Raw genomic sequence first — 57,671 nt, forward strand, 5'->3', positions numbered from 1 at the left:
CCGGCATCGACGGTTTCGGCGCGCACCGTGCCCTGTGGATCGATGACGAGGCTGCGGCCGATCCCGGATGGGGCGGCGGAGTTGACGCTGGCAACGAAGACCTGATTGGTGATGGCGTTGGCGCGGCTGAGGACGACTTCCTGCGCGCGGTCGCTCGTCGACGTGCGGACCACGTTGACGATCAGCTCGGCGCCCATCCAGGCCAGATGGCGGGAGATCTCCGGGAACCAGGTGTCGTAGCAGATGGACAGTCCGATGCGGCCGACCCCGGCGAGGTCGACGACCTCGAACCGGTTGCCGGGTGTGGTCGTCTCGTACGGGCGCCACGGGCAGATCTTGCGGTACGCGGCGAGGCGCTCACCTCGTGGTGAATAGACCGGTGTCGTGTTGTGGACGCGGTCGCCGGTGCCTCGCTCGTAGACGCTGCCGGGTACCAGCCAGATGCCCAGATCCCCCGCGAGCTCGGCGAAGGCCGCATCGCGTTTGCCGTCGAGCGGCTCGGCGGCCTTCTCCGGGGCGGCCGGGACGCCGGGGGCGCTCTCGCCTAGGTGCAGTTCGGGGTAGACGACGAGGGCGCCGGGTGCGCGCAGTTTCACGCGCCGCTCCACGTCGGCGGCAAAGCCTGCGAGGTCGTCGGCCGGGCGGCCGGGCGCCTGGGCGAGGATCAGGGGCAGGGGGCGGGCCATGCGGGAACACCAGCCAATCGAAGGGAGGGTTCTACGAGGAGAAACCGACGGAGATTCGGGCGCCGCCGGCCAGAGATTCTGGAGGGCGGGGCCGAGGGTGGGACAAGAATGCAGCCAGTCAGCCATAGCTTCAAATACTTGTGAGGGTTGACTATCATGCCTTCGAGGCATGAGGGTGTCATGCCTCCTCCGTCTCCCGAGGGGCCACCGCCATGGAACTCCGAGTGCTGCGCTACTTCCTGTCCATCGTGGAGACCGGTTCCGTCACCAAGGCTGCCGAGGTGGTCCGCGTCGCCCAGCCCTCGCTGTCGCGTCAACTGCGCGGCCTGGAAGGGTCCTTGGGGATGACGCTCTTCGACCGCGGCGGCAAGCAGATGGTCCTGACGGCGGCCGGCCGGCGCTTCCTTCCCCTGGCCCGCGACCTGGTCGCCCGTGCGGATGCCGCCGAGGCCGCAGTCGGTGCGCTGGCTGCCGGTCGTGCCATGCGGATCACCGTGGCGGCGCCGCCCACCACCATCACCGACGTGATCGCGCCGTTCCTGGCCACCTGGGGGCCGGAGGATCCGCTCGTCACCGTGCAGGCGGAGAGTCCGGCACGTGCGTACCAGGCCCTTGCGTGGGGCGCCGATGTAGCCATCTCCTCGGCACCTCCGAGGCGCCGTTTCGCCGGGCTCCCGGTGGCCCGCCTGCCGCTGTGGGCCTACGTCCGTGCCGACCATGCCTGGGCGGACCGGGGCCGCGTCACCATCAGGGAACTTGCCGCGGAGCCCCTCATCGTCCTCACCCCGGCGCACGGCACCCGCCGCATCCTGGACCATGCCGTGCAGGATGCGGACGCCTCGTACGACATCGTGCTCGAATGCGACACCCCGCACGTCGCACAGGCCATGGCGGCTTCGGGCCATGGTGTCGCGGTGGTCTCCGACGATCCCCGCTTCGACCTGCACCCGCTGCTGATCCTCGACAGCACGGGCGAACCGCTGCAGATCCACCTGCACGCGGCGTGGGACGCCGGCCACTACGCGCTGCACAGCATCGAGGCATTCGCGGCCGGGCTGTCATGTTTTTGTGTCGAGCGGTACGGGCCACAGGTCGCCGCCCGCCTGTGAACTGCAGCGACGACTCCAGACCACGGCCCTCACCACAACGCGAGGCGTGACCGCACGCCGACCCGACGGCCGACAGGCCAAGGAGAGCTGGAGGTATGCCTGGCGAGCAGCCTGACCAGACCGGGCAGGCATTGGACGGCGGCACCGGTGCGCCCCACCATGCAGCGATATTCCGCATCAGTTGCCAGCCCGAGAGGACCTCGGACCATGCCAAGACCGTTCCATGCCCGGCGGCTACGCCGTGCCGCCGCCACTGCCGCCGTGCTCGCGGGGCTGTTCGCCGTCCCGCTGCCGACGATGGCGGCGCCCGCAACCGCACCCGTACCGGGTGATCCGCTCACCGGAAGCGGTGCGGTGAACCGGACCGAACTCACCGCCGGCCAACTCACCGGGGGCAGCGCCGAGGACACCGTGCCCGACAGCGCTTTCGCCCTGCCGGCGCAAGCGGCGCCACCCACCCACAGCTTCGAAGGCACCCTCACCCTCGACGGGCTCTCCACCGCCGGCGGTTTCCGCGCACTGAAGGACCCGAACGGATACGGAGACACGGCGGCAACCCGACACCTGCCGCCGATCGACGTCGCCCTCGTGCAGAACGGCAGCCACCTCGTCCCGGCGAAGCGCGGGCTGCAGTACACGGGGAACCCGGCGTGGAACCTGGCGGTGGGACCCGGCCGCGCGTGGAACGAGGACGGCGACGGCGAACGCACCCGTGCCTCCCTGCCGTTCGCGCTCGTCGAGCGCAACGCCAACTGCGTGCACAACGGCGCCCTGACGTTCCTCTTCGACGCCACATCGATCTCCGAGGTCCGCTACCAGATCACCACGGAGACCTGCGAGTACTTCCAGTTCGACATGTGGGGCCAGGTAACGGCCGACTACCGGCCCGGACCCGTCGACGGCGCCGAGAACCGGCGCGACGCGTACGCCGCCGAGGTCGGGGACCGGCTTCCGGCCAAGCCCATCTCGGCGCTGGCCACCGACTACCCGGACAGTGGGGTGGACGTGACGAAGTTCGGCTCCGGCATCACGCCGTCCGCGCTGAGCACCTTCGGCTTCTACTTCGGCGGAGTCCACTACGTGGGCAACTGTCGCACGCGGCAAGGGGAGTACCCGTTCTGCGGCCAGATGCTGCTGCCCTCGTACTCGACCGCGAAGTCGGCGTTCGCGGGAACAGCCATGCTGCGTCTGGCGCAGCGCTACAGCCCGGCCGTGGCCCAGGAGAAACTCTCCAACCGCATCCCCGAGACCGCCGGCAACACTGCCTGGAGCGGCGTCACACTCGACCACACCCTCGACATGGCCACCGGGAACTACACCTCGCCCGGCTACGAGACCGACGAATCGCGCCGCACCATGGCGGACTTCTTCGCAGCCGAGCCCTACGCCGACAAGATGCGACTCGCCCTGTCCTTCCCACGTAAGGCCAGCCCCGGCAGCAAGTGGGTCTACCACACCTCGGACACCTTCCTCGCCACCCGCGCAATGAACAACTACCTGCGGGACAAGGCCGGTTCGGACGCCGACATCTTCGACATGCTCCGCGACGACGTGCTCGAACCCATCGGCGTCGGGCCCGACTCCCTCGTCTCCTCCCGCACCGACAACAGCCCCGGCGGGGTGCCCTTCGGCGGCTACGGCATGTTCTGGACGCAGGACTCCATCGCCCGGTTCGCGAAGTTTCTCAACAACGACCACGGCGCCGTCAACGGCACGCAGATACTCGACCCGACACTGCTCGCGGCCACCATGCAACGCACACCGGAGGCCCCGGGCATGACCACCACCGGCACCAAGCCCATGAAGTACCAGAACGGCTTCTGGGGCCAGGAGTTCACCTCCGCCGACAACCCCGCCTACACCAGCCCCTTCTACGTACCCTTCATGTCGGGATACGGCGGCATCACCGTCGCGATGATGCCGAACGGCGCCACCTACTACTACTTCAGCGACAACAACGAGTTCAGTTGGAACGCCGCCGTCGTCGAAGCCGACAAGCTGGCGCCCATGCCCGGAGCGGCAGTTACTGCGAGGTAGACCCCATCGAACGCACCCTTGTCGGCCTGGGATGCGCTTCGCCTGACGATGACCGTTGCCGGGGTGTCCCACCCGAACCCTTCCAGGCTCGATAGGAGACTCCGGCCAGCCGACAGGCGCTGAGGGGTGGACAGTTCAGCCTCCTTCGTGTGGTCACGCTCCTGCCCGTCGGGTGCTACAACCGACGGGCAGGAGCGTGCCTGGGTGCGTCACCGGGGCGGGATCGCGATCAAGCAATGACGCACCCAGGCTCAACTGATAGCTCCCACGCAAGGGGCCCATCAGAATCTGCGACCGCTGCTGGCGAAGACCTATTCAGCCGCGCCATCCGGTCGACCCATGAGGCGGAAGCCTCGCCTGCTAGCGGAGCCGTGACCAGCGCTAATTGCCGTGCAAGCATCCTCATATACGGCCTTCACTCTCAACCGCTGTCGGGCATCTCCTGAGTGAATGGCCAGCCTCCCCCTTGACATCCAACTCAGTCGCCCCAGGTCAGCCCACTCCACCCGACTAACTTCGATGGGTGCAGATCTTGTGAGGGTGCTTCGTTGGGGTGATTCGCAGAGGTTCGGGATGTGCCGGTGTGGGGCGGTCTCTAACGTCGGCGAGGTGAGCCGGCCGTGGGTGCGGGCACCGGGTGAGGCGGGGTGGTGTGGTGCCGTCGTTGATGGCCGCGTTGGATGCCAGAGAGAGTGAATGCCGGGCCAGGGTCGCGGAGTTGCGCAAGCAGATCGCAGAGCTTTCCGAAGCGGTGTCCCAGGCGGAAGCTGAACTGTCCCGGTTGCAGATCACGCGGGAGACGGTGAAGCAGGTGCTGGCCGACGGTCCGGTGGCCACACGTGATGTCTCCGTGCCGGCGGCGTCCGGGCCGGTCGATGTTGCCGCGGCGCTGCTGGCCGCCGAGGCCGCGGGCGATGTGACGGTGATGTCGCCGGACTACCAGCGGATCACCGCGCTGTTCGCGACGTCGGGGTCGGCGTGGCGGTGCAAGGACGTGTGCGTGGAGCTGGGGCTTCAGACCGAGGCCCGTCACGTGGAGGGCATGCGCTCGAAGCTGAAGCGCCTGGTGGAGCGGGGGATCCTGGCCGAGACTGCGCCGGGGCTGTTCAGGGTGGACGGACGGGAGTTGGGCTGGTGAGCGCCGCCCTGGAGACCGGCGGTCCGGCGGTGGCCGAGACCGCGTTCGCCGCCGCCCGCGGCCTGTTCGAGCAGGTCGCCAAGGATCTGACGTCGCCGGACGCCGCCGCGTTGACGCATTCAGGGCTGGAAGACCTGCTCGCGGCGCGCATGCGCGAGGTGACCCGGCAGCTGTTCCAGGACCATCTGGATCTGCGCGCGGTGCGCGAGCGGCGGGCCGGGCAGGTGGTCGATGAGACCGGGGTTGAACGCACCCGGATCGAGCGGGGCCGACGCCGGATCCTGGCCACGGTGTTCGGGAAGGTCACCGCGACCCGGATCGCCTACCGGGCCACCGGCTCGGCGGATCTGCACCTGGCCGACGCCGCGCTGAACATGCCGGCCGGGATGCACAGCCATGGGCTGGCCAGGCTCGCCGCCACCGAGTCCGCCCGCGGCTCCTTCGCCGAGGCGGTCGACCGCGTCAACGCGCTGACCGGCGCCGGGGTCGGCCACAGGCAGGTCCAGGAGCTCGCCGTGGCCGCCGCGGCCGGCATCGACGCTTTCTACCAGGCCCTGGTGCCCGAGCCGTGCACCGACGCCACGCTGCTGGTGCTGTCCACCGACGGCAAGGGCGTGGTGATAAGGCCCGAGGCGCTGCGCGAGGCCACGGCGAAGGCCGCTGCGACCAAGAGCGGCAACAAGATGGCGACCAGGCTCGCGCCCGGGGAGAAGCACGGCCGCAAACGGATGGCCACCCTGGGCACCGTCTACGACACCGAGCCCGCCGTCCGCGGCGTCGACGACATCATCGCCGACCCCGCCGACCCCGCGAAGGAGTGTCGCCCGGGACCGAGAGCCAGGTCCAAGTGGCTGTGCGGCTCGGTGAACGACACCGCCGAACAAGTCATCGCCGCGGTATTCGACCAGGCCGAAGCCCGCGACCCCGCCCACCGCCGGACCTGGGTCGTGCTGGTCGACGGCGCCCGGCACCAGCTCGACCTCATCCGAGCCGAGGCAGCACGCCGGAACGTCACCGTGCACATCGTCATCGACATCATCCACGTGCTCGAATACCTGTGGGGCGCCGCGCACTGCCTGCACCCGGCCGGCGACCGCGCGGCCGAGGCCTGGGTCGCCGGACAGGCCCGTACCATCCTGGCCGGAGGCTCCGAGCAGGCCGCGGCCTCGATCAGCGCCGCCGCCGACGCCGTCGGGCTCAGGCCTGGCTCACGCAAGGGTATCGACGACGCCGTCGGTTACCTGAAGAACAAGGCCGCCTACCTGCGTTACGACACCGCGCTGACCGAAGGCTTCCCGATCGCCACCGGGATCATCGAGGGGGCGTGCCGCCACCTGGTCAAAGACCGCCTCGACATCACCGGAGCCCGCTGGGGCCTCTCCGGCGCCGAAGCCGTCCTGAAACTCCGTGCCCTGCGCAGCAACGGCGACTTCGACACCTACTGGGCCTGGCACGAGACACAGGAGTTCACGCGCAACCACCAGGCCCGATACCGCGACACGCTCATACCAGCGGCTTGATCGCCAGAACCCTCATTGGATCTGCACCCGGCGCGGATTGTTCGGCGTGGTGGAGGAGGACATCGGCGAGGGCGTCGAGGTTCTCGGGTTCCGCTGCTGCCAGGTGGCCGGCGAGCGTGTTGGTGGCGTCGTCGATGTCGGTGCCGGGGGTTTCGACGAGTCCGTCGGTGTACAGGGCGAGGACGGCGCCGGGAGGGAGGGGGATCTCGGTGGTGGGGTAGTCGGCGTCCGGGTCGATGCCCAGCAGCAGCCCTGGCGGCACGCGAAGGATGTCGGTGTGCCCGTCGGGGTGGCGGAGCAGGGCCGGGGGTGTCCGGCCGTGGCGAGAAGCGCGCGGTGGTGGGTGTGGTCGAGGTGGGCGATGAGGCAGCTGGCGAACAGGCCGGGGTCGAGGTCGGCCAGGAGGCGGTTGGTGCAGGCGAGGACCGCGCCGGGGGAGGCGCTGGCGGTGGCGGCGTAGGCGTGGACGGCGGTGCGGACCTGTCCCATGAGGGCGGCGGCGGTGGTGTTGTGGCCTTGCACGTCGCCGATCACCGCGGCGGCCGTCGTGGGTGTGCAGACGATGAGGTCGTAGAAGTCGCCGCCGATGTCCATGCCGTGACCGGCTGGCCGGTAGCGGGCGGCGACGTCAAAGCCAGTGAGGCGCGGGAGGGTGTGCGGCAGCAGTCCGGTCTGCAGGGTGTGGGCGAGAGTGTGGTTGGCGTCGTAGAGGCGGGCGCGGTCCAAGGCCTGGGCGATCAGGCCGGTCAATGACGTGAGCATGGCCCGCTCGGCGGGCGGGAAGGGCCGAGGCTGGTCGTAGGCGAGGACCAGGGAGCCGACCGGGCGTCCTGACACGATCAGGGGGAGGAAGGCCCAGCCTGCCATCTCGTCCTGGTGCACGGCAGGAGGGTAGGCCCTCTTGAGATCGGTGAAGGTGGCGAAGAAGCTGGCCACACCTGTGGTGATGACATGTGCAGCGGGGATGTCAGAGGTCAGGGGGGCCGCGTCGAAGCGGTCCATTAGTTCCGGGCTGTAGCCTCGGTAGCCGGTGATCCGCAGCCGTCCGTCGTTCACCGTGAGAAGAGCCAGCGCCTTCGGGCCGAAGGCCGGCACGATCTGGTCGGCGGCAAGTTCGACCACGTCCTGCACGCTGACGGCCTCGGCTAGGGCGGTGGCAAGGTGCGTCAGGTGGTACAGCCCCGTCGCGCCGACGAGCCCGGCGGGGGATGGGGCCGCGGCCTTGGCCGCTGTGGCGGTCGGATCCCCGGCGGTGGGGGTGATGTGGACGCTGATGCCGCTGTCATGAGGGTAGAGCTGGAAGGACAGCCGGATGTCGGGCGGACGCCTGGCGGTGAAGGAGGTGGGCTGCCGGGAGACCACCGCCTCCCGGTAGCGGTCTTCGAACACCGGGTCGTACAGCCACAGAAGTACCTCCCATGGGCGTTTGCCCAGCAGGGAGGCGGCACCGGCACCGACCAGTCCGGCGCCGGCGGGGTTGATGTAGGTGAGTCGGCCGTCCAGATCGAGCGCGCAGCAGCCCACGGGCAGCCGCTCGGCACAGTCCAGGGCGGCCACGGCCCGGGCCGAGTCGGCCTCGCGGGAGTGCAGCGCAGGCAGCAGACGGGGTTCGTCGGCGAACCCCAGCGGACGGCCGCTGTCGGCGGCCTGTTGCAAGAGCGGTGCCGCGCGCCGGCAGCAGGCGGTGATCGTCTCCTGCTCGGCCGCACTGAGCTGCGCCGGGTGCCGGACGGGCCACAGCAGCACGATGCCGCCCCACACGGTGGTGCCGTCGGTGATCGGGGCTGCGGCGACCCTGAAGTCGTACGGCAGGACGATGCCGACCCGGGGGTAGCGGCGGGCGATCTCCTCCTGGCTGCCCAGCCAGACCAGGCACCTCTGGCGCACGGCGTCCGCCACCGGGATCGCCGCATTGATGGGAACACGGGCCCAGGGAGCGGCGATCTCCCGGGACATCCCGGAAGCCAGCACCAGCCGCAGCACCCGCTCCCCCGGCGGCAGCAGAAACACCAGGCCCACCGATGCGCCGGTATCCCGCATGACGTCGACCAGGACCGCATCCAGCAGCCCCTTTCCGGGGCCGGCAGCACTTGCAGGGACAGCAGGGCCCCGCATGGCCGTCACCCGCCCCGGCCGGCAGGCGCGGCTCTGCGGCTGCGCCCGAAGCGGCTGCGGGCCGCCTCGGCGCTGATCCCCAGCCCCGCACCGATCTGTGCCCAGCTCGCCCCGGCCCGCCGATCCGCCAGCACCGCCGCACGGACCAGCTGTCCGGCCAGATCAGATACCCGGGCCACGGCAGCGCAGTTCCAGCCCACGGGCGAACCCGGGCGAGGCGGCTCCACGGGTAGCCGCGCGACGCTTGTGACGTGCAGCAACAGGAGCTCACCGGCCGCGGCCACCCCTTTCCGCGCGGGCGCTGCCTCCCGCCAACGGCGCCGGGCCCGCCAAGCCGCCTGCCGGTGAGCCGGCCGGCAGTACCGGCGCCCGCGGGCCTCGGATCCCGACAGCCGCGCACCGCACCAGCCGCACCGCACGTCACCCATATACGGACAATATGCCCGTCCCTGTGTGACGGCACCCCGTCCCGACCTCGTCAGAGGGACGTAGCAGCGCATCCGTTACTCCGCCTCGGCTTTGTCCAGAACCTTGTCCGGGTCGCGCAGGGACCGCAACCCTGCATCGCAGCCGGGACCGCCTCACCCTGACGTGGCACCGCCTGTGCTGCCCTCACTACGCGGCCGACCGCGTCCTTCTGGTCTCGGGTATCGAGCTGAAACGCGAAAGTCTCTCCGGTGTCCAAAACCCGGGGTCAAGGCCCAAGGCCGGGTAGTTAGCGTTTTCGCTGGTCACGCAAGCCCGTTGAGGGATTCTCGGCGTGGAGCAACGGAGCTCGTTGGTACAGACAGTCGTCCAAGACAGCTTGTTCCCGAGGAGGTCCGTTGCCGTTTCATCATGTCCTTTCGGCCCCGGTAGTGGCCATCACCCGTACGGTCACCGTGGCGGCGGGCCGGTTCGCGCCGGGGCATCTGGGCGAGCTGACAGCCGTCGTGCCGTTTGAGCTGGTCGACGCGGTCCTGGAGGAGACGCGGTCGATACAGCGGCGACTGCGTGATCTCCCGTCGCGGGTGGGGGTGTACTTCCTGCTCGCGATGTGCCTGTTCCCCGAGGTCGGATACCGGTTGGTCTGGGACAAGCTGGCGGCGGGCCTGGACGGGGTTTCGGTGGCCGGTCCGACGCCGAAGGCCCTGCGTGATCTGCGCCGTCGGCTTGGAGCCGCACCGGTTCGGGCACTGTTCGAGGTGCTGGCCGGTCCGCTGGCCCGGCCGACGACACCGGGGGTGCGATTCGGTCCGTTCCGGACGGTGTCGTTCGACGGGTGCAGTTCACAGAAGGTCGCCGACTCCGAGCGGAACCGGGGCTGGCTGGGGCGGACGTCTCACCACGGCTATCCGACCATGGAGTTGATGACGCTGGTCGAGACCGGGACCAGGGCGCTCATCGGCGCGGTGTTCGGGCCACCGTCCGGCGGCGAAACCGGTTACGCCTCACGGCTACTGCATCTGCTGCGGCCGGACATGCTGGTCCTGTGGGACAAGGGCTTCGACGGCAACAGCTTCCTCGCTGCCGTGAACGCGACCGGCGCTCAGGTGCTGGGCCGGCTCCGGGCCAACCGCCGCACTCCGGTCCTGACGCGTCTCGGTGACGGCTCGTACCTGTCGGTGATCGGTACGGAGAAAGTCCGTGTCATCGACGCGACCATCACGGTGACCTGCGCGGGCGGGACCGTCTTCGCAGGCTCCTACCGGCTGGTCACTACCCTGACCGACGCCCGCCGCTACCCGGCGGCCGTGCTGGCAGGTCTCTACCACCAGCGGTGGGAACACGAATCGGCGTACTACGCGCTCCGCCACACGATCATGAACGGGCGCGTCCTGCGTTCGGGCGACCCGGCCGGCGTCGAACAGGAGATGTGGGCCCTGCTCACTCTCTACCAGACCCTGCGGACCGTGATGGTCGAGGCCGCGGAGTCGCTGCCGGGCACCGACCCGGACCGCTGCTGCTTCACCGTCGCCCTCCAGACCGCCCGTGACCAGGTCGTCCAGGCCGCCGCCGTCATCACCGACCCCGTCGATGCCGGTCGTCCCGGACTGATCGGCCACCGGATCCTGACCCGCCTCCTCCCGCCCAGACGCCAGCGGGTCAGCACCCGCAAGGTCAAGTCACCGATGTCCCGCTACAGCACCCGCCACGAGGACGGCAGGCCCGACAACACCTGCACCGTCACCGGTCTCGACATCAACATCCTCGAGCCTCCGGAATCCCACCCTCAGCTCCCCGCCGTCTCCCGCGACGACCGGCACACCGCCCTCGCCAAGCGCCGCCGGCACCGAATCCTGGCCCTGCTCGAGAAGGACCCCGACCGCCTCTGGCGCCTCCAGATGGGCCGAGACCGGCCTCATCCACAAACTCGGCCCCGGCCTCTACGCCGCCACAACATGGACCCCAACTCCCCTTGCGTGACCAGCGAAAACGCTAACTACCCGGCCTTGGGCCCTCACCCCTGATCTTGGACACTCGAGATAGTGGATCTTGAGGATCTGAGAGATGGACGTGTCGTGGTCATGAAGCACTACTCCGCCGAGTTCAAGGCGGATGCGGTCGCGTTGTACGAGTCGCGGCCGGAAGCGACGATCAAGCAGGTTGCCGCGGACCTGGGGATCAACCCGGAGACCCTGCGGAACTGGATCCGGGTGGCCGGCTCCGGCTGCCCGCGGGGCCGCCGTTCGACCGCCCCGTCTTCAGCCCCGGTAGTGCCGTCGGCGCTGGAAGCCGAGGTCGCCGCCCTGCGACGGGAAAACGCCGAGCTGAAGAAGGAACGCGAGATCCTGCGCAAGGCGGCCCGCTATTTCGCGGCGGAGACGGGCTGGTGAACCGCTGCCAGTTCGTTGAGGACCACCAGCGCCGATACGGCGTGAAGCGGTTGTGCCGTGTGCTGGGCCTGGCCCGGTCGACCTTCTACTACTGGCGCCGGACGGCGTCGCTGCGGGCAGCCCGGCAGGCGGCCGACGCACGGCTTGCCACCCTGATACGCACCGTCCACCGAGCCTCGGACGGCACCTACGGTGTCCCGAGGATCACCGCCGAGCTTCGCGACGGGGGTGAGGTGGTGAACCACAAACGCGTCGCCCGGGTCATGAAGGCCATCGGCCTGGCCGGGCTCCGCCTGCGCCGCCGGCACCGCACCACCGTCCCCGACCTCACCGTCGCGAAGGTCCCGGCCCTGATCGGCCGCGACTTCACCGCCACCGACGTCAACACCAAGTACGTCGGCGACATCACCTATCTGCCGCTGAGCGGCGGGACGTTCCGCTACCTGGCGACCGTGATCGACCTCGCCTCGCGGCGCCTGGCGGGGTGGGCGATCGCCGACCACATGCGGGCCGACCTCGTCATCGACGCCCTGCATGCGGCCGAACGGACCCGCGGCAATCTCACCGGCGCCATTTTCCACAGCGATCACGGGGCCCAGTACTGCAGCCGGGCCTTCGCCGATGCCTGCCGCGAAGCCGGCGTCACCCAGTCCATGAGCGCGGTCGGCTCCAGCGCGGACAACGCACTCGCCGAGTCGTTCAACGCGACCTGCAAACGGGAGACCCTCCAAGGCCGCCGGGCCTGGGACACCGAGCACGAGGCCCACCTGGACCTCCTCCGCTGGCTCCACCGATACAACACCGTCCGACGCCACTCCCGCCTCGGACATCGCAGCCCCATCGCCTACGAGCGAGCACTCCGAACAACATCAACTACGCTGGCCGAATCCGCATAACCCGTGTTCAAGATCAGGGGTCAAGGCCCCTATCTGGCAGTTCCCGACCTTGCCCAGGGTGCCGGAGTACTGCCTGGCCACCCCGGGCGAGGACCTTCCGTCCTTCGGGAACCCGGTGTCGTCCACGGCCCACACCTGCGGCCGGACCACAGCCACCGCCCTGCGAGCCAGCCTGGCACGAACCGTGTCCACCGGCCAGGTCGACGAGGTCATGAACTGCTGCAATTGCTGGTGGTCCACACCCAGCCGACCAGCCATCGGCTGCATCGACTTCCGATGCCCGTCCAGCAGCAGGCCCCGCAGGTACAGCCCGCCCTTCCTCCGCTGATCAGCACGCGCCAAAGGCGCGAACACCTCCCCAGCGAACTCCTCCAACCGGGCCCTGCACGCCGCGAGTTCATCCGCCCTCATAACTGCAGGAAACCATCAAGGCGACCACTTGCCCAGATACGTAACAAAGCCCTACTAGCCACCCCCCAGCGTTGCGGGGGTGGGGCGGAAGGTGCGGCGGTATGCCTGGGGTGTGATCCCGATGGCGGCATGAAGGTGCTGGCGCAGGGAGACACCGGTGCCGAATCCGGCGCGGCCGGCGACCAGGTCGACGGGCCAGTCAGTGGTCTCCAGCAGGTGCCGGGCCAGGTCGACGCGCTGGCGGACGAGCCACTGGCCGGGGCTGGTGCCGACCTCGTCGCGGAAGCGGCGGGTGAAGGTGCGCACGCTGACGTTGGCGTGGGCGGCCATATCGGCCAGAGTGACGGGTTCGGCGAGGTGTTCCATGATCCACGCCTGTGTGGGGGCGGTGCCGGGGGCAGTGGGGTCGGGGACGGGGCGCTGGATGTACTGAGCCTGTCCGCCGTCGCGCCAGGGCGGTACGACGCACGAGCGGGCGACCTCGTTGGCGATTTCGCTGCCGTGGTCGCGGCGGACGATGTGCAGGCACAGGTCGATTCCGGCGGCGACCCCGGCAGAGGTGAGGATCTCGCCGTCGTCGATGAAGAGGACGTCAGGGTTGATGCGCGCGGTGGGGAACATGCGCTGCAGGCGGTCGGCTTCGCGCCAGTGGGTAGTGGCGGGGCGGCCGTCTAGCAGCCCCGCGGCGGCCAGCACGTAGGTGCCGGTGCAGATCGCCACGATCCGGGTTTCGGGGCGGATGGCGGCCAGGGCCTCGCGCAGGGGGTCGGGCAGGCGGCCCTCCTCGCGAATGGGGCCCAGCGCGTGGGAGGGCGGGATGACGACGGTGTCGACGGTGGTCAGCAGGGAGGCGTCGTGGGAGACGGTGAGCTGGTAGTCGGCCTCGGTGCGGACGGGGTGGCCGTCCAGGCTGCACGTGGTCACGGAGTAGAGCCGGTTGCCCGTGCCGTCGCGGGCGGCGCCGAAGATCCGCGCGGGGATGCCGAGCTCGAAGGGGACGACACCTTCCAGGGCCAGAACGCCAATGTGGTGCATGACCCGATCCTTTCACTCCATGGCCATCGGGCCACTACTGGGGGTCTTTCCTCCCAGGCAGTCTTAGGACGTGCCCAGGAGAAACGGCACGAACGACAAGAAACGCACTGCTGAAAAGAGCACGTCATCATGGACCAGGCCACCAGCCCCTCGACCATGCGCGCCGTCTCCCAGGACGCCGCTGGAGCCCCGGAGGTCCTCAAGACCGTCGAGACGCAGCGTCCGGTCCCGGGCCGGGGCGAGATCCTGGTCCGGGTGCACGCGGCAGGCGTGAACCCGGCCGACTGGAAGACCCGCGAGCGCGGCGTGTTCGCCACCGGAGCCAGGCCGCCGTTCACCCTGGGCTTCGACGTCGCTGGGGTGGTCGAGGCGGTCGGCGGCGGGGTGACACTCTTCGAGGTCGGCGACGAGGTGTTCGGGATGCCGCGCTTCCCGCACCCGGCGGGGGCCTATGCCGAGTACGTCGCCGCCCCGACCCGCCACTTCGCCCCGCGCCCCAACGGCCTGAACCACATCCAGGCCGGCGCCCTGCCGCTGGCCTCGCTGACCGCTTGGCAGGCCCTGGTGGACACCGCGAACGTCCAGCCCGGCCAGCGCGTCCTGATCCACGCGGCCGCCGGAGGCGTCGGCCACCTGGCCGTGCAGATCGCCAAGGCCCGCGGCGCGTACGTCATCGGCACGGCCAGCGCGGCCAAGCACGAGCTGCTGCGCTCGCTGGGCGCCGACGAGCTGATCGACTACCGCACCCAGGACTTCGCCGAGACCCTCCGCGACGTCGATGTCGTCCTGGACACCCTCGGCGGCCCCAACTGGGCCCGGTCCCTGCAAACGCTGCGGCCGGGCGGCACGCTGATCTCGATCCTGCCGCTGGACGACACCTTCCCCGCGAAGGAGGCCGAGGCGGCCGGTATCCGGGCGGTGTTCATGCTCGTCGAGCCCGACCATGCGGGGTTGCGCGAGATCACCTCCCTGGTCGAGGACGGCCACCTGCGCGTGATTGTCGACGCGGTCTTCCCCCTCGAAGAAGCCGTCCGGGCCCACACGCTGGGCGAGATCGGCCGCACCACCGGCAAGATCGTCCTCTCCATCGCCCCCTGACCCGCCCCGCAGCTTCTGCCCTGCGGCAGCCAGACCGCCGGCTCCCCGGCCTGCGTCAGGCAGGACCCATCCCACCCGCACGACACACACCACACAGAACGGAACCACCATGAGCACCATCACCGCCCAGGCCAGCACCCGTGACGTTGTCGACGCATTCTTCGCCCGCTTCGGCGAAGGCGACATGCCCGCCCTGCTGGACCTGTTCGCCGACGACATTGCCTTCCACGTCGGCGGCGCTCCCAACGTCCCCTGGGCCGGAAACCGCACCACCAAGGACGACATCGCCGCGTTCTTCGCCTCCTTCGGCCGGCACCTCACCCCCGCAAAGGAGTACGTCGTCGCCACGACCGTCGTCGATGGTGACCACGCCGTGGTCATCGGCCACAACCGCTTCGGGGTCCTGGCCACCGGCAAGACCTTCACCAACCACTTTGCCCTCCACATCACCGCAGCCGAAGGCAAGATCACCGGCTACCGCATGTACGAGGACAGCCACGCCATCAGCGAAGCCTTCACCTTCTGACCACACGTCGGCAACTACCGCACAGTGCTCCAGGGCACTGTCACGTTGACTGGCCGGGTGGGATGATCTTCTGGTTGGTCGTGCCGGGGAGAGATTCGTTCGTGTCGTCCGCGTCGCCGTCGTACAAGGGCCACCGGTACCCGGTGGAGGTGATCGCGCACGCGGTATGGCTGTACTTCCGCTTCCCGCTGTCCTTCCGCGAGGTCGAGGAGCTGATGCTCGAGCGCGGCGTCATCGTCTCCTACGAGACCATCCGCCGCTGGTCCGCCAAGTTCGGCCAGGCCTACGCGGACGGACTGCGCCGCCGTCGGCCACGGCCCGGGGACAAGTGGCACCTGGACGAGGTCTTCGTGAAGAACAACGGAGAGCAGAAGTACCTGTGGCGGGCCGTCGACCAGGACGGCAACGTGCTCGACATCCTCCTGCAGAGCCGCCGGGACAAGGCCGCGGCAGGACGCTTCTTCCGCCGCCTGATGAAGAAGACCCGTACGGTGCCGCGGGTGGTCGTCACCGACAAGCTCCGTTCCTACGGCGCGGCGCACCGCGAGGTCATGCCCTCGGTGGAACACCGTGCCCACAAGGGCCTGAACAACCGGGCCGAGAACAGTCATCAGCCTACCCGGCAGCGCGAACGTGCCATTAAGGGATTCCGCTCCGTCGGCGGGGCCCAGCGGTTCCTGTCCGCGTTCAGCGGCATCTCACCCCACTTCCGCCCTCACCGCCACCTGATGACCGCCTCCGACCACCGAGCCGAGATGACCGTCCGCTTCGCGATCTGGGACCAGATCACCGGCGCTGCCGGCCGGCCCACCACAGCCTGACCACAGGCCCGGACCGCGGGCCCCACCAGGCCACGACGCACCGTCAGGCACCTGCAACCCAACAACGTAACAGCACCCGTGAGGGTGTTCTCCAGGATCCACTGCTGTTCGGGTAGGAGCTGCTCCCACCCGAACCGCTGCACGTTTACCCACCGTCCGAGGTCCTTGCGCCCGGCCAGGTGGTGGGCAGTCCTCCGATCAGCGTCTCCGACGGCACCCCTCAGCCCTCGACGGGCGCGCGGTCGACCTCTACCTCACCGGTCGCCGAAGGTCACCTCCTTCGCGTCCTCGGCGTACTCGAAGTTGCCGGTGAAACCCCAGTTCTTCCAGCCGCCGTCCCCCTTGTTGGTGATGGTTCCGCTGTCGAGGGCGAACACATCGACACCGTCCACCACCGCAAGATGTTCGAGGCCGGACACCCCGGAGAAGGAGAGGTTGTTGAACGATTTCGCCACGATGATGTTCTTGCCGGGGAAGCTGCGGCTGTACTCGTCGATCAGTGAATGGGTCAGCTCGGCGTCGTCGCCCGGCACCTTGCCGGAGTAGTCGGTACCGGGGTACGGGCCGCCGTCCGTGTACTTCGGCGACTCGTCGTCGAAATTGACCGTGCCCGATCCGGTGGCAGTGGAATCGGCCTCCATTTAAAGTCAACCCGGGCAGCGAAACGTCTGCGCGAAACCGTGGCCTTCCTCAGGTGCGCTCCGCGATGAGCTGACGGCACAGGCGCGCGCGGTCTGCCAGCCCATCGCCCGCAGCCGAAAGTTCAGCCAACCCGCGCGAGGTCCGCCGCTGGAAGAGGGAGACAGAGAAGGGGCCGGCGGAGAGCCACTTGCGAGAAGCGACCCGGCACACCACCGGCCCCTGACCAACATCCACGCAGACGTCACCGCCAGCCGAGGAAGTCCCACCAGCGTAGCCCGTCCGCCGGAACACCCGAGAGAAGCCAACCGCCCGTGATCCCCCACAGCCGCCCCGTGATCAACGAAGCCGACATCGCCCAGCAGGCCGGCGTACCCATCGCCACCTGGCGGCGCCGCGACGCCCCCGCATTCCGCCAGCACGTGCCAACCCTCTTCCCCGACAGTCGCGTCCTGGTCTACGACCTCGCCCAGGCCCAGGCCCACCTCGACGGGCGGCCCATCCCCGCCCTGCCCACCCGCGAACACCCCGACGACCTCCTCAACGACGAGGAGGCCGCCGCCCTGCTCGACGTCGCGGCAAGCACCGTCCGCGCCTACGCGACCCAGGGCTACCTCCCGCCCGGCACAACCGTCTACAGCCTCCGACTCTGGGCCCGACGCGACGTCGAGAAACGCCGCAACGCCCCTCCCCGGCAGGGAAAGGGAGGCGGACGCCCCCCGGGCACAGGGAACGGGCCCCTCAAGGCCCACGCCTACGAAGGCGACCCCCGCCTGCGCACCGCCACCGAGGCACTCGAAACCGCCGAGGACGTCCCCCGTACCCGCCTCGCGGCCGCTCTCGCCGCCCAGTACGGCGGATCAACCCGTACCTGGGAACGGCTCCTCGCCCAAGCCCACCGCAGCTCCCCGTCCCGGTGACCTTCTTCTCCGTCCGCGCCCCGATCCGGGGCACCGTGGAGATCAGCAGCGAATGCGGGTCGCGCCGGTTCTCCAGCGACACCCCGTTCGGCATCAGGAAGCGCTCGGACAGTCGGCGGTACTGCTCACCGAGGTGCCGTACGAGGGCCTGGCGTCGGTGTTCGCGTTCAGGACCGGAAGCCGATGACTCCAAAGCCAGGCCGTCCCGCGGCGTGCCGCATCCAGCCGAGACACTGCATAACGGCCTCCACGACCTCAGACTCCAGCGGTGGCGCCTGGCCCGACTCGTCGACCGCCCGCTTGGTGGCCTCGAACTGCTCCAGCGCCTGTGCGATGTGATCGGGCGTCCACTCGCCGCAGCCCGGTATGAATGTGTACGGCAGAGGATCGGGCAGGTCGCTGTAGCTGAAGTCCTCAACAGACACGGCGGTGACGCCCAGAGCATTCAGGCCCTCGTCGACCACCGACAGCCAGTCACCCCGGTGCGGCGTAAAACGGTCGTTGTCCAAGAACGAGCCGGTGAGCGAACACAGCCGCTTGTAGGCGTAGCCGTACTGGAAGGCGTGGTCCCTATCCTCACTGAAGGGCTCGCCGTCGATGACCGCGCGCAGTGCCTCGTATGCCGTGGGGGCGCCTTCCTCGATCGCGTCGCTGAAATAGTCGTCGTCGCGTGCCAGGTCGTCCCCGAAGCCGTTGCGGATCGCCTCCAGCAACTGGTTGTCGCGGGATCCGACCAAGGCGCGCGTAGCGGCCACGTCGAGCAGGTAGACGCTCAGAGAAGAACTCATGGGACGAACCTAAGGGAAGCCGCTGACACTGCTGCGCGCGGGCACCGCCCGGCCAGGCAGGTCACGGCCCGGTGCAGTCTTCGAGGGCGTGCCGGTCATCATGACCACCGCGGAGGAGCGCGGAACGGTCGACGCGCTGCATGTCGTCGATGCCGGTCCGCCCCGCGGCTTCACCCTGAGTCACCCGGACCGGCGTCCTACGGCACGCTACGAGCGGCCAACCCGACCGCGTCCCGCTCGGAGGACAGAACCACGCCCACGATGTCGTTGGGCGCCAGGTCCTGATCCAGGACCTCGATCTCCAGGTAACGGAAGCCGTGGATGGTGAAGCTCGGTTCGAACCACTCACCCGGGGCGCCGATGATGACCTCGTCACGCTGGTACCACGGCTTTTTCCTGTCGCTCAGAATCCACTGCGTGTCCAGCTCGCCGTCAGGGCTGATGAGCTCGCTATAGGTGACGCGGACAGAGGTGCCCGCCCGGCCGGTGAGGCGCAGGCGCGCGACGCCGGCGAAGTTCTGCCCGAAATCAACCAGTTGGCGTCCCCTGGGGGATCGCCACACCGAAACCGGTGTCAGCTCTTTCACGGCAGTGACCGGTGGTACCTGCTCAGCGATCAGCTGCCGGGAGTGCGGGGAGAACGGACGCACCGGGCGCGACTGAGCGTGGTCATGAGGCTGACTCCACGGCGCAGGGATACGCAGATCTGCAAACTCACCGAACTTCGGGTCGGCACGCACGACGGGCCCGCGGCCCACGGTCCACGTGGCGTCCGTGCCCCACGTGCGTCGGGTTCCGTCGGCGAACTCCAGCTCCAAGTGCAGGTATGCCGCCAGTTCCGGCCCGTAGACGCAGCGGCGTGCGAGAAACCCGAGGCGGCCACGGAAACGCCCGTCGGCGACCACCAGGTGGAACAGATTCATGCCGGGGACGATCGCGCCGGCCGGGTCGTACTCGCGGTACTCGACCTCCTGCTCGAACGGCGTGAAGCGTGGCACCAGGCTCGCCCCGGTCAGGTCCTTGCCGTTGACCACCAGGCGGTACCAGCCCAGGGCCGAGGCGTAGGCGCGGGCCCGGACGACCCGTTCGGGAATTTCCAGGGCGGCCCCGAAGTAGAGCACCGGATCTTCGTCGGCTGCGTACGTCATCGAGTCCGTGATCCACTCGCCTTGCAGTACTCGAAGCGCGTAAGGAGACTCTGTCGGGGTCGTGGCCGGCGTGGGCGGCGGTGTCGGCCATCAGGGTGCGAATGGCGTAGTGGCAGCACAGGTGTCCCCAGATTTCTTGCTGGACAAGGTCGGGGGCCTTCGAGCGCAGTACCGCGCGGGGCCCGCGCTGGTGGGTCTTCAGCTCGTCGAAGGTGGTCTCGATTTCCCACCGTTGGGCGTAGGCGGCTGCGAGGTCCTCGGCGCCGGCCTCGGCAGGGTCGAGGATCGTGGTCAGCAGCCGGTATTCCTCGGGGTTGTCCCGGCCGTCATCGATCGTGTAGTCGATCACTCTGACCGTGAGTGGATCCGTCGTGGCCCGGTTCGTTCCCGATGTCGGGACGATCCGGGCCAGCCACGACCCGTCGGCCAGGGTTTCCAGGTACCGGGGCCTCAGGTTCGTCTTCACTCGCCAGAGCAGATCCGCGCCCGTGGCTGCGGCCTGTTGCCAGAGGCGGAACCCGTAGAAACCCCGGTCGGCCAGGACCAGCTGGCCCGGCTCCAGCCGCCCGACGAGCTGCCGGGACAACTCCATCTCCGACACACCGCACGGGCCGGTAACAGCGTCGAAGACCGCATGGGTGCCGCATTCAGCCAATGCCACCAGGCGGGCCTGCGGAAACGCGGCCCGCTCCCCTCGGCTTGAAGCGGGCCGCCCGAAGAACTCTGCGTTGACTGACGTGTCCGCCACGTCCAGGCACGTCCCATCGACCGCCACCAGACGACGCCCCGCCAGCCACGACCCCGGCGTGCCCGGCCCCGCCAGCGGACGTGCGACCCGCGCGAAGAGATCCCGCACCGGCTCGAACCCCAAACGAGACCTGGCCTGGAAGATCGCCGACTTCGACGGCGGCGGGAACGACTCGGACCACCCCGACGCCCACGACAGCCCGTCCGTGAGCTGCGCGAACACATCCTCGTACGAGTCATCGGAATACAGCGCCATCCCGATCGAGAAGTACGCCATTACCCGTGCGGGCAACGACCGGCGACGCCGCTCAGTACGCCCCGCCTCCTCGATCACCGCGTCAACCACGTCCGCGGGAAACACCCGCGTCAGCAACCCCACAGACACCAAATCCGACAACCGGACACCAGAAGACGGCTTCACCCAACCAGAACGCGGCATGCCCCCACAGTACCGCCCTGACCCTTAACTGAACGGTATTGGGTTTAAGCCAAGCTTAGCCTCGATCTTGCATGACGGTCCGTCGGTTCTTCCGTCGGGCCGTTTTGCTGTTGCGGATGTGCGAGGGCATGTTGGTGGCCCGGTTGTCGCGTCGGGTGGGCGCCGGGTTCCACTCCCGGGGTGGTCGTGCAGGTTGTTGGGACGGGTGAATTTACTGGTCAGCCGGGGTTCGGTAGGGCCTGGAGCCGGTCCATGGCGCTGGTGATCACGGATGTCCAGGGCCATCGGGCGGCCAGGCGGAGCCAGCGGCGGCGGCCGGTGTTCACGAGCTGGGCGGCGGCGGAAAACAAGCGGAGGCGGAGGCGCTTCGGCTCCCAACGGCGGGTTTCGCCTGTCAGGGCGAGCATCGGCATCCAGGCGAGGAGGTAGAGCGCGATGGAGACGATCTCCAGCCAGATCCGGTTCTGGGCTGTGTCGTGCAGGGGCAGGTTGCGCAGGCTGGTATCGCGGGCGTTTCGGATGCGGTCCTCGCAGCGGGCCCGCCTGCGGTGACGCAGTTCGAGGTCGGCGAGCTGGCCGCCCTTTGTGTTGGTCGCGAAGCAGGTCAGTCGCAGCCCGTCAACGTCGGTGAAGCGCAACTGGGCGCCGGGGTGTGGCCGTTCCTTGCGGACGATCAGCCGCATGCCCTTGGGCCAGGTGCTCAGGTCGGGCATGTCGGTGATCTCTGCGACCCAGGCGCCGGGCCGTTCGGTGCCGTCGGAGTCGTAGGCCGGTGTCCAGGCCCGTTTCGGGATCTTCAGCACAGCCTGGTGGATGGCGTCGGTGATGGTCATTCCGACCGAGTAGGACAGCCACCGGCCGCGGCGGGAGAGCCAGTCGAGGAAGGCGTGGGTGCCGCCGGCGGAGTCGGTGCGGACCAGCGTCTGCCGTCCCCGCCGCAGGTGTTTGGGCAGTTGGGCCAGGGCGAGGCGGGTGGTTTCGATGTGATCGCTCGCGGTGTTGGAGCCTGCGTTGCCAGGCCGCAGCAGCGCGGCCACCGGTTCCCCGGAACCGGCCTGGCCGTGGTCGACGAACGCAACGAGCGGATGGTGACCGAAGGTCTTCTTCCAGGTCGCGGTGGCGTCCTGCTTCTCGGAGTGCGCAAGCACCAGCACGCCGTCGATGTCCACGATCACGCTGCCACCGGCGGCCGGATTGTCTTCACCGGCCAACTCCCATACTCGCGTGCGCACTTCGGCTCGTGCCGCGCGGATCGCGGTGAGCGCCTTCGGCCCGGCCGCGGCGAGCGCGTCGATGAGCCGGGAGACCGTGGGGTCCGATGCCACTGGACCGAACACGTCGGCCTCGGCCCGCAGCATGGCGACATCAGCGAGGCAGTCCCCGCCCAGAGCCGTCGCGAGTGCGATATCCAGCAGGACCTTGCCCGGATCATGCATCGTCCGCGGCTTGCGCCAGGGCGCCAGCGCCGCCGATATCGCATCGTCCAGGCCCAACGTGCGGACCGTCTCGACCAGCAGCACCGCCCCGGCCTGCGAGACCGCCCCTCTGCCGCCGCCCTCGACGCGGACACGTGGGTACAACCCGATACGCTTACTCACCTGGAGAGTGCTTCTTTCCGTGCAGCCAACAGGACCCTAGACAAGTCCCATCGTTGCAGGTCAGAAGCACTCTCTGCTTATTTGATCAAGGCATGGACGAGCACGCTCATGAAAGCGCGAGGTTAGGGCTCGTAAAGAATCAACACGTTGCTTCACGGTCTCCCTGTCGTTGGTGTGGTGTGCGCATACCGAGTGAGGTTCGTGACCAACTTGCCCTGAGATTCGGAGTGTTGTTCCCTCATCTGAATGAGCGGCAGCAGCGGCTGGCGCTGGCCGCCGAGGCCCGGCTGCTGGGGCACGGTGGGGTCCGGGCCGTCGCGCGTGCCGCAGGGGTGAGCGAGACGACGGTGCGGAAGGGTGTCTTCGAGTTGGAGGGCGGTGAGGACCCACTGCCCGATGGCCGGGTCCGCCGGGACGGCGGCGGTCGCAAGAGCGCCGAGAAGCTTGACCGGCTGCTCGTTCCGGCGTTGCTGGCGCTGGTCGAGCCGGATGAGCGGGGGGATCCGATGTCGCCGCTGCGGTGGACGACCAAGTCGCTGCGGTCTCTGGCCGGGGAGCTGACGCGGCAGGGCCATACCGCGTCGGCGCCGACCGTGGGCAGGCTGCTGCGGGAGAACGGTTTCAGTCTGCAGGCCAATGCCAAGACCCTTGAGGGCGCTCAGCACCCCGACCGGGACGCGCAGTTCCGGTACATCAACGACCAGGTCAAGGACCATCAGGCGGAGGGCGAGCCGGTGGTCAGTGTGGACACGAAAAAGAAGGAAGTCGTCGGGGATTTCAAGAATGCGGGACGTCAATGGCGGCCGGCCGGTGAACCCGTGCGGGTTGACGTCCATGACTTCCCCAGCGATGCACTGGGCAAGGCCCTGCCTTATGGCATCTACGATCTGGCGGCGGACACCGGCTGGGTGAATGTCGGTACGGATCACGACACCGCAGCCTTCGCGGTCGAATCGATCCGCCGTTGGTGGAACGGGCAAGGACGCCTCGACTACCCGCAGGCCAGACGTCTGTTGATCACTGCCGATGCCGGCGGCTCCAACGGCTACCGCACCCGGGCCTTCAAGACCGAGTTGGCCGCGTTCGCCGCCCGGACCGGCCTGGCCGTCACGGTCTGCCACATGCCGCCGGGCACATCGAAGTGGAACAAGGTGGAGCATCGGCTGTTCTCCGCGATCACCATGAACTGGCGCGGCAGAGCGCTGAACAGCCACGAGGTCGTCGTGCAGTCCATCGCCGCGACCACCACCCGCACCGGTCTCACCGTCCACGCCGAACTCGACACCGGCACCTATCCCACCGGTGTGAAGGTCAGCGACACCGAGCTGAACGCGGCGCCGGTCACCGGACATGCCTTCCACGGCGAATGGAACTACACCGTGCACCCCCACCCCGCCAGCCCGGCAGACCCCACCAGGCCGACGCCCGGGCCGGCGGCGGTCTTCGACCGCGGTGCCCTGTCACATCCCGCGCTGACCGGCATGACCTGCACCGCACTGGCCGAGCTGACCGAGACCCTGACCCCTGGCTGGCAGGCGCTGCAGAAACAGGACCCGGCCACCCGACGCGACGGCGGCACCCGGCGCCGGGCCCCGGGCGGCGGCCGCAAAGCCAAACTCGACCTGGCCGACCGGGTCCTGGCCACCGTGCTGCAACAAAACCTCGCTCTGCCGCCTACCGTGCTGGCCCACCTCTTCGCCGTCAGCAAGGACACCATCCGCCACACCACCAGCGAGATCCGACGACTGATGGACCAGCACGCACACACCCCAGCCCCCAGCAGCACACCTCAGCACCCTGGCAGGACTCCTCGTCCACGCCACCGCACACGGCGCGACCCTCACGACAGAGACCAAACCAACGTGTTGATTCTTTACGAGCCCTTAGGGCTCGTAAAGAATCAACACGTTGCTTCACGGTCTCCCTGTCGTTGGTGTGGTATGCGCATACCGAGTGAGGTTCGTGACCAACTTGCCCTGAGATTCGGAGTGTTGTTCCCTCATCTGAATGAGCGGCAGCAGCGGCTGGCGCTGGCCGCCGAGGCCCGGCTGCTGGGGCACGGTGGGGTCCGGGCCGTCGCGCGTGCCGCAGGGGTGAGCGAGACGACGGTGCGGAAGGGTGTCTTCGAGTTGGAGGGCGGTGAGGACCCACTGCCCGATGGCCGGGTCCGCCGGGACGGCGGCGGTCGCAAGAGCGCCGAGAAGCTTGACCGGCTGCTCGTTCCGGCGTTGCTGGCGCTGGTCGAGCCGGATGAGCGGGGGGATCCGATGTCGCCGCTGCGGTGGACGACCAAGTCGCTGCGGTCTCTGGCCGGGGAGCTGACGCGGCAGGGCCATACCGCGTCGGCGCCGACCGTGGGCAGGCTGCTGCGGGAGAACGGTTTCAGTCTGCAGGCCAATGCCAAGACCCTTGAGGGCGCTCAGCACCCCGACCGGGACGCGCAGTTCCGGTACATCAACGACCAGGTCAAGGACCATCAGGCGGAGGGCGAGCCGGTGGTCAGTGTGGACACGAAAAAGAAGGAAGTCGTCGGGGATTTCAAGAATGCGGGACGTCAATGGCGGCCGGCCGGTGAACCCGTGCGGGTTGACGTCCATGACTTCCCCAGCGATGCACTGGGCAAGGCCCTGCCTTATGGCATCTACGATCTGGCGGCGGACACCGGCTGGGTGAATGTCGGTACGGATCACGACACCGCAGCCTTCGCGGTCGAATCGATCCGCCGTTGGTGGAACGGGCAAGGACGCCTCGACTACCCGCAGGCCAGACGTCTGTTGATCACTGCCGATGCCGGCGGCTCCAACGGCTACCGCACCCGGGCCTTCAAGACCGAGTTGGCCGCGTTCGCCGCCCGGACCGGCCTGGCCGTCACGGTCTGCCACATGCCGCCGGGCACATCGAAGTGGAACAAGGTGGAGCATCGGCTGTTCTCCGCGATCACCATGAACTGGCGCGGCAGAGCGCTGAACAGCCACGAGGTCGTCGTGCAGTCCATCGCCGCGACCACCACCCGCACCGGTCTCACCGTCCACGCCGAACTCGACACCGGCACCTATCCCACCGGTGTGAAGGTCAGCGACACCGAGCTGAACGCGGCGCCGGTCACCGGACATGCCTTCCACGGCGAATGGAACTACACCGTGCACCCCCACCCCGCCAGCCCGGCAGACCCCACCAGGCCGACGCCCGGGCCGGCGGCGGTCTTCGACCGCGGTGCCCTGTCACATCCCGCGCTGACCGGCATGACCTGCACCGCACTGGCCGAGCTGACCGAGACCCTGACCCCTGGCTGGCAGGCGCTGCAGAAACAGGACCCGGCCACCCGACGCGACGGCGGCACCCGGCGCCGGGCCCCGGGCGGCGGCCGCAAAGCCAAACTCGACCTGGCCGACCGGGTCCTGGCCACCGTGCTGCAACAAAACCTCGCTCTGCCGCCTACCGTGCTGGCCCACCTCTTCGCCGTCAGCAAGGACACCATCCGCCACACCACCAGCGAGATCCGACGACTGATGGACCAGCACGCGCACACACCCCAGCCCCCAGCAGCACACCTCAGCACCCTGGCAGGACTCCTCGTCCACGCCACCGCACACGGCGCGACCCTCACGACAGAGACCAAACCAACGTGTTGATTCTTTACGAGCCCTTAGGGCGTGCAGATCTTTTACCCGTGGCTTTCCGCTCGGTGGTTCGTTGGTCTGGCATGGGTGGGTTGGAAGAGCAACAGCCGTGTTGTCAGCCAAGTTCGGGGCGATTCTGCCGCATCTCGACGAGCGGCAGCGTCGTCTGTTGATAGGGGCGGAGGCCCGGTCGCTCGGTCACGGCGGGATCCGGGCGGTCGCCCGTGCCGTCGGCGTCCGGGAGGCCACTGTGTCGCTCGGGGTGCGGGAACTGGACTCCGGAGAGGCGCCGTTGGGGTGGGTTCGCCGGCCCGGTGGTGGCAACCGCCCGGCCGCGCGCAGCTCGTCGTTCTCGGCGGCCCGGCGGGCCGCTGTGCGGGCGTTCTTGGCCCAGACCCCGATCGGGTAGTCGGCCCACACCGCACTGGTCGACGGGAGGAAGTGGCCGTGGGCGGCGGTGTAGAGCCGGGCCGCGGCCACCCCGTCCGCCCAGGCCGCGTCCCGCTCGGCCCAGACCATCCCCAATGCCTCCAGCTCCACGAGGCGCTCCGCCTCCAGGGTGCCGTCGGTGTAGTAGCGACCGCGGTGCCGAGTGCCTCGGGCGGAAGGGTGAAGGGAAGCCGCAGATAGCGATCCAGAGCGCCGTCGGGAGAGAAGTGGAAGCCCGGAGTGAGGGCGAGGTTGCGCGTGGCCGCCAGGTCGGCCAACCGGCGGGGGGGGTGCCCCTATCTGTTTCGTCAACCCTGTCAGGGTCGGTTCGTGGGAGTTGGTGCTGGTTTTTGGGAACGTCCCGCGAAGCGGGACGTTCCCGGCGGATCGGGTGCCTGATGGGCAGCCCGGTGGCCGGCACGGCGGGGGTGGCCGTGCCGGTGCGCGCGTGATGGGGTCAGGAAGGGAGGGGCGGTGGTGCTGTCAGGCCGCGAGGCCGATGTCGCCGGGGGTTCGTGGTTCGTAGAGGGCCCCGGTGCGGATCATTGCGTGGATGACGTTCACACGTTGGCGGGCCAGGCGGAGGATCGCTTGGGTGTGGGTCTTGCCGCGTGCGCGTTGACGGTCGTAGTAGGTGCGGGAGGAGCGGTCGGATTTGCAGCCGATCGCGGCGAACGCGGCCTGGAAGAGGGCGCGTTTGAGGAGTCGGTTGCCGCGGTGGGGTGCGTGCTCGCCACGGATGGAGGTGCCCGAGGACTTGGTGGCGGGGGCGAGTCCGGCGTAGGAGGCGAGGTGTCCTGCGGTGGGGAAGGTGGTGCCGTCGCCGATGGCGACGATCACGGCGGCGGTGGTCCTGACGCCCATGCCGGGCATGGAGGTCAGGAGGTGGAAAAGAGGGAGGGCCTCCAGCAGGGCGGCGATCTCCTGCTCGGCCTGGCGGCGCTGGGTGTGGGCGGCGGCGAGCTGGGCGGCAAGTCCGGGCACGATCAGCGCGCTGGCCTCGGTGCCGGGCACGATGACGGTCTGCTCGGCAAGCGCGTCGAAGATCTCCGCGGTGAGGTGGTGGGCCTTGCGCGAGCCGTGCGCCTTGAGCAGGGCCTCGCAGCGGGCGTGGCCCAGTTTCTTCAGCCTGGCCGGGGAGCCGTGCCGTTCAAGGAGGGCCAGGATGTAGGGGTAGCCCAGCCGGGGGCCGACCACCCGCTCCAGGGTGGGATGGATCTGGGAGAGCAGGCCGCGCAGCCGGTTGGAGGTGCGGTTGACCTCGCCGGCCAGGTCGTTGTCGTAGCCGGTGAGCATGGTCAGCTCGGCCAGCTTCTCGTCGTCGCGGTCCACCGCGCGCAGGGTGTGCGGCATGGTCCGGGCGGTGTCGGCGATGACGAAGGCGTCGCGGGCGTCGGTCTTGGCTTCGCCCGGGTAGAGGTCGGCGGCCCGGCGCATCGAGAGTCCCGGCAGGTAAGCGACCCGGCAGCCGGTCGCGCGGGCCACGGTCAGTGGCAGCGCGCCGATGTTGGCGACCTGGTCCACGATCACCAGGACGGTGCCGAACTTGGCCCTGAGCTTGTCGAACAACTCCCGCAGGCGGGCCTCGGTGTTGGGCAGCTTCTTGTCGTGGACGGTCTTGCCCTGCCCGGTCAGGCCGCGGGCGTGGTGGAACTCCTTGCCCAGGTCCAGGCCGAGGAACAGACCTATGCCGGAGATATCGATGACGGTGTCGGCCATGCGCGATGCCCCTCTTCGGTCGTGCCTTTCGCATCCGTCCCGGCCGTCCCTGCGGCACCACACGCCGGCAACCACGTTACGCAGACATCCCGCCCGTGAAGAGGTCCGGCGTTGCACCGGACCAGGCAGTCGTCAGGCCCCTCATCAGCGGTCAAGCGGTGCCCCGAAGCCCGGCGGCAACACCCCCCAGGTCATCGACTTCGACAGGGGGCACACAGCCATACCGGACCCGGGGGCCAGGCGCCCCATTTCGGGGCCACAGAAAAGGTAACGGGGCGGCGTCGAGGAGCATGAGCCACAGGGACCGACCGCCCTGCGGGACCGGGAAACAACACCACGGAAGACCTGCGAGTCGCGCGACCAAGTAGTTTCTCTGGGACCTGAGTTGGGCGCGTCGGCGGCCGAGGACCGTCCGCTGGCGCTCCAGGAGCCGGGCGGCGACGAGCTGGTCGAACGGCGAGGGGGCGAGCGCGGCCGCGAGCGGGAGCGCCGCCAGCCGCCGGGTGACGTCGGGATGGGCCCGGATCCAACCTACGCGCAGGCCCGGCCACAAGGACTTGCTCAAGGAACCCACGTACACGACGTGCCGGTCACCGGCGCATGACGTGATACGCGGCGGCGGCGCGGCTCCCTCGCGCAGGTCCAAGTCCCGCATGGTCTCGTCGAAGACGACCAAGGTGTCGTGGGCGTGCAACCGCCGGCGCAGTTCGGCGCGCTCCTCCTTGCCCATCAACAGGCCCGTCGGGTTGTGGAAATCCGCGATCAGGTAAGTCAGGGACGGCCGGGCAGTCGCGAGAGTACGGTCCATGGCGGGGACGTCCCAGCCGGTGGGGGTGAGGGGCTGGGAGACCAGCCGGGCACCCGCGCCCCGGAACAGGGCGAGCGCGCCCGGATAGGTGGGGGAGTCCAGGACGACTCTGCTGTTCGGCCGCAGGTATGCCGCGCTGAGCAGGCTCAGCGCGACATCGGCGCCGCTGGTCAGCAGGAGGTGCCCGCTGTCGGTCGCGAGCCCTTGGGCCTCGTAGGCGTCGGCGATGGCTGTGCGCAGCGCCGACGGACCGGCGCCTTCAGAGGGGGCGCGCAACAGTGTGGCGGACAGCGTGTCGGTCGCTTCCCTCACGGCCTGGAGCAGTTCGCCGAAGGGTGCCGCGGGTTCCGCGATGGTGAGGTCCAGCGGTGCCCCGTTCTTGCCTGCTTCGCCCCGGTCGCTGGCCCAGGGCGAGAGGCGCTCGTGCAGCCGGGGCAGGGAGACGGTGCTGCCGGAGCCGGTCCGGGTAACGATCAGTTGCTCGGCGCGCAGGATCTGGTAGCCCATCGTCACGGTGCCCCGAGCGAGACCGAACTCGCCGGCGAGCAGGCGTTCGGCGGGAAGCCGCGCCCCGAGAGGAAGCCGACCGTCGCGGATGGCCTTCTCCACGGCATCGGCCAACCGTCGTGCGAGCGGTCCGTCGCCGGCGAGCCAGTTGCCGAGCAACTGGAAGAACCGTGACGCCGGGACGTGCCACACCGTGCCATTCACGTAGGCCACTTTATTGGGATTGGACCATGACCGGATGGATGGTCTCGCCCTAGCGTCGAGCCGTGACCAGCCACTACCGCATCAGTCCTGAAGACCACACGCCCCTGCACTACCGCCATGTCGATGTGTTTGCCAGCAAGGCGTTCACCGGCAACTCCCTTGCCGTCTTTCCCGACGTCCCCGGCCTCTCCGCCGCACAGATGCTCGCGATCACCCAGGAACTCCGGCACTTCGAGACGATCTTCCTGCGCGGTGAGGATGAGAGCCAGGACGTCACCGCCCGGGTGTTCGACCTCTTCGAGGAACTCGACTTCGCCGGACATCCGGTCCTGGGCGCGGCCGCCGTCCTTCACGAGCGTGACGGCGGCCGGGGCCTGCGGCGCTGGACGTTGCGCCTGGTCGGCGGGACCGTCGAGGTGACGACCCGGCGCACCGCCACCGGGTACCACGCGGAACTCGACCAGGGAGCGCCGGAATTCCTTGCGACTGTACCGGCGGAGGACAGGACGGAGATCGCCGCGGCGCTGAATCTGCCCACCCGGGCACTCGCCGACCTTCCCCTGTGTGTCGTCTCCACCGGCTTGCGCTATCTCATCGTGCCGGTGGTGGCGGGTCTGGCCGAGGCGAGGATCGTCCGCAGCGACTTCGCGGAGCTCGTCGGGCGGTACGGCGCGCAGTTCGCGTACGTGCTCGACATCGAGGCACTGGAAGGTCGCCACTGGAACAACGACGGCGTTCTGGAGGACATCGCGACCGGCAGTGCGGCGGGCTGCGTCGGCGCGTACCTGGCTCTGCACGGCGTTGTGCCCGTCGAGGAGGAGTTCACCCTGGGGCAGGGGCGTTTCACCGGCCGTCCGAGCCGGCTCACCGTCCTGCCGCAGGGACGCCCCGACGCGCTGCACAACATCCGGGTCGGCGGTGACGTGAGCATGGTGGCCCGGGGAACCCTGGACGCCCTGCCCGAGTGAGGACCATTGCCATGCCCAGCTTTCCCCTTCACACGGCCGACCGTATTCGCGCGGTCGTGGACCTCACCGACCTCGCGGAGCCGGTCGCCGACGCCTTCAACGCGTTCAGTACCGCCGACGGCGCCCGGGCGCCGTCGGCGGTACTGCCCGTCGCCGACGGCGGGGACTCCCATGTCAAGACCGCCCACCTGCACGTCATGCGGGATGCCGGCGCATCGGTGGGGCTGGTGTTTGCTCCATCCCGGACATGGCCGGGAGCGCGGTGAACTCGATGCTGGAGGGGTCGTGGGAGCCCTTCAGTTCTCCGGGAGGAACTCCAGGCCGATGTCGCTCGCCTTCAGTTCCTCGGCGAGCATGGCGAGTTCGATGCCGCGGCCGTGCCGCTTGTGCTCGTGGACGACGAGGGTCACGGCGACGCCGGAGGAGCGGATCTCCCCGGCGAGCTTCACGGCGGCCTCCAGCTCGGGGCGCCGGGTGGCGCGGGTGGAGATCTTCTCCGAGAAGACCCGCGTCACCCCGGTCTCGGCGAGGGAGTCAAGCTGTGCGTCGAGGGACTGCCGGGCAGTCGAGGCCCGTGCGTAGCCGAGACGGACGTGCCCGGCCGGTTCAGCGCCGGCGCTCACCGGCCGGGCAGCTCGGTCCACTCATGAAGCACCCGCCACTCCCGCTTTTGACTCCGACGTGGACATCGCTGCGACAAGCTTGAGACGCTTCACAAAATCTATAGACCGGTCTATTCTTGAGTCATGGATGGAACCAAGGGAGCCAGGACCAGCTCGCGGCTGGCGGAATCGATGCTGGAACTGATCCAGCGGCACGGCTATAGCGGCACGGGACTCAACACGGTGGTGGAGCACGCGGGTGCCCCGAAAGGGTCGCTCTACTTCCACTTCCCCCAGGGGAAGGAGGCCCTCGGAGAGAAGGCCGTCGAGCTGGCGGCCGCGCGATTTGGCTCTCTCGTCGCCGACTCGGCGCGAGGGTCGGCCACGCCGGGTGAGGTGGTACGCCGTGTGATCGACGAACTGGCCGGGATACTCAACGACAGCGGCTTCCAGCTGGGATGCCCGGTCTCGGTGGTGACACTGGAGATGGGTGCGCAGAGCGAACGTCTGCGAGACGCCTGCGCCCGTGCCTTCGAGTCATGGATCGCGCCGGTAAGTGACCTGCTCAGTGCGCACGGCCACCCTCGTCCCGTCGCCCGAGCCCTGGCGACAGCCGTGGTCAGCATGGTGGAAGGAGCGGTGATCGTCTCGCGTGCCCAGCGGTCCACCGAGCCGCTGCACTGCGCCGCCCAGGCGATCGCCGTGCTGCTGGAACAGAGCGCGGAGGCTTCGGCATGAGCCCGGAGGACCGGCATGCACTGGTGCTGGGTGCGAGCGGCTTCATCGGGCGCCACTTGGTACTCGCGCTCGGCCAGGCCGGCGTTCGAGTCAGCGCGGCCAGCCGGAGCCATGAGTCCTACCAGCGGCTGACTCGGTGGCTGGCCGGGCGCGGGTATGACCAGGTCCCGATCGACCTCCGGGTCGACTTCGCCAAGGCGTCACTGATGGACGGCGAGTGCGACGACATCACCGAGATCTACAACTGCGCCGGCGCCTACCGGTTCGGCATGTCGGTGGATGAGGCGCGTCGCGCCAACGTTGGCAGCGTCCGCGCGGTCGTCGCGTTCGGGGCGCGGCTGCCGAACCTGCGCCGCCTGGTTCAGGTCTCCGGATACCGCGTGGGCGGGCAGGACGCCGCCCCGTGGAGCGAGGAGTATCGACAGGAGACCTACCGGGCCCTGGGCGCCTACGAGGCGTCCAGGGCCGAGGCGGACGCCGTCTTCCAGGATCTGGCAGGGCAGTTGGGTGTCCCCTGGTCCATCGTCAACCCGGCCAGCGTAATCGGCGACAGCGCCACCGGGGAGTCCGACCAGTACCTCGGACTCGCCTCCAATGTGAAAGACCTCTGGCACGGCTCGCTTCCCGTGCTCCCGGGCAACGGGCACACGTTCGTCCCCGTGGTCGCGGTCGATTACCTCGCCCGTTTCATGACGCTGCTTCCGATGGACGAGGCCACCCACCGCACTGCGTACTGGACGCTGGACGACGGCACGCCCGCACTGCCCGACCTGCTCACGCTCATAGCGGAGCACTACGGGGTCAAGGCACCCAGGACACGGGTCCCGGTGTCCCTGCTCAAGCGGCTGCCCCAGTGGCTCACCAAGGCTGATCCGGAGACCGTGACGTTTTTGTCGACCGACCGCTACCCGACCGATTCGGCCCGTGCCTTCGCCGCCCGGCACGGGCTGGCCATGCCGGACACCGCCACGACGATCCGCCGCTGGGCCGACCACCTTGCAGCCCACCGCTTCGGCGACGCCCCCGCAGGTGACAGACGATTCACCAAGCTGGGCGGGATACGGACTTTCGAGCTCGGCAAGGCAGGCGCACCCACGGTGGTGCTGCCCGGTCTGCCGGTCAACGCCGACACCTGGGCGCCGGTCGTTACGGCGGTCGGGCACGCGCGCGCCGTCGACCTGCCGGGGTTGGGTATGAGCGCCGGACGCCGCGAGGACTGGCAGTCCTGGCTGACCGCGCTGGTCACCGAGACCGGTGCCCGTCACCTGGTGGGTCACTCCATCGGCGCCGCGGCCGCCGTCGACGCCGCGACCGCCCATCCCGATGCGGTGGATCAACTCACGCTGGTGTCACCGTTCTTCCTGCAGGGGCACCCGCCCCGCACCGCCAGGCGGCCGGCCCTGACCCGCTGGTACCTGAGGCGGACACCCCCCGAGGCGCTGGCCGAGCGGCTGACCGGCGCCACGGGCCACGCGGCCGCGCTCCGGTCGGCTGTCGCGGATCTTCGCCGCGGCACCGTTGGGGCCACCGCCGCCGGGCTTCTGGCCGCCACGGCGAACCCGCAGTGGCGTGCCGACCTCCAGGCCAAGCTGCAGCACTACCCAGGGCGTGTCCACATCGTCCTGGGATCCAACGATCCGCTCACCGCTGAGGGACAGTCGCTGCTGGACACCCTCCCGCACGCCACCGTGACAGTGGTTGCCGGCGCGGGGCACCATCCTCAGCTGACGCACTCAGAAGTCGTCGCTCAGGCCATCGGTTCGCAGACCGCCTTCCTGGGCTCGCACAGTGAACCCGGCGTCAGGGCGGCACGCGCACGACCGCGGTGACGAGGTGCTTGGCAGTCGAGGCAGTGCGACGAGCACGGCGGGTACGCCAACTGGTCCGCCTCCTAGGTGCGCGAAATGCTCCACGATCGCGGCGCGGTCGCGAGCGGCGCAGACACGCATCAGGTCGAGCGCCCGCCACGTTAGTCGTCCAAGGGTGGCGATGAGGTCGGCGAAGTCCTTCATCGTGTCTCCACGGTCAAATGGGCGACGGCCTCCGCCGGGGCTTGGGGGCGGGGCACTATGATCCCCAGGTCGAGGCGCTTGTCCATGTCGGAGTGATCGTCAAGGCCTGCGGATCGGTGGCTTTCTGCGGAGTCTGACTTTGGTGACGCTATGACCGGGCTGAGTTTCTCAGGCGAGGCCCTTGAAGAAGTCCGAGATCACGGTGTGCAGGGCTTCAGGCTGTTCCAGGTGCAGGTCGTGGCGGGTGCCGGGGATGCTCATGGCCATGGTGGCGGGTCGCTGCCGGAGCATTTCGTCGGCTTCCTGCGCGGGGATGAAGCTGGTTTGGGCCAGGACGACCAGGGTGGGGCATGCGACCTGACCCCACTCGTGATGGAAGGAACGCTGGGCGTTCTCCGCCAGCGAGCGGACCATCACGTCCCGGTCGAAGCGAGGCCACCATCCGCCCTCGCGTTCCTCCAGCCCGGCCGCCCAGCCTGCGCCGACTGGTCCGCCGCCGAGGAACGCGGCTGCCGCTTCGCGTGAGGGGAACGGTGTCGGCCATGAGTCGAGCCATCCGCCGATGTCCGCGGGGCCGTTCGGGTTTGCCCCGCAGGGCCGGCCTCGACGAGCACGAGCGCGCGGACGAGCCCGGTATGTGCGGCGGCGGTGAGCATGGCGGTGTGCCCGCCCAGCGATTGGCCGACCAGGACGGGCCGCGGCAGCGCCAGCTGATCGACAACGGCGATGACGTCGGCGACGTAGGCGGCGCGGGAGACGTCCCGCGGGTGACGCTCGCTGGCGCCGTGCCCGCGCTGGTCGACCGCGACGACCCGATACCCGGAGCTCAAGCGTTGTGCCAGCACGTCCCATTCACCCGTGTGACCGGCCAAGCCGTGCAGCAGCACGATGGGCTGTCCCGGCCCGCCCCAGTCCCGGCAGGTAAGCCGGACGCCGTCTCGCACCACTACGTGTTCAGACCATGCCACGTCGGCCCCCAGGTAATCGGCTGGCGTCGGCCGTTCGACGAGCCGGCCGCGTTCGAAGCGGGCGCCTGCCCGGACGAGGGCGACGAGGTAGGGCGCATTCACCGCCCGCCACCGCTGCCGGGCGGACTCGACCAGCTTGAAGACCATCGCCAGGGCGGCGGTGCGGGAGCCGGTCCCGCGGGTGACCTTGGTCCGCAGCCGGACCGTGGCGAACGTGGACTCGATCGGATTCGTGGTCCGCAGATGCATCCAGTGCTCGGCCGGGAACGCGTAAAACGTCAGCAGCTCGGCCTGGTCGTCGGTGATCTTCATGACGGCCTTGGGGAACTTCGCCCCGTAGAGCTGCACGAACGTTTTGATCGCCGCCTCAGCGTGCTGCATGTCCTCCGCGCTGTAGATGTCCTGGATGGCCTTCTTCGCGCCCGGCTGCGCGGACTTCGGTAGGGAGTCGAGCACGTTTGCGGTTTTGTGAACCCAGCACCTCTGCTCGCGGTGGTGGGGAAACACCTCGGCCAGCGCCTTCCAGAAGCCCAGGGCACCGTCCCCGACCGCTAGCACCGGGGCGCGCATGCCCCAGCGGGCGCAGTCCCGCATCAGGTCGGCCCACGACTCACCGGACTCGCGGTAACCATCCTTGAGCGCGACCAGCTGCTTGGAACCGTCGGCGCGGACCCCGATGAGCACCAGGACGCAGGCTTTGGCCTCCTTCAGGCGGACGTTGAGGTGGATGCCGTCGGCCCACATGTACACATAGTCGACCTCGGACAGATCACGGTCCATGAACGCGGCGTGATCGGCCTGCCACTGCTGGGTCAGCCGGGTGACCGTCGCCGGAGAGAGCCCGGCGGAGGAGCCGAGGAACTGCTGGCGGGCACGAAGTCGCCGGAGGACATGGTCAGGCGTCCGTCCCGCTTGAAGCGGTGCCCGGTGCGCAGGGCGGTGCACTTGGTGGGGTCCCGGCACCGGCGGCGGGAGGGACGGTGCCGGAGATGTCGGGGACACCCGCGAAGCGGCAACGGATCTCCCGCCAGGCGGTCTCCGTCGGTCTTCAGGATCTGGCCCGGGTGGCTGGCTGCTGCGGAACGATCGCGGGGTAGCCCGCAAGGCTGGGGGCGCAGGTTGATTGTAGTGATGGGCGGGGAACACAGGGGCAGCCCAGGGGAGTCTACGCAGGCCGCGAGGAGAATGTCCTGGCCGATGGCGCGGCCCATCATCTGAAGGGCGTGCTGGGCGATTTGGGCGGTGCCATCGGGGCCACAGATGAGTGCGTCGGTGCCGGGACGGTCCATCGGGGACCATTTTGCAACCAAATGAGGATGAGGAAGGAGAGACGAGCCCCGGTAACCCGCGGCCGGGTCCGTCGGCATGTCAGGAGTGGGGGTCTACGAGGATCTTGACGGCCGTCTCATTGTGGTGGATTAGGGTCTCGAAGCCTTCGGTGACGAGGTCGTCCAGGCCGATGGTCTTGGTGATGAACGGCGCCAGGTCGATGCGCCCCTCCTGCACGAGCTTGATGGTTTGCGGGTGGGAGTTGACGTAGGCGATCGTGCCGCGCAGGTCGACCTCCTTGAGGACGAGCTTCTGCATGTCGAGCGACGCGGGCTTGCCCCAGATTGAGATGACGGTGATGACGCCGCCCGGCTTAACGGCGTCCAGCAGTGTGTCGAGGACGACGTTGACGGACGTGGCCTCGAATGCGACGTCCGCGCCCTTGCCGCCGGTGAGACGCCGGACCTCCTCGGCAACGTCGCTGGCGGCGGGATCGATGACGTGGTCGGCGACCTTGGTGTCCAGCGCCTTCTGCCGGCGCAGCGGGCTGAGTTCGGTGACCGCGACCTCGACGCCCATCGCCTTGAGCACCGCGCAGGTGAGCAGCCCGATGGGGCCGGCGCCGCCGACGAGGGCGAAGTCGCCCGCCTTCGCGCCCGAGCGCTGGAACGCGTGGTACCCAACCGACAGCGGCTCGATGAGGGCCGCCTGGTCCAGCGGGACGTCTCCGACCGGGTGGACCCACCGGCGCTCGACGACGACTTTCTCCGCGAGCCCGCCGCCGCGCCCGCCCAGCCCGATGAAGTTCATATCGGGCGAGATGTGATAAGTCGGGTTATTTTCGCTGGTGTCGACGTCGGGGCGCAGGATGTAGGGCTCGACGACGACGCGGTCGCCCGGCTTCAGGCCTTCGACGCCATCACCCACCGCGTACACGACGCCGGACATCTCGTGGCCAAGCGTCACGGGGGCGGACTCACCCGAGACCGGGTGCGGGTGGCCGGCCGGCGGGACGAAGATCGGTCCGTCGAGGTACTCGTGTAGGTCGGTGCCGCAAATCCCGCAGTATGCGACGTCGATGCCCACCGTGCCCGGTCGGACAGTGGGCTCCGGGATGTCCTCGATGCGGATGTCACCGCGGTCGAAGTAGCGTGCAGCCTTCACTTTGAGCCGGCTCCTTCGTCTATTTTCTGCTCACACCTCGTGTCGGGTCTGCCGTGGAGTGAGGTGTGTGCCTCGCGCGGCGCATTTACATTATCAATGCACAATACGGTTCGATACGGTCGGGCACGCGCGGCGGCCATGGCGGCCCCCGAGAAGCGCACCGGCTGCACCCGCTGCTGAGCCGATGCTCGGCCTGGCCGACCACCCCGCCGGCGACCTCCCGGTCATCTCAGGCACGGTCATCCGGCTGCAAGTCGGCCACCTGCCCATCCGTTCGTCGGCGACTTGGAACTCGACCAGGAAGCCATGAGTCTCCCGGACGAGACGGGCGGCCGAGTAATTGTCAAGAGTTGTGGATCGCCTGAGGGCAAGGCTGCCTGTTCGGAGCGGAACCGCTGGACTTCCAGCTGAGCGGCTGACTTCTATGAACGTTGCTCCCACTTGGTTCGGGTGAGTTCGTACTCGACTTCTCCGTGCTCGGAGCCTTCGATCGCCTCCGGCCAGTCGCCGGTGAAGTTGCGGAGAAAGGACAGGCCCGCCTTCTCCATCACACGTCGGGATCCCGCGTTGACCGTCATGGTGTTCGCGGTCACCCGACCCACCCCGAGTTCCATGAATCCCTTGCGGATCAGGGCCCGTGATCCCTCGGTGGCGTAGCCGCTGCCCCAGGCGGCCTTGTTCAGCCGGTAGCCGAGCTCCACCAAAGCGGGGCTGTGTTCGTCCAGGGGGCGGAATTCGAACCAGCCCAGGAAGGCCCCGGTGTCCTTCTCCTGCGCGGCCCAGTAGCCGCGGGTCCCGAAGCACGGGTACTCGTGGAGGAGCCTGGGCAAGGTCTGTGCCTGGATCATCTCGCGGCTCGTTGGCCGGCCGCCGTTGATGAAGCGCATGACGTCGGGATCGTTGTCCAGCGCGAACAGATGGTCGACGTCGGCCTCGGTGAACGCGCGCAGCACGAGCCGATCGGTCTCCAGAAAGATGTTCATGCCGCGATCTTCACCACCGGCAGTAGAGCCCGCCACCGGATATTCGCAGCAGGCCGGCGAAGGGATGGTTGCTCATGCCGCTAGAGCTCAGGTGACAGGCCGGTTCGATGAGCTCGAACAGCTGCTCCGCACACGCCTGCTCGACAAGCAGCACGAACATGACCTGCAGTTCGCGGCCTTCACCGAGGACGGAACCTTCACGTACACACCGACCCTGACCAGATTCACATTCCGCTGTCGCATCGAAGCCGACGCGGACACCGCTGTCGAGGCCGACGACCTCGCCGCAGTGGAGGCCGAAGTCATGGCAATCGACTATCTGACATCCGAGAAGATCCCGTTCAAGCACCTGAGAACCACCACGACCTGCTTGGACGACGTAAAGATCAAACGCCCCCATCCGCAAGGGCGCCGCGACCAACACCACGTTCACGAGGACTGACCATGCCCATCGCCGACGTCCCTTCCGGGGCTTCCATCGCCTACGACACCTTCGGCGAGGCTGCCGATCCGCCCGTCCTGCTGGTCATGGGCTTCGGAGCCCAGATGATCTCCTGGCACGAGGATTTCTGTCACATGCTCGCCGCGCGAGGGCGCTACGTGATCCGCTACGACAACCGCGACAGCGGCCTGTCCACCAAGTTCGACGCCCATCCGGTCGACATGACGCGGTTCATCGAGACAGTGAGCGCCGGCGAAATCCCCGCTGCTCAAGCGATGATCCCCTACACGCTGCAGGACATGGCCGACGACGGCCTGGGCCTGCTCACCGCCATGGGGATCACTCGCGCCCACATTTTCGGCTCGTCGATGGGCGGGATGATCGCTCAGACCATGGCGATCACCCACCCTGAGCGGTGCCTCACCCTGACCTCGATGATGTCCTCCACCGGCGAGTCCGAATACGGACAACCCAGTCCCGCAGCCCAGCAGGCGCTGTTCAGCCCCAAGCCCGCAGACCGTGCCGGATACATCAACGCATCCGAGAAAGAAGCCATCTGGGCGTCCCGGCGTTACACCGATATCGACGGCATCCGAGAACTCGCCGCCCGTAGCTACGACCGCGCGTACTACCCAGCGGGCACAGGCCGTCAGCTCGGAGCGATGATCCTCGGAGGATCGCGCGCCGAAGCACTTACCTCCCTCACCGTCCCGACCCTCGTGATCCACGGCCTCGACGACACCCTCATCGACCCGAGAGGAGGGAAGCGAACAGCCGAACTCGTGCCCGGCGCGGAACTGATCCTGCTCGCCGACATGGGCCACGACCGACCACGAGAACTCTGGCCCGCAATCATCGACGCCGTGGGTGCTCACACGACACGCACATGAGCAAGACATGCTCAGCGAAGCAGCACGCCGCGAGACCGGAGATAGTGCGCTCGGTCTGTAGTGCCCAACGACTGCCGACGTAGGGCGACGCCTTCCGCTGCTCGGTCCCTGGTCCTCACCCGGCCCGCATCCGCCTCCTCTACGGCAACGCCAGGAACCGGGTGGCGATCGGGGTGAGTACGACACGAGAAGGTTCTTCGTCTGCTGGTGGTACAGACTCGATACGTCGTTGACCAGCGGAAACGAAGGGTTCTAAGGCCTGGGAAGCGGTGTTGGCCCGCGTATGGTCAGGATCTTGTGAGAGGGCGTCGATGGGTGCAGAACACTAGCTTCGGATCATTTGCAGCTTGCCGAGCTCGGCTGAGGGCGCGTCTGGACCGTTCCAGCCAACCCAGCGAGTTCCACTGATGTCGGCGACGAGCGCGGAGTCAACGTTCCAGAAGCTGTGGCTGGGTTCTTCGAAGACGTACCAGCCGTCCAGCCAGAGCGGGATCGACTGGTCGGGGTCGCCGGCTCGCTGGTGGTGGCGAGGTTGCGGCATCCGAAGACCGTTTCTTGGAGCACGAAGCTCGTGAGGAACTGTTCGAGAGATGGTGTCAGCGGCATGTACTCGCCTTCCGAGTCGTCGTCCCACATCCAGTGGGCGTTGCTCAGCACGACGGGTGCCGCTGGACCGGCGGCTGTAACACGACATGTCCAGCTGTCCTGGTTCTCGCTGAGGAACTCGACCGTTCCGTCGTGAAGGCTCAGGGCCTCGGCGCGTACGAGCACATCTTGTTGTTGGAAGATCCCGGGCGAGTCCGGCAAGTGCTCCTCCGGATTCGGGCCGGGCCAGCGTCCGGCATGGCGATACAGGCATCGGAGCGGTACTGGGAGGAAGTCGGGTAGTTCCGTCTCGGTCAGGCCGTAGCTCGGTTGACGTGCTCCGTGCCACGCAGTGATGAAGTCCTCAAGCCACTCGACCGAACCATCCGATGCTCGCATGACACCACGATAGACAAATCCGAACGAGGGCGTGAGACGCGTGAACGGGGCGACGATGGTCACGCGAGCGCAGGCAGTCTCACAGCCAGGTGGTGATCGCTGCTGAGACCGTTTCCTGCATGGTCAGTTTGAGGAGCCGTTTGTAGCAGCAGAGGGCGGCGGCAAGTCCGAGACAGGACAGGTAGTTGCCTGGTTTGCGCTCGTAGCGGTGGTTGAGGCGGTGGTATCCGGTCAGCCAGGAGGTTGGGTCGGCCGCGCGGTGAGGTGCTCGCCGTGGGCGAGTCCTGTTCCGCGCGGCCTCCCGCCGAACCGGACATGACGGTTTCCCGGTCATCCGGCTCTCCAGTGACTACGGTGAATGTTCTGGCTGGCTGTTCCGAATGAATGCGGTTGTGGCAGACGGCGCAGGCCACGACCGGGACGAGGGCGGGCCGGCCCGAATGTCCGCGCGCCTGGAACCTGTCCTTGCGACTCGTGTCGGTGAGGCCTTGAGTGGCGCGGTCGTGGTGGGGGAGAGGACGGCAGGCGGCGAGCCGTATAAGCGGGTGGAGACGGATAAGCGGGTGGAGACGGACCTGGTCGTGGATGTGCTGGCCGGGTCCGGCCGGCACGGCACCCTCACCGTGGTCCGGATGCGGTGAAGGCGGGGGGGTGCCCCTATGTAGTTCGTCAAGGCGGCGGGTTAGCTTGCTGGTGATGCCGGCTGGAGAGGGGGATTCGGTGGGGGTGCCAGGCGGAGAGTCGAAGGCACGCGCTGCTGAAGAGTGGCGGGACGTCTATGACCTGCTGGAAGCCGTTCGGCAGCGGCCGAACGCATGGGTGCGTAACAGCTCGTTGCAGGAACTGGCGGTGATGATGTTCGGCTACCACCTCGCTCTTCAGGTCCACGATGCCGATGAGGAGTTCGCGTTTCATCGTGGAAGTGGAGGGTTTGCCTCTTGGCTCAGCAGGACCCGTGGTTGGTCGATGGCAACTGGATGGGACGCTGCGATTGTGGAGAACCTTCCTGGTGAACCTCCGCTTGACGCCTTCTTCCGGCTCGTGGACGAGTACCGAGACGTCGCAGATCAGCCCGTCTCGTGAGCTCTCGCAGCATGGTGTTCGGTCAAGCTGATCGGGTGGGTTGGGGCTCGTAGAAGGTGCTGTCGCGGAGCATCGCGAAGAGGACATCGGCTCGTCGTCTCGCGAGGCAGAGGAGGGCCTGAGTGTGGTGCTTGCCCTGGGCGATCTTCTTGTCGTAGTAGGCCCGGGAGGTCGGGTCGCCCAGGGCTGCGAACGCGGAGAGGAAGAAGGCCCGTTTGAGCTGTTTGTTCCCTCTCCGGGACGGTTGTTCGCCTCGGATCGAGGAGCCCGAGTTGCGGGTTGCCGGGGCGAGTCCTGCGTAGGCGGCGAGGTGGGCGGCGGAGGGGAAGCTGCTGCCGTCGCCGACCTCGATGAGGATCCTGGCTCCGGTCCTGATCCCGACTCCGGGCATCGAGGTCAGGACCGGGGAAAGAGACATCCGATGCAGTTGATCTGTCAAGCGGCGATGGTGAGTTGTGGGGTTGACGGTGCGGGGAACGCGGCGAGCTCGTCATAGCGGGTTCGCTTGGTAAGGCAGTGGTGGAGGCAGCCGAGCATGCGGTTGAAGAGGTTGCGCTGAGCGGCGGTGTGACGGTCTCCATCGGCTCGCCGCCGGTCGTAGTGGGCCCGGGCTCCGGGTGAAGCGGTCAGGCTGGCGAAGGCCCAGACATAGCCGACCGAGGCCAGACGCTGGTTCTTGACCCGTCGGGCCATGACCGCGAGGCTCCTGCCGGACGCCCGGGTGACCGGTGCGGCTCCGGCGAAGGCCTTGAGCCCTCTAGCGTCGGTGAAGCGGGATCGGTCGTCACCGATCTCGGCGAGCACCCGGGCGCCGGTGAGAGCCCCGAGCCCTGGAAAGCTGGTGATGACCTCGGCGTCCGGGTGCGTGTCAAAAGACTCCACCGTCGCTTCGGCGAGGTCGTCGACACTGGTGCAGGCGGCATCAAGTTGTCTGAGCAGGGCGATGGCCTGGCGGCCCATGGCCTGCTCGACCTGCGGAGGCTGGCGCATCTGCGGGATGCGCAGTGCGTCTCGGAGCCGTTCGGCTTCCGCCTCGATGCCGCGTTGGCGGCCGGCCCTTTTCAGGAGCGAGCGCAGCTGGACGCGGGTGAGCCTGGCCGCCTGTTCGGGTGTGGGGGCCGCGGCCAGGAGGACGCGGGCGACGTTGCTGCTGATTCCTTCGCGGTTGTGCTGGAAGGTCGCGAGGAAGCCGGGGAAGCATTCGCGCAGGTGGGAGCGGAGTTTGTTGCCCGCTTGGGTGCGGTCCCAGACCGCGTCCTGCTGAGCGCGGGCCAGGACGGCTATAGCGCGGGCGAGTTCGCTGTCGTCGGGCAGCGGCCGGTGGGCGGCCTTGTCCGTGCGCAAGATGTTCGCGAGCACCATGGCGTCGAGGTGGTCGGACTTCTTGCGGGTGACCGTATGCCGGTCGCGGTAGCGTGCGGCGGCCATCGGGTTGATCGCGTAGACGGGCCGGCCGGTGGCTCGCAGGCAGGCCACAAGGAGGCCGCGGGAGGTCTTGATCGCGACAGGAATCAGGGTGTTCGCGCTGTCGCCGTGAGCGGTGAGGAGACTGAGGAGCTGGTGCAGGCCCTCGAGGTCGTCGTTGATTCGGGCCCTGGATAACAAGGTGCCCTCGTGGTCGATCAGAGCGACATCGTGGTGGTCGCTGGCCCAGTCGATTCCGCAGGTGACGGTCATCGTGGCGTGTTCGTCCTCTCGGTCTGGGGTGTCCTGCTGGTCGCAGCCGTGCGGGGGCACGCGTCTCCCTAATGGAAGGGCTCGATGGCCCTGCATCCGATTAGCCGTTCGTGACCCCAGCGACTCACAGGGCCCTCGGTCTGCTCCAGAGCTCGGCGGCTCCAGGCGTGGTGAGAGGTGACCCCTGTGGGCGGCTCGGACCACAAACTTCAACGATCCGATCATCGGACTGGATGCGGTGGGGTACGGACTCGTGACGCTGGACGGCACCGGAGGCCGACTCTTGACCAAGGGATCCAAGTCCCTGGGGGTGTGCGCGGCTTCTCCGGCACCGACCACCGTCACGAGGGTGATGCGGGGCCCGCAGTCTCTTTCAAGGCGTCGACGGGCCGGGGTGGGCCTGGCGGTGCCCCGCATCACTGCCCATTAGGGTGGGCCTCCAGCAGTTCCTCGATGCGCCCGGCCAGGAGCTTGCGCTGGTCAAGGACGGCGGCGAGCGAGCCGGCCAGGCTCGGGACGATCAGCGCGGCCGCTTCGGTGCCGGGAACCACCACGGTCTGCTCGTCCAGCGCGGTGAATATGTCCTCGACCAGCCGCTCGGCCATCCGCGGCGCCTTCGGCCGCAGCAGCGTGACCAGCCGCCGACGGCCTGCCTTGCGGATCTGGGCCGGTGACCCGAACCGCTCCAGCAGGGCCAGGACAGCCGGGTGTTGCAACCGTGGGCCCAGAACCCGTTCCAGGGACGGGTGGATCTGGGTGAGCAGGCCGTGGAGCCGGTTCGCGACCCGGGTGGCCTCACCGGTCAGGTCGTCGTCGAAGCCGACGATCATCTCCAGCTCGGCGATCGTCTCGTCTTCGAGGTCGACCGAGCGCAGAGTGTGAGGCATCGCGCGGGCGGCGTCGGCGATGATGAACGCGTCCCTCGCGTCTGTCTTGGCCTCGCCGGGATAGAGGTCGGCGATCCGCCGCATCGTCAGACCGGGCAGGTAGGCGACGGGGCAGCCCATGTCCCGGGCCACCGCCAGCGGCAGGGCTCCGATCGAGGCCGGCTGCCCACGACCAGCACCGTTCCGTGCTTGGCCTGGAGTTTCGCGAACAGCTCGCGGAGCTTGGGCTCGGTGTTGGGCAGGCGCTTGTCGAACGCCTTCTTCCCTGCCGGGGTGACGGCGGTGGCGTGGTGTTCGCCTTTGCCGACGTCCAGGCCGAGATAGACGTCGATGTCGCCGGTGTCGATCACGTGCATCCTCCGGTCGTGCTTCTGCCCGGCCTCGTCCACGGCACCGATCGCCACATCCACATTACGAAGAGCCTCCCGACCTGCGAAGAGTCGGTGGTCATGCCCCTAATCAGCGGTCAGTCAGTGCCTCCGGGCTCGGTGACACCACCCCCCGGATCATGGTTAACAAGGGGGGAAGTCATGCCGAGCCCGGAGGCCGGGAGCCCCGTTGCGGAGCCACCAAAAAGGTAAATGGGGGGGAGCCGATCACGGTCCTGTCGCTGGAGCCCGAACCGTACGCGGGTACCGGCATCACTCCACTGAACCCCACCTGACCCCGTGCCGGGGCGAGGCGCCGCGGTGGGTGCCGGTTCAGTCCAGGCGGTCGTAGGTGCCTGGCTCCCAGTCGGCGAACAGCGTCAGCGCCTCCGCCGCCGCGGTACGTTCCGGCGCCGTGGAGGTGGCCGGCCCACCGTGGGCGCCGAGACGGGATGCCCCTGCCCGGCGAGCTCCTCGGCCAGGTGCCGCAGCGACTTGGTCGTCCAGCGCAGCGGCGACATGGGATCACCCCGCTCGTCCGGCTCGACCAGCGCCAGCAGAGCCGGAACGAGCCGCGGGTCCAGCTCCTCGGCACTCTTGTGCCCCGTCACCACAGCGGCGAACCCTCCACCCGGGCAGCGGATCCTCGCCGCCCTCCAGCTCGAAGACCCCCTTTCGCACCGTCGTTTCGCTCACGCCCGCAGTGCGCGCGACGGCCCGGACCCCGCCGTGGCCCAGCAGCCGGGCCTCGGTGGCCAGCGCCAGCCGCTGCTGCCGCTCATCCAGATGCGGAAACAACACCCCGAACCTCAGGGCGAGTTGATCACGAACCTCACTCGGTATGCGCATACCAGACCAACGCGCCAGAGCCCCCAAAGCAACGCGTTGATTCTTTACAATCCCCTGGGCGGGGCCCAGCGGTTCCTGTCCGCGTTCAGCGGCATCTCACCCCACTTCCGGCCACGCCGGCACCGGAGGACCGCCCCCGACCACCGCACCGAGATGACCACCCGCTTCGTGATCTGGGACCAGATCACCGGCGCCACCGCCCCGCCCACCGCAGCGTGACCCAGGCCCCCGCCCAACCCCCACACGCCCTCAACCGATCAACAACCCACCAACGTGACAACGCCCTGTGAACACCTGATGCGCGAGAACCGTCCGACTGAGCATGATCGCCACATCCGGATCATGCCACCCACCAGCAAGAACACATCACCCGCTATCACGCACCAGCTCGTTACGCTGAGGTTCCCCGCTGCGCGGGAGTGGCTGACTAGCTGGTCAGGGCGGCCGCCAGGTAGAGGCCGCCATGCAGGCACTCCGCAACGTCAACCAGCGGCTGATGGTCGAGAACAGCCAGCTGATCGCCGCAGATGCTCCGGAACCACCCGCAGGGTAGCCCGTGTACTCAGAAGCCACGGCGCCCCGGCGGGGTGAGCGGCACGGTTACCGAAGCCGGGCCGGAACAGCTGGGCTGTGCTGGTCCTGATCGCCGACGCCACGCGTGCGTTATTGCCTGCGCAGTTCGATGACTGTGATGTCGGGTGGTGCTCCGACTCTGATGGGTGGCAGGGATGCTCCGACTCCGCGGGAGACGTAGAGCTGTGTGTGGTCGATGGTAGCCAGTCCCGCTGTGAGGGGTTGGGTCAGTGGCACGAGCAGGTTGCCGGGGAAGAAGGCTCCGCCGTGTGTGTGCCCGGACAGTTGGAGATCGACTTTGTGTCGGGCGGCTTCGTGCACCTGCACAGGTTGGTGGGCGAGCAGGACGACGGGGTGGGAGGCGTCGCGGTCGCCGAGGGCCCTGTCGTAGTCGGGTGTGTCGCGGTTCTGCTCGCCTGTGATGTCGGTGACGCCTGCGAGGTCGATGGCTCCGCCCCGATGTTTGATGAGTGTTCGGGTGTTGCGCAGGGTGGTAACGCGGAAGTCGGCGAGTGTGGCGATCCAGGCGTCGACATCGTGGCGGTAGTCGTGGTTGCCCGTGACGAAGAAGGTGCCGTGGGTCGAGGACAGCCGGGTGAGCGGCGCGGCGTGAGCGGCCAGGTCGCCGGCGGTGCCGTCGGAGAGATCGCCCACGATGGCGACGATGTCGGGCGACGTGTTGTTGATCATCCGGACCATGCGTGCGGTGTGGGCGCGGCCGAAGAATGGCCCTAGGTGGAGGTCGCTGGCCATGGTGATGCGCATGCCGTCGAGGGAGGGGTGCAGTCGGCGCAGGGCCACGGGCACGACTTTCACATCGGGTGCTCCCAGGCCGCGGTGAAAGCCGTAGCCGGTGGTGGCCATGGCGGTACTGGTGGCGAGCAGCGCGACCGAGCGGGCCAGCACGAGACGGCGGTCCACCATCCGCGGTGGGTCCTGGGCCGGTCGGGGATTCGGGGCGCCCATGATCGGAGCCGCGACGGACTGGCTCTGCTGCACGACCGGCGCCCGAGGGGCCTGCGCGGGAATCGCGGGGCCGGTTCCGGTTCGACGCCGCAGTGCACGCGCCGTGAGGCGTGCAGGGATCTCCAGGGCGACGAGCGTCATCAGCAGGTAGGCGGCCAGGGCGACCCACACGAAGGCCGGCCAGGCCAGCCATGCGATGCGTGTGGGGTTCGCGTACTGAGCGGCGAGGACACCGGTGGGGACCAGGACCGTGAGGGCGACCGCCGTGGCCCCGCCCGCGCTGCGCAGCCGGGCGGACGATGTGACGTCCTTGACGAGCCTCAGGTAGAGGTAGCGGTGTGCGGCGGCCGAGGCGACGATGCTCACGGCGGCGACGGTGGCTTCCTGCGCGAGGGTGCTCACGCCGCTGCCTCAGCCGGTGGGAACGGACTGGAGACGGATCGCCCGTCGTGGGTGCTGGGGCCGAGGTGTCGGTGCATGGCGGCGGGGTGCTCCGGGAGAGTTGTCGAACGGTCAGGGTCGGCTGGTCCGGGGGGCGGGGCGCCCGGCCGGAGGGACGGCCGCGTCGGACGGCGGCATCTGGGGTCCATCTGTCTGCTCGCGCGGATTCACTGCGGGCGGGCCAGGCCCACGTCGTAGGCGAAGATGACGGCCTGTACGCGGTCGCGGACGTCGATCTTTGCCAGGATGCGGCTGACGTGGGATTTGACCGTCGACTCGGCCAGGTGGAGGTGGGCGGCTATCTCGGTGTTGGACCATCCCGTGGCAACGGCGGCGAGAACTTCGCGTTCGCGTTCGGTCAGGGCGGCCAGTTGTCGTCGCTGTCCGGGGCTGAGCACAAGAGCGCCGGACGTCCGTTGTGGGTGAGAGGTAGTGAAGGCGTCGATGAGTCTGCGTGTCAGGCTCGGGGAGATGACGCTGTCGCCGGCCGCCACGGCCCGGATGCCGACGACGAGTTCCTCGGGGCGTGCGTCCTTGAGGAAGAAGCCGGCCGCGCCGGCCCGCAGGGCCTCGTAGGCGTACTCGTCGAGGTCGAAGGTGGTCAGGACCAAAACCCGCGAACGGCCGCCGGACTCGACGATGCGGCGGGTGGCCTCGATGCCGTTGACGCCGGGCATCCGGACGTCCATCAGGACGACGTCGGGACGCAGTTCCGCGGTCAGGCGGACGGCCTCCTGGCCCTGGGAGGCTTCGCCGACGACCGAGATGTCCGGCTGTGCTTCGAGGAGCATGCGAAAGCCCAGTCGTTGCAGGGTCTGGTCGTCGACGATGAGGACGGTGGTCATATGCGGTGCTTCTCCTGGGCGGCGCTGGGCAGGGTGCGGGATGTGCTCAGGACGGTGTGGACGCGCCAGCCGCCAGCGAGGGTCGGGCCTGCGCTGATGCGCCCCTGGTAGAGGGCGGCGCGGTGGCGCATGCCGACCAGTCCTTGCCCGCTGTGCCTGGCGTGCCGTTCGCTGTCCGCCGCACGGGTCGGGCCCGTGTCCTCCACCGTGACGTGCACCGATTCCTCATCTCTGTACAGGTCGACGGACACGGTGGTGTCGGCCGCGGCATGTTTGAGGGTGTTGGTGAGGGCTTCCTGCACGATGCGGTAGACGGTGAGCTGAAGGCCGGGACTGAGCGGTGTCAGGTCCCCGTTGGTGTGCAGGTCGGCGGTGGGGCCGGCGGCGCGGACGCGGTGGAGCAGCGTGGGCAGGTCCTGAAGGGTCGGCTGCGGGGCGAGCGGGGTGGTGTCCCGTGGTGTCGCGGGGTTGTCGACCACGATGAGCAGGCGGCGTAGTTCCGCGAGGGCCTCGCGGCCGCTGTCACCGATGAGGTCGAGGGTGTCGGCGGATTTCTCCGAGCGGGACCTGGCCAGAGCGGCAGCTCCGTCGGCCAGCCCGATGATCACGGCGAGGGTGTGGCCGAGGATGTCGTGCATCTCGTGGGAGACGCGGGTGCGCTCCGCGGCTGCGGCCAGGCGGGTCTGTTGGTCCCGCTCGGTCTCCAGGGCCACAATGTAGGCTTTCGCCAGGCGTCCGGTGAGGGCCAGTGCGGCGCAGGCGGTCACGGCGAGCATGGCCAGCAGTGTGACGATTTCTGGGCGCTTGGCGTGTTGCAGATGGCCGCTTCCCCAGAATGCCGCGATCCAGAGAACGAGCTGGGCGGCGGTGACCGTGCAGGCGAGGACCAGCTGGCGGTGGCTACCGTAGCGGCCGACGTTGTAGAGCGCGACGATCCGGGCCGCGTCGGCGCCGTTGAGGACGTTCAGCGGCAGCGCGAGGACGGAGGCGGCTGTGGTGATCGCGAACACCAGGCCGGGCCGTCGTTCCCGCCACAGCAGCGGAACCGTGTAGGCGAGGGTGAGGACGATCTCGCTTGGCAGGTGGGCGCGGTTGGCCGGGTTGAGCAGAGCGGGCAGTGCGAGGACGGCGCAGAAGACGGGCACGGCCCACAGCCGCAGACGGGGGTGGTCGCGGTCGAGTATCCGCCAGGCGGCCAGCCCGCTGATGATCGACACCGTGACGCGGTGGTCGGGGTCGCTGGTCAGTGACCGCGGAAGCCGGGAAGCATGGGGCGAGGTGCCGTGTACAGGTTCTCGGGTGGTCGGCTCGCTCATGGCAGGTGGGGGCCTTTTCGCTGTCCGGGAGGGCCGCCCGCCGCTCCATGGGGAGCGTGAACCGGCGGGCGGGGGCAAAAGGGGCCCGGACAGCCGATGTGCGGTGCACGGTGTGCTGTCCGGGCCCCGGGGGCCGTCTGCCGCCCCTCGGGGGGGTGGGGGCCGGCAGGCGGGGTCGGGGTGTGCCGGGGCTGTGCCTATCCGATGGGCGCGGGCGCCGTCGGCTCCTGGTCGTTCTGCGCGGGGAAGCGGGTCTGGCGGTCGCGTTCGGCCAGTACCCGGCGGAGCTTCTCGCCCTCCACGTCGACGTTGGGCAGGAGGCGGTCGAGCCAGCGGGGAAGTGCCCAGGCCCGTGCGCCGAGCAGGGTCATCACCGCGGGGACGAGGGTCATGCGGATGACGAAGGCGTCGAAGAGGACCGCGGTGGCAAGGCCCATGCCGATGGATTTCACCAGGGCGATGTCGTCGAGGAGGAACCCGGCGAACACCGAGATCATGATGATGGCGGCGGCGGTGACCACGCGGGCGCCGTGGCGGAACCCGGTGACGATCGCTTCGGTGGGGCCGGCGCCGTGGACATAGGCCTCGCGCATCCCGGAGACGAGGAACACCTCGTAGTCCATGGCCAGGCCGAAGACCACGCCGATCAGCAGGATAGGCAGCAGGCTGACGATGGGTGCGGTCTCGTCGACGCCGAAGACGTCCTTGAGCCAGCCCCACTGGAACACGGCGACCAGCACGCCGAGGGTGGCGACGACGCTGAGCAGGAAGCCGGCCGCGGCCTTGATCGGGATCAGGACCGAGCGGAACACGAGGAGCAGCAGGACCAGCGCGAGGCCGACGACGATGGCCAGGTAGGGCACCATCGCCTCGCCGAGCTTGGCGGAGACATCGATGTTGAGCGCGGTCGTGCCTGTCACCATCACCTGCGTGCCGCTGTCCTTCTCCACCGCGTCGCTGCCCTCGCGGATGTCGCCGACCAGGTCGACGGTCTCCTGGCTGGTGGGCGGACTGCTCGGCACCGCAGTGATCAGGGCGACGTCACCGGCCTCGTTGAAGACCGGGGGCCGTACGGTGGCGACGTCGTCGAGACCCTCCAGCATGGCGGAGGTGTCCATGGCCGCGGTCTTGGCGTCGTCGCTGTCGCGAGCGTCGACGACGATGGTCAGCGGGCCGCTGAAGCCCGGCCCGAAACCCTTGCTGAGCGTGTCGTAGGCCACGCGCTGGGTGCTGCCGGGAGCGGCCATGCTGTCGTCGGGCAGGGTCAGCCGCAGCGACAGTGCCGGAATGGCCAGCACACCCAGGCCGATAACCGACGCCAGCAGCATCTTCCAGGGGTGGCGGGTGACGAAGCGACCCCAGCGAACGCCCATCGTGACGCGTCGGCCGTGCTGCTCGGCACGCACGCGGCGTGTGGTGAGGCGGCCGTGGGCCACGCGGGTACCGGTGAAGCCCAGCGTGGCCGGCAGGAGGGTGAGCGCGACCAGCACGGCGACGGTGATGGCGAAGGCCGCGGCCAGGCCCATGGTGGTGAGCATCGCGATGCCGATGACACTCAGACCGGCGAGCGCGATGACGACGGTCAGACCGGCGAAGACCACCGCCGAGCCCGCGGTGCCCAGGGCACGCCCGGCGGCTTCCTCGGGCGTGTGCCCCTCACGCAGCTCTGTGCGGTAGCGGGAGACGATGAACAGGGCGTAGTCGATGGCCACCGCCAGACCCAGCATGAGCGCCAGGGTCTGCGCGTTGGAGGCCATGTCGACGAACGACGAGGCGACGGTGATGGCACACAGGGCGATGCCGACGCCGACGATCGCAGACACCAGGGGCAGTCCGGCCGCGACCAGTGAACCGAAGGTGATGACCAGGACGAATGCGGCGACCAGCAGGCCGATCAGTTCGGCCGCGTTGCTCTGCTCCTCCTCCAGCACCGCGTTGCCGCCGAGGCTGATCTTCAGGCTTGCCTTCTCGCCCTTGTCCGCCACCTCGTGCAGGGCGTCCGACGCGGCGGGAGTGATGTCGGCCTGCGGGACGGCGTAGGTCACCTGGGCGTAGGCGATGCTGCCCGAGGAGCTGACCAGGCCGGCGGTGAAGGGGTCGGCGACGTTCGCCACCTGCGGTGCCTTGCGCAGGTCGGCGACCAGGGACTCCACCTCCTGCTTGTGCGCGGCGGACGTCAGCTTCTGCCCGTCCGGAGCCTCGATGACCACACGGGCCGTGGCGCCGCCGGCCGAAGCCTGCGGGAACTCCTTCTCCAGCAGGTCGATGGCCTGCTGCGACTGGGTTCCGGGAAGCGTGAAGTCGTCCGTCGTACTGCCCGACACGCTGCTGACGCCGATGACCGCGGCGACGAGCACCGCGATCCACGCCAGCAGCACCAGCCTGCGCCGCCGGAAGGCGAGCCGGCCGAGCCGGTAGAGAAAGGTGGCCACGAAAGTTACTCCCACCAAGAGGGAAAACGGATGTGTGAGGGCGAGCCCGACAGGCTCCGCCCATGAACGTAGAAGTCGCGTGCGGCTGAAATGAGCTACGCGAGGACGAATCTGCGGCCGGGACGGTACCCCCGTACCGGGCGGTGTCCTCCTCGAGGCGGACGTCCCGGGTCTCAGCCAGCCGGGCGGGCGGCAAGAAGCGCCACCGTCGCGTCCCACAGCTCCCGCTGCACGCGCGGCTCCCGGCCGGGCTCGGGGCACTGCAAGGGACGGGCGTCACGGACGGAGAAGTAGCCCCCGGTGGTGCCCGCGAGCGCCGGGTCGGTGGCGAGTCGCACGATGATGCCAGCGCCCTTGCGGGGATCGCCGATCCTCAGGGTGTTCAGCACCCGCTGCAGGACGGCGGAGCCGGGCAGGTCCCGGCCCAGGCCGGTGGCGTTGAAGCCGGGGTCGCAGCAGTTCACGGTCACCTTGTCCGCATCCAGGCGGCGGGCGAGTTCCTGCGTCCACATGATGGTCATCAACTTGGTGCGCCCGTACAGGGACATCGACTCCCGCCGGGTGTAGGGCTCGGTGCGCCGCAGATCCTCGGCCGGGGCGATCGTTTTCGCCTGCTGGGCTGCTTCGGAGGCGACGTTGACGATCCGGACCGGCGCCGAGGCGCCGAGCTTCGCCGTCAGCGCCTCGGTCAGGACGAACGGGCCGAGGTAGTTCACCGCCGTCATCTCCGCGAGGCCCTCGGTGGTGATGCGCTGCGCGAAGGCGTGCAGGCCGGCGTTGTTCACCAGGACGTCCAGGCGCGGATAGCGCGCGGCGATCTCCTCGCCCGCGCGGCGGGCGTCGGAGAGCACGCCGAGGTCGGCATGGAAGACATCGACGGGCTCGGCGGTCACCGCCCTCAGGTCGGCGACGAGGGCTTGTGCCTTGCTGCGGGAGCGGGCCACGGTGCCGATGTGGTAGCCCCGGCGGGCCAGCTCGAAGGCAGCGATGCGGCCCAGCCCGGAGGTGGCTCCCGTGATCACAGCGACGGGACGATCCATCCCACAACCCCTTTCGTGAGGTACCTCATGATTATGTTGTGCGAGGATACCCGAACCATGGAGCAGCACGAATCAACAACGGCAGGCAGCGCCCCGGAGCAGGTGGGACTGTCCTTCCTCACCCTCGCGTACAGCCTGCGCGAACAGGTCGACCAGCACATGCTGGCGACCGCAGGCCTGTCCCTGTCCCGCACCAAGGTCCTTCAGGCACTGGTCAGCAGCGGCGCGCTCCACCAAGCACAGCTGGCCGCCTCCCTCGGCCAAGCACCGCGCTCCGTCACCCAGATCGTGGAGGGCCTGGAGCGCCTCGGCATGGTCGCCCGAACCGGCGACCCCGAGGACCGCCGCCGCAAGACCGTCTCCATCACCGACATCGGCCGCACGGCACTAAGGGCCGCGGAAGAAGCAGGCACGCACGTGCTTCGCCAGCGCTTCGGCCGCCTCGAACCACAACAGCTGGCCACACTCGACACACTGCTCGCGCACCTGGACATCGCCCTCACTGGCGGCAAGACCGGCTGACAGGCACGAAAGAGCCCCCGCCCCAGTGGCCTCCGTTCTAGCCGTCGTCGCAACACCCCAGCTCAGGGGATGCGATGGGGTTCGAAGCTCGGAAGGACCGCAGGCCGCAGGGGCGCAAGAGGCTCCATGCTGAGCGGGAGGAATACTTCCGGCTCGTGCAACAGGGCTACAGCAGTGCAGATGCGGCCAAGCGTGTAGGTGTCCATGTGCGGACCGCTCGTGGGTGGCGTAACGGCCGCCTGCTCAATAGCGGCAGGGTCGAGCCGCCCGTTCGTTCACAGCGGGCGGCCGTCCCCGTTTCGTCCGGCCGCTACCTCGGTGCAGATGAGCGCATCCACATCGCTGACCGGCTGCGGGAGAAGGTGTCCATCCGCACGATTGCCGCCGAGCTGGGCCGCAGCCCGTCGATCATCGCCGAGAAATACGCCGCAACGGCGCGCTCGGCGCGGCACCGAGTGGACCTACCGGCCTGACGTCGCCCAGGCCCGTGCCGATGCCCGCCGACCTCGCCCCAAGGCCGGGAAGATCGGCCGGTGTCCGCGGCTGCGTGACTACATTCAAGAGCGTCTGGAACGGCGCTGGAGCCCGGAGCAGATAGCCCACCAGCTCCGCCGGGACTTGCCCGTCCACCCGGAGATGCGCGTGACGCACGAGACGATCTACCAGGCCCTCTACATCCAAGGCCGTGGAGAACTCCACCGCGAACTCACCAAGGCCCTGCGGAGCGGGCGGGCCCGCCGGCGCCCCCACCGCCAGGCAAACAAGCGGCAGCCCCGGTTCACCGCCCCCATGGTGATGATTAGCGACCGGCCCGCTGAAGCGGCTGATCGCGCCATACCCGGCCACTGGGAAGGCGACTGCATCGTCGGCGCCGACCACCGCTCCGCCATCGGCACACTCGTCGAGCGCACGACCCGCTTCACCATGCTGGTGCACCTGCCCAACGGGCATCGGGCAGAGCACTTCCACCAGGCGCTCACCGCCACCATCAGCCAGCTTCCGCCCCATCTGCGACGGTCACTGACCTGGGACCAGGGCAACGAGATGGCAGGTCATGAGCTCTTCTCCGCCGCCGCGAACATGCCGGTCTACTTCTGCAACCCGGGCAGTCCCTGGCAGCGCGGCTCGAACGAGAATACGAACGGCCTTCTCCGGCAGTACTTTGCCAAGGGAACCGACCTGTCCCGGCACACCCGCGAGCACCTGGACGCGGTGGCTGCCGAACTCAACAGCCGCCCACGCAAAACGCTCGGCTGGGAAACTCCAGCCGAGCGCCTGCAAAGTCTGCTGAGTACGGGACTCCTGACGGCACAGGGGGCCCTCCGCGCGGCGCCTTTGGCCCCAGGCCAAGCCGAGGCCGACCTCCTAGTGGCGGTGCCAGACCAGCGTGTAGCGCCAAAACAGTCGTCGGTGCAGCCGTGCACCGGGTAGCGCCTGGTGGGCGTCGCGAACGATGTCTGCAAAGGTCGTAGTTGCCGGTCGGGTCGGGGCGGTCATTGAGGCTGGTCGCGGCGCCTTGCGGCCCTTGTTCTTGATCCAGGCCATGGCCACGTTCGCCGGAATGGCCACGGCGTCGATCAGGTAATCGCTCCGAGACTGCGGGCGATACACGCCGACGACGACCAGCGTTCCGCCAGGCGCCAGCTCCTGACGGAAGCAGGTGAGGGCGTCGCTGAACGGCATGTGGTGGATGGTGGCGACACATGTGATGACGTTGTAGGGACCAGGCGGCACATCCTTCAAGGCGTCTCCGACAGTGAAGGTCACCGGGGCGGCGGGTTTTGTGAGTTCCCGCGCGCGATCGACGATCGTGGGATCGACGTCGATACCGTGCACCGCTCCGGCCCGTGAGGCCAGGAGTCTGGCGAGGTCACCGCTCCCTGATCCGACGTCCAAAGCCCTGTTGAAACGGCTGGCCAGCTGGCGCAGGATCCACCGGTGGTAATGGGCGTTGTGGTCCCAGGGATGGGCGGCATGGAACTGCTCAAGTGCTCGAAGGACGCGGGGCAGCAAAGTCGTCATGGCGTGAGTCCATCAGCCCCTCGGCCGCCTGCGAAACCACAACCGAGATAAATGTGAGCTGGCCGGGGCGCCCGGCCTGGAACGACCGACAGCCGCTCGGCCGGGTAGCCCGGCGGAGCGGCTGTCTAGACTGCTCGCCATCACACAACGGCGATCACGTGTTGCGACGATCCTTGGAATCCGACGCCATCGCCCTGCCGGAGTCAGGGCCGCCGACGGAACAGGCTGCGGATTCTGCCTTCGTCCCCTCGTCGTGCTCGTACGTCACGTCCTGGTCCCGCCTGCGGCGAGCCCGAAACCCCGGCGGGGCAGGCCAGCCACCCTCACCCGCCGGCCCGCCCCCACGGGGTCTCGTTGGCGACGCCGCCACCAGGCCCTGTCACAGACCAGCCACTACCAGCGACAACCCACTCAAGCATGAAGATCGCGATCTACAGCAGGAGTGCTAGTGTGATGCGCCAGAAAAGGTGATCTTAAGTCTGCCGCTGGTTTTCGGTGCTGGGTGGGCTGATTTTGGTGAGGTAGTCGGCGAGGGACTTGAGGATCTCGTCGGCGGTCTTGGTCCAGGTGAACGGCTTCGGGTTCTCGTTCCAGGTGTCGATCCAGGCGGTGATGTCCTTCTCCAGGGCTGTCACGGAAGTGTGGACGCCGCGGCGGATGAGTTTGTCGGTCAGCAGGCCGAACCACCGCTCGACCTGGTTCATCCAGGAAGAGCCGGTCGGGGTGAAGTGGACGTGGAAGCGGGGGTGTTTTCCCAGCCACGTCTTGATCTCGGCGGTGTTGTGGGTGGCGTAATTTGTCACAGACCAGATGGACGTCGAGTCCGCTGGGCACGGCCTTGTCGATCCGGATCAGGAACTTCTTGAACTCGATGGCGCGGTGGCGGCGGTGCAGTTCCGATATGACGGTGCCGTCGGCGATGTTGAAGGCGGCGAACAGGCTGGTGATCCCGTGCCGGTAGTAGTCGTGGGTGCGGCGTTCGGGCATGCCCGGCATCATCGGCAGTACCGGCTGCGAGCGGTCCAGTGCCTGGATCTGGCTCTTTTCATCGACGCAGAGAACCACCGCCTTCTCCGGCGGCTGGTGGTAGAGGCCGACGACGTCGACGACCTTGGCGACGAACTGCGGGTCGGTGGACAGTCTGAAGGAGTCCTGCAGGTGGGGCTTGAGGTCGAACTTCTTCCAGATCCGCCCGACGGTCGATTTCGACAGCCCGCTGTGCTTCGCCATCGAGGCACGCGACCAGTGCGTGTCCTTGCCCGGGACGGACTCCAGAGTCGCCACGAGTACGTCCTCGACCTGGTCGAGCAGGACCGAGGGCGGCCTGCCGGGGCGGGGCTCGTCCGTCAGTCCGTCCAGACGCAGGGTGATGAACCTGGAGCGCCAGCGGTTCACCGTCGCGTGGGCGATGCCGAGTTCGGCCGCGACCTCCTTGTTCGTCCCGCCCTCCGCACACCGCAGCACGATCTTCGCGCGCAGTGCCAGGAACTGCGCGGTCTTCGCCCGCCGCGCCCAGCGCGTCAGCTCCGCACGCTCGGCTTCGCTGAGCACCAGGTCCGGCTTGCGCCGGCCCGGCCGCGGCTCATCCACCAAGCCCGCCAGCCGCCGGGCCACGAACCGCGAACGCCACTTGCGCACCGTCTCCACGGACACCCCACAGTCCGCCGCCACAGCGGTATTTGACGCCCCGTCCGCACAGGCCAGGATGATCCGCGCCCGCTCGGCCACACGGGCCGGCACCCCGCCACCCGCCCAGCGCAGCAACTCCGCACGCTCCTCAGCGGACAGCACGACTTCGACAGCACGAGGGCCTCGATGCGACATAAAAACAGCCTACAGACTTAAGACCGCCTTTT

44 protein-coding genes and 10 pseudogenes (1 of these 54 cut by a window edge) are annotated in these 57,671 nt (G+C 68.6%); 22 read left to right on the plus strand and 32 right to left on the minus strand.

Going from position 1 to position 57,671, the window contains the following annotated elements:
• On the minus strand, positions 1-686 hold the 5' portion of the coding sequence (locus OG978_RS46715) for a carbon-nitrogen hydrolase family protein (RefSeq protein ID WP_326763328.1). It extends 193 nt beyond the left edge of the window; the window shows 686 of its 879 coding nt (coding positions 1-686); its start codon is at positions 684-686; the stop codon falls past the left edge of the window.
• 212 nt (positions 687-898) lie between these two features.
• Between OG978_RS46715 and OG978_RS46720 the strand changes: the two genes are divergently transcribed.
• The 4 genes from OG978_RS46720 to OG978_RS46735 all read left to right on the plus strand — a co-directional run bounded on the left by OG978_RS46720 (position 899) and on the right by OG978_RS46735 (position 6,490).
• Positions 899-1,795 carry a LysR family transcriptional regulator gene (locus OG978_RS46720; protein WP_326763327.1) on the plus strand — a complete coding sequence of 299 codons (897 nt, stop codon included), beginning with the start codon at positions 899-901 and terminating at the stop codon, positions 1,793-1,795.
• Positions 1,796-2,002: 207 nt separating this feature from the next.
• Positions 2,003-3,832 (plus strand): hypothetical protein, encoded by a 1,830-nt coding sequence (locus OG978_RS46725; protein WP_326763326.1) that lies wholly within the window; start codon positions 2,003-2,005, stop codon positions 3,830-3,832.
• A 718-nt stretch (positions 3,833-4,550) separates the two neighbouring features.
• The gene (locus OG978_RS46730; RefSeq protein ID WP_326763325.1) at positions 4,551-4,970 is read left to right on the plus strand and encodes a hypothetical protein; all 420 of its coding nucleotides are present in this window, start codon (positions 4,551-4,553) and stop codon (positions 4,968-4,970) included.
• A 29-nt stretch (positions 4,971-4,999) separates the two neighbouring features.
• Positions 5,000-6,490: an ISKra4 family transposase gene (locus OG978_RS46735; RefSeq protein WP_442817814.1), complete on the plus strand. Its 1,491-nt coding sequence runs from the start codon at positions 5,000-5,002 to the stop codon at positions 6,488-6,490.
• Here the strand turns inward: OG978_RS46735 and OG978_RS46740 are convergent.
• Positions 6,474-8,446: pseudogene (locus OG978_RS46740) on the minus strand (SpoIIE family protein phosphatase). The gene OG978_RS46735 and the pseudogene OG978_RS46740 overlap by 17 nt on opposite strands.
• Before the next feature lie 164 nt (positions 8,447-8,610).
• Positions 8,611-8,784, minus strand: a complete 174-nt coding sequence (locus tag OG978_RS46745; protein WP_164495457.1) for a hypothetical protein — start codon at positions 8,782-8,784, stop codon at positions 8,611-8,613.
• A gap of 645 nt (positions 8,785-9,429) precedes the next feature.
• Here OG978_RS46745 and OG978_RS46750 point away from each other — a divergent pair.
• Positions 9,430-11,055: an IS4 family transposase gene (locus OG978_RS46750; protein WP_326763322.1), complete on the plus strand. Its 1,626-nt coding sequence runs from the start codon at positions 9,430-9,432 to the stop codon at positions 11,053-11,055.
• Positions 11,056-11,106: 51 nt separating this feature from the next.
• A protein-coding gene (locus OG978_RS46755) for an IS3 family transposase (RefSeq protein ID WP_326769883.1) occupies positions 11,107-12,317 on the plus strand; the annotation gives its coding sequence in 2 pieces (ribosomal slippage) (positions 11,107-11,401 and positions 11,401-12,317; 1,212 coding nt in all).
• A 27-nt stretch (positions 12,318-12,344) separates the two neighbouring features.
• On the opposite strand, the pseudogene OG978_RS46760 reads toward OG978_RS46755, so the two are convergent.
• Positions 12,345-12,728: pseudogene (locus tag OG978_RS46760) on the minus strand (transposase); the annotation flags it as partial.
• A gap of 54 nt (positions 12,729-12,782) precedes the next feature.
• Positions 12,783-13,763 (minus strand): GlxA family transcriptional regulator, encoded by a 981-nt coding sequence (locus OG978_RS46765; RefSeq protein WP_326763320.1) that lies wholly within the window; start codon positions 13,761-13,763, stop codon positions 12,783-12,785.
• Positions 13,764-13,892: 129 nt separating this feature from the next.
• Between OG978_RS46765 and OG978_RS46770 the strand changes: the two genes are divergently transcribed.
• The 3 genes from OG978_RS46770 (at position 13,893) to OG978_RS46780 (ending at position 16,208) form a co-directional block, all read left to right on the plus strand.
• Complete coding sequence (locus tag OG978_RS46770; RefSeq protein WP_326763319.1) at positions 13,893-14,861, plus strand: NADP-dependent oxidoreductase; 969 nt, start codon at positions 13,893-13,895, stop codon at positions 14,859-14,861.
• A 109-nt stretch (positions 14,862-14,970) separates the two neighbouring features.
• A complete protein-coding gene (locus OG978_RS46775) occupies positions 14,971-15,387 on the plus strand; it encodes a nuclear transport factor 2 family protein (RefSeq protein ID WP_326763318.1) in 417 nt (138 codons plus the stop codon).
• A 62-nt stretch (positions 15,388-15,449) separates the two neighbouring features.
• Positions 15,450-16,208: an IS6 family transposase gene (locus OG978_RS46780; RefSeq protein ID WP_326763317.1), complete on the plus strand. Its 759-nt coding sequence runs from the start codon at positions 15,450-15,452 to the stop codon at positions 16,206-16,208.
• 254 nt (positions 16,209-16,462) lie between these two features.
• Here the strand turns inward: OG978_RS46780 and OG978_RS46785 are convergent, their stop codons facing one another.
• The gene (locus OG978_RS46785) at positions 16,463-16,849 is read right to left on the minus strand and encodes a hypothetical protein (RefSeq protein ID WP_326763316.1); all 387 of its coding nucleotides are present in this window, start codon (positions 16,847-16,849) and stop codon (positions 16,463-16,465) included.
• A 333-nt stretch (positions 16,850-17,182) separates the two neighbouring features.
• Here OG978_RS46785 and OG978_RS46790 point away from each other — a divergent pair, with 333 nt between their 5' ends.
• On the plus strand, positions 17,183-17,767 hold the full coding sequence (locus OG978_RS46790; protein ID WP_326763315.1) for a DNA-binding protein: 585 nt from the start codon (positions 17,183-17,185) through the stop codon (positions 17,765-17,767).
• 167 nt (positions 17,768-17,934) lie between these two features.
• Here the strand turns inward: OG978_RS46790 and OG978_RS46795 are convergent, their stop codons facing one another.
• The 5 genes and pseudogenes from OG978_RS46795 to OG978_RS46815 all read right to left on the minus strand — a co-directional run bounded on the left by OG978_RS46795 (position 17,935) and on the right by OG978_RS46815 (position 22,487).
• A complete protein-coding gene (locus OG978_RS46795) occupies positions 17,935-18,555 on the minus strand; it encodes a DUF7691 family protein (RefSeq protein ID WP_326763314.1) in 621 nt (206 codons plus the stop codon).
• 61 nt (positions 18,556-18,616) lie between these two features.
• Positions 18,617-18,739, minus strand: a complete 123-nt coding sequence (locus OG978_RS46800) for a hypothetical protein (protein ID WP_326763313.1) — start codon at positions 18,737-18,739, stop codon at positions 18,617-18,619.
• A 13-nt stretch (positions 18,740-18,752) separates the two neighbouring features.
• On the minus strand, positions 18,753-19,703 hold the full coding sequence (locus OG978_RS46805) for a family 78 glycoside hydrolase catalytic domain (protein WP_326763312.1): 951 nt from the start codon (positions 19,701-19,703) through the stop codon (positions 18,753-18,755).
• Positions 19,704-19,719: 16 nt separating this feature from the next.
• Positions 19,720-20,889, minus strand: a pseudogene (locus tag OG978_RS46810) (IS4 family transposase); the annotation flags it as partial.
• Between the two features lie 218 nt (positions 20,890-21,107).
• Entirely contained in the window at positions 21,108-22,487 is a 1,380-nt protein-coding gene (locus OG978_RS46815; protein ID WP_326769875.1) for an IS1380 family transposase, read from the minus strand.
• A 185-nt stretch (positions 22,488-22,672) separates the two neighbouring features.
• Here OG978_RS46815 and OG978_RS46820 point away from each other — a divergent pair, with 185 nt between their 5' ends.
• Positions 22,673-26,119: an ISAzo13 family transposase gene (locus OG978_RS46820; RefSeq protein ID WP_326770305.1), complete on the plus strand. Its 3,447-nt coding sequence runs from the start codon at positions 22,673-22,675 to the stop codon at positions 26,117-26,119.
• A 97-nt stretch (positions 26,120-26,216) separates the two neighbouring features.
• Positions 26,217-26,441, plus strand: a pseudogene (locus OG978_RS46825) (ISAzo13 family transposase); the annotation flags it as partial.
• 578 nt (positions 26,442-27,019) lie between these two features.
• Here OG978_RS46825 and OG978_RS46830 read toward each other — a convergent pair.
• Together OG978_RS46830 and yczR are read right to left on the minus strand one after the other, a co-directional pair.
• Positions 27,020-28,255, minus strand: coding sequence for an IS110 family transposase (locus OG978_RS46830; protein ID WP_326763311.1), 1,236 nt, complete (start codon positions 28,253-28,255; stop codon positions 27,020-27,022).
• 151 nt (positions 28,256-28,406) lie between these two features.
• Positions 28,407-29,774, minus strand: a complete 1,368-nt coding sequence (yczR, locus tag OG978_RS46835) for an aminotransferase-like domain-containing protein (protein ID WP_326763310.1) — start codon at positions 29,772-29,774, stop codon at positions 28,407-28,409.
• Positions 29,775-29,836: 62 nt separating this feature from the next.
• On the opposite strand from yczR, the gene OG978_RS46840 reads away from it, so the two are divergent.
• Together OG978_RS46840 and OG978_RS46845 are read left to right on the plus strand one after the other, a co-directional pair.
• Positions 29,837-30,742: a PhzF family phenazine biosynthesis protein gene (locus tag OG978_RS46840; RefSeq protein ID WP_326763309.1), complete on the plus strand. Its 906-nt coding sequence runs from the start codon at positions 29,837-29,839 to the stop codon at positions 30,740-30,742.
• Positions 30,743-30,753: 11 nt separating this feature from the next.
• Entirely contained in the window at positions 30,754-31,008 is a 255-nt protein-coding gene (locus OG978_RS46845) for a hypothetical protein (protein WP_326763308.1), read from the plus strand.
• A 30-nt stretch (positions 31,009-31,038) separates the two neighbouring features.
• Here the strand turns inward: OG978_RS46845 and OG978_RS46850 are convergent, their stop codons facing one another.
• Positions 31,039-31,365, minus strand: a complete 327-nt coding sequence (locus OG978_RS46850; protein ID WP_326763307.1) for a recombinase family protein — start codon at positions 31,363-31,365, stop codon at positions 31,039-31,041.
• Between the two features lie 123 nt (positions 31,366-31,488).
• Between OG978_RS46850 and OG978_RS46855 the strand changes: the two genes are divergently transcribed.
• The gene (locus tag OG978_RS46855) at positions 31,489-32,082 is read left to right on the plus strand and encodes a TetR/AcrR family transcriptional regulator (RefSeq protein WP_326763306.1); all 594 of its coding nucleotides are present in this window, start codon (positions 31,489-31,491) and stop codon (positions 32,080-32,082) included.
• Complete coding sequence (locus tag OG978_RS46860; RefSeq protein ID WP_326763305.1) at positions 32,079-33,911, plus strand: alpha/beta fold hydrolase; 1,833 nt, start codon at positions 32,079-32,081, stop codon at positions 33,909-33,911. Before OG978_RS46855 ends, OG978_RS46860 begins: the two co-directional genes overlap by 4 nt.
• A 351-nt stretch (positions 33,912-34,262) precedes the next feature.
• On the opposite strand, the gene OG978_RS46865 is transcribed toward OG978_RS46860, so the two are convergent.
• The 6 genes and pseudogenes from OG978_RS46865 to OG978_RS46885 all read right to left on the minus strand — a co-directional run bounded on the left by OG978_RS46865 (position 34,263) and on the right by OG978_RS46885 (position 38,478).
• Positions 34,263-34,511 carry an alpha/beta fold hydrolase gene (locus tag OG978_RS46865; RefSeq protein ID WP_326763304.1) on the minus strand — a complete coding sequence of 83 codons (249 nt, stop codon included), beginning with the start codon at positions 34,509-34,511 and terminating at the stop codon, positions 34,263-34,265.
• Positions 34,508-35,062, minus strand: a complete 555-nt coding sequence (locus OG978_RS46870) for an alpha/beta fold hydrolase (protein WP_326770306.1) — start codon at positions 35,060-35,062, stop codon at positions 34,508-34,510. The genes OG978_RS46865 and OG978_RS46870 overlap by 4 nt, the downstream gene beginning before the upstream one ends.
• A 15-nt stretch (positions 35,063-35,077) precedes the next feature.
• Positions 35,078-35,935, minus strand: a pseudogene (locus tag OG978_RS46875) (IS256 family transposase); the annotation flags it as partial.
• Entirely contained in the window at positions 35,875-36,429 is a 555-nt protein-coding gene (locus OG978_RS48775; RefSeq protein WP_442817632.1) for a substrate-binding domain-containing protein, read from the minus strand. The gene OG978_RS48775 and the pseudogene OG978_RS46875, both read right to left, overlap by 61 nt.
• A gap of 1 nt (position 36,430) precedes the next feature.
• The gene (locus tag OG978_RS46880; RefSeq protein ID WP_326763303.1) at positions 36,431-37,495 is read right to left on the minus strand and encodes a 2,3-butanediol dehydrogenase; all 1,065 of its coding nucleotides are present in this window, start codon (positions 37,493-37,495) and stop codon (positions 36,431-36,433) included.
• A gap of 422 nt (positions 37,496-37,917) precedes the next feature.
• On the minus strand, positions 37,918-38,478 hold the full coding sequence (locus OG978_RS46885) for a GNAT family N-acetyltransferase (protein ID WP_266816616.1): 561 nt from the start codon (positions 38,476-38,478) through the stop codon (positions 37,918-37,920).
• Between OG978_RS46885 and OG978_RS46890 the strand changes: the two genes are divergently transcribed.
• Both OG978_RS46890 and OG978_RS46895 read left to right on the plus strand, forming a co-directional pair.
• Entirely contained in the window at positions 38,471-38,920 is a 450-nt protein-coding gene (locus OG978_RS46890; RefSeq protein WP_326763302.1) for a DUF6204 family protein, read from the plus strand. The genes OG978_RS46885 and OG978_RS46890 overlap by 8 nt on opposite strands.
• A gap of 2 nt (positions 38,921-38,922) precedes the next feature.
• Entirely contained in the window at positions 38,923-39,810 is an 888-nt protein-coding gene (locus OG978_RS46895; protein ID WP_326763301.1) for an alpha/beta fold hydrolase, read from the plus strand.
• 336 nt (positions 39,811-40,146) lie between these two features.
• Here OG978_RS46895 and OG978_RS46900 read toward each other — a convergent pair whose 3' ends face one another.
• A complete protein-coding gene (locus OG978_RS46900; RefSeq protein ID WP_326763300.1) occupies positions 40,147-40,857 on the minus strand; it encodes a hypothetical protein in 711 nt (236 codons plus the stop codon).
• A 624-nt stretch (positions 40,858-41,481) separates the two neighbouring features.
• On the opposite strand from OG978_RS46900, the gene OG978_RS46905 reads away from it, so the two are divergent.
• A complete protein-coding gene (locus tag OG978_RS46905; protein ID WP_326763299.1) occupies positions 41,482-41,877 on the plus strand; it encodes a hypothetical protein in 396 nt (131 codons plus the stop codon).
• A gap of 22 nt (positions 41,878-41,899) precedes the next feature.
• Here the strand turns inward: OG978_RS46905 and OG978_RS46910 are convergent.
• From OG978_RS46910 to OG978_RS46925, 4 genes and pseudogenes are all read right to left on the minus strand, one after another.
• Positions 41,900-42,289 (minus strand): annotated as a pseudogene (locus tag OG978_RS46910) (transposase); the annotation flags it as partial.
• Positions 42,290-42,312: 23 nt separating this feature from the next.
• Positions 42,313-43,554 (minus strand): IS110 family transposase, encoded by a 1,242-nt coding sequence (locus OG978_RS46915; protein ID WP_326769881.1) that lies wholly within the window; start codon positions 43,552-43,554, stop codon positions 42,313-42,315.
• 428 nt (positions 43,555-43,982) lie between these two features.
• Positions 43,983-44,797, minus strand: a pseudogene (locus OG978_RS46920) (IS110 family transposase); the annotation flags it as partial.
• 437 nt (positions 44,798-45,234) lie between these two features.
• Positions 45,235-45,658, minus strand: a pseudogene (locus tag OG978_RS46925) (ISAzo13-like element transposase-related protein); the annotation flags it as partial.
• Between the two features lie 36 nt (positions 45,659-45,694).
• Between OG978_RS46925 and OG978_RS46930 the strand changes: the two are divergent.
• Positions 45,695-45,877 (plus strand): hypothetical protein, encoded by a 183-nt coding sequence (locus tag OG978_RS46930; RefSeq protein ID WP_442817631.1) that lies wholly within the window; start codon positions 45,695-45,697, stop codon positions 45,875-45,877.
• A 444-nt stretch (positions 45,878-46,321) separates the two neighbouring features.
• On the opposite strand, the gene OG978_RS46935 is transcribed toward OG978_RS46930, so the two are convergent.
• The 5 genes from OG978_RS46935 to OG978_RS46955 form a co-directional block, all read right to left on the minus strand.
• Positions 46,322-47,599: a metallophosphoesterase gene (locus tag OG978_RS46935; protein WP_326763298.1), complete on the minus strand. Its 1,278-nt coding sequence runs from the start codon at positions 47,597-47,599 to the stop codon at positions 46,322-46,324.
• Between the two features lie 206 nt (positions 47,600-47,805).
• Complete coding sequence (locus tag OG978_RS46940) at positions 47,806-48,483, minus strand: response regulator transcription factor (protein WP_326763297.1); 678 nt, start codon at positions 48,481-48,483, stop codon at positions 47,806-47,808.
• Positions 48,480-49,799 carry a sensor histidine kinase gene (locus tag OG978_RS46945; RefSeq protein ID WP_326763296.1) on the minus strand — a complete coding sequence of 440 codons (1,320 nt, stop codon included), beginning with the start codon at positions 49,797-49,799 and terminating at the stop codon, positions 48,480-48,482. Before OG978_RS46945 ends, OG978_RS46940 begins: the two co-directional genes overlap by 4 nt.
• 197 nt (positions 49,800-49,996) lie before the next feature.
• Positions 49,997-52,231: an MMPL family transporter gene (locus tag OG978_RS46950; RefSeq protein WP_326763295.1), complete on the minus strand. Its 2,235-nt coding sequence runs from the start codon at positions 52,229-52,231 to the stop codon at positions 49,997-49,999.
• Positions 52,232-52,404: 173 nt separating this feature from the next.
• The gene (locus OG978_RS46955; protein ID WP_326763294.1) at positions 52,405-53,271 is read right to left on the minus strand and encodes an SDR family NAD(P)-dependent oxidoreductase; all 867 of its coding nucleotides are present in this window, start codon (positions 53,269-53,271) and stop codon (positions 52,405-52,407) included.
• A 57-nt stretch (positions 53,272-53,328) separates the two neighbouring features.
• Here OG978_RS46955 and OG978_RS46960 point away from each other — a divergent pair, with 57 nt between their 5' ends.
• Together OG978_RS46960 and OG978_RS46965 are read left to right on the plus strand one after the other, a co-directional pair.
• Complete coding sequence (locus tag OG978_RS46960) at positions 53,329-53,793, plus strand: MarR family winged helix-turn-helix transcriptional regulator (protein ID WP_326763293.1); 465 nt, start codon at positions 53,329-53,331, stop codon at positions 53,791-53,793.
• Between the two features lie 74 nt (positions 53,794-53,867).
• Positions 53,868-55,092, plus strand: a pseudogene (locus OG978_RS46965) (IS30 family transposase); the annotation flags it as partial.
• 66 nt (positions 55,093-55,158) lie between these two features.
• Here OG978_RS46965 and OG978_RS46970 read toward each other — a convergent pair.
• Entirely contained in the window at positions 55,159-55,815 is a 657-nt protein-coding gene (locus tag OG978_RS46970; RefSeq protein ID WP_326763292.1) for a class I SAM-dependent methyltransferase, read from the minus strand.
• 473 nt (positions 55,816-56,288) lie between these two features.
• A pseudogene (locus OG978_RS46975) lies at positions 56,289-57,639 on the minus strand (IS630 family transposase).
• Between the last annotated feature and the right edge of the window lie 32 nt (positions 57,640-57,671).

Origin of the sequence: Streptomyces sp. NBC_01591 (assembly GCF_035918155.1) — a bacterium.
Lineage (GTDB): Bacteria > Actinomycetota > Actinomycetes > Streptomycetales > Streptomycetaceae > Streptomyces.

Excerpts from the sequence above, each read along its gene's own strand:
- OG978_RS46720 (WP_326763327.1), top strand. The coding sequence starts at position 899 with ATGGAACTCCGAGTGCTGCGCTACTTCCTGTCCATCGTGGAGACCGGT.
- OG978_RS46725 (WP_326763326.1), top strand. The coding sequence starts at position 2,003 with ATGCCAAGACCGTTCCATGCCCGGCGGCTACGCCGTGCCGCCGCCACT.
- OG978_RS46765 (WP_326763320.1), bottom strand. The coding sequence starts at position 13,763 with ATGCACCACATTGGCGTTCTGGCCCTGGAAGGTGTCGTCCCCTTCGAG.
- OG978_RS46770 (WP_326763319.1), top strand. The coding sequence starts at position 13,893 with ATGGACCAGGCCACCAGCCCCTCGACCATGCGCGCCGTCTCCCAGGAC.
- OG978_RS46775 (WP_326763318.1), top strand. The coding sequence starts at position 14,971 with ATGAGCACCATCACCGCCCAGGCCAGCACCCGTGACGTTGTCGACGCA.
- OG978_RS46780 (WP_326763317.1), top strand. The coding sequence starts at position 15,450 with ATGATCTTCTGGTTGGTCGTGCCGGGGAGAGATTCGTTCGTGTCGTCC.
- OG978_RS46785 (WP_326763316.1), bottom strand. The coding sequence starts at position 16,849 with ATGGAGGCCGATTCCACTGCCACCGGATCGGGCACGGTCAATTTCGAC.
- OG978_RS46795 (WP_326763314.1), bottom strand. The coding sequence starts at position 18,555 with ATGAGTTCTTCTCTGAGCGTCTACCTGCTCGACGTGGCCGCTACGCGC.
- OG978_RS46805 (WP_326763312.1), bottom strand. The coding sequence starts at position 19,703 with ATGACGTACGCAGCCGACGAAGATCCGGTGCTCTACTTCGGGGCCGCC.
- OG978_RS46830 (WP_326763311.1), bottom strand. The coding sequence starts at position 28,255 with ATGGCCGACACCGTCATCGATATCTCCGGCATAGGTCTGTTCCTCGGC.
- OG978_RS46845 (WP_326763308.1), top strand. The coding sequence starts at position 30,754 with ATGCCCAGCTTTCCCCTTCACACGGCCGACCGTATTCGCGCGGTCGTG.
- OG978_RS46855 (WP_326763306.1), top strand. The coding sequence starts at position 31,489 with ATGGATGGAACCAAGGGAGCCAGGACCAGCTCGCGGCTGGCGGAATCG.
- OG978_RS46860 (WP_326763305.1), top strand. The coding sequence starts at position 32,079 with ATGAGCCCGGAGGACCGGCATGCACTGGTGCTGGGTGCGAGCGGCTTC.
- OG978_RS48775 (WP_442817632.1), bottom strand. The coding sequence starts at position 36,429 with ATGCCGACGGACCCGGCCGCGGGTTACCGGGGCTCGTCTCTCCTTCCT.
- OG978_RS46890 (WP_326763302.1), top strand. The coding sequence starts at position 38,471 with ATGTTCATGCCGCGATCTTCACCACCGGCAGTAGAGCCCGCCACCGGA.
- OG978_RS46885 (WP_266816616.1), bottom strand. The coding sequence starts at position 38,478 with ATGAACATCTTTCTGGAGACCGATCGGCTCGTGCTGCGCGCGTTCACC.
- OG978_RS46895 (WP_326763301.1), top strand. The coding sequence starts at position 38,923 with ATGCCCATCGCCGACGTCCCTTCCGGGGCTTCCATCGCCTACGACACC.
- OG978_RS46915 (WP_326769881.1), bottom strand. The coding sequence starts at position 43,554 with ATGACCGTCACCTGCGGAATCGACTGGGCCAGCGACCACCACGATGTC.
- OG978_RS46940 (WP_326763297.1), bottom strand. The coding sequence starts at position 48,483 with ATGACCACCGTCCTCATCGTCGACGACCAGACCCTGCAACGACTGGGC.
- OG978_RS46945 (WP_326763296.1), bottom strand. The coding sequence starts at position 49,799 with ATGAGCGAGCCGACCACCCGAGAACCTGTACACGGCACCTCGCCCCAT.
- OG978_RS46955 (WP_326763294.1), bottom strand. The coding sequence starts at position 53,271 with ATGGATCGTCCCGTCGCTGTGATCACGGGAGCCACCTCCGGGCTGGGC.
- OG978_RS46960 (WP_326763293.1), top strand. The coding sequence starts at position 53,329 with ATGGAGCAGCACGAATCAACAACGGCAGGCAGCGCCCCGGAGCAGGTG.
- OG978_RS46970 (WP_326763292.1), bottom strand. The coding sequence starts at position 55,815 with ATGACGACTTTGCTGCCCCGCGTCCTTCGAGCACTTGAGCAGTTCCAT.